This window comes from Pseudomonas fluorescens (genome assembly GCF_001307155.1).
GTDB classification, from domain to species: Bacteria; Pseudomonadota; Gammaproteobacteria; order Pseudomonadales; family Pseudomonadaceae; genus Aquipseudomonas; species Aquipseudomonas helvetica.
The window spans coordinates 5,626,955-5,683,047 of the sequence record NZ_CP012830.1 but is presented as its reverse complement, the minus strand read 5'-3'; the positions used below and the strand labels follow the sequence as shown (position 1 = coordinate 5,683,047).

Below are 56,093 nucleotides of genomic sequence, written 5' to 3'. Positions count from 1 at the left end.
ATTGTCTCCACGTCGGCACTCCCTCGTCTTTTGTGCGCTGGCCTTGGTCAGCGTTGTGAGGGAGAGAGCAGAAGCCGTGCCGCTTTTTTTTTGTTGATTTAATTCAATTGGTTACGTGGTATTTCGGGCGAGGAGATGTATGAGCTGTATCAACCGTGAGACGGTACCGGCCATCGCGAGCCGCTCCTATCTGGCGAAAAGCTCTAAATCAAGTGTTTGCGGGCGAGTGTACCAATGACTTAACAGTCAGCATGACAAGGGTATAAGGACCGTTAACAGGCCTGTTACACGGCACTGGAGTGTTTCAAGAACGGACATGTGCTCCCTCAAATGCAGGTGCTTTCACAGCGTGAGCAATTGCTCCACGGCAGCAAAGGCCTGACGACGGCGCTCGGCCCAATTGCCATTGATGACTTGTAGTCGTTGCTGGTGTTGTTCCAGCCAGGCTTTTGTTGCGTTGAAGAACGCCAGGCGCTGGTTCAGATCCGGTTGGCAGCGTTGGCCGTCATCCGTCCAGTCCACCACCTCAGGGGAAAGCAACAAGTGCAAGTCATAGTGCCTTGCCAGCAGCGCGTCTTCGATCCAGGCGGGGCATTCGCCAAACAGGGTTTGGCTCCACAACACATTGCTTAACAGGTGCGTGTCGAGAATCAGCAGTGCAGGGCGTTGGGCTCGGACGCTGTCTTCCCAGGCCATTTGACCACGGGCAATCTGCGGGATATCGGCAAGGCAGGTATCACGTGGGTTCTGCTCAATGAAGTAACGTACGTATTCGCCCACCAGCAACCCACCAAAGTGGCGTTGAAGTTCTGCCGATAACCAGCTTTTGCCACTGGACTCCGGGCCGGTGAGTACCAGGACCTTCATGCGCGCAACGCCGGATCGGCCTGCCATTCGCGCCAGCCTTGCACGGCGATCAGCGTAAACAGGCCATAGAGCGCAGCTGTCAGGTACAAGCCCTTGTAGATAAACAGCCCGACGAAAATCACATCGACGGCAATCCACAGCGGCCAGCATTGCAGACGTTTTTGCGCCATCCACAGTTGCGCCACCAGACTGAAACTGGTCAATGCTGCGTCCAGCCAGGGCTGCGCGGCGTCGGTCCAATGAGCCATGGCCGCGCCCAGCAGCAAGCTGCCGACGGCACCGACGGCCAACCCTGCCCACATCGAGCGGCCATCCAGCTGCGTGACTTGCCGGCCATGTTGCGCTTCGCCGGCACGGGTCCACTGCCACCAGCCGTAGAGCTGCAAGCCGGCGTAAATCACTTGCAGCAGCATGTCCGAATACAGCTTCACTTCGAAAAAGAACCAACTGTAGAGCAGCACCATGACCAGTCCGATCGGCCAGCACCAAGGGTTCTGTTTGACCGTCAACCAGACGGCAATCACGCCGAGTGCGGCGGCAAACAGTTCAAGCCCGGACATGAAGGATCCTTGGTGAAGATGAAAAGGGCGCCGATTGTAACGCAGGTGGGGATTGTGGCGAGGGGGGCTTGCCCGAAGCCGGTCAGTTAAGACGCTCCCACATGGGCAGTGTTTCAGCGCAAGGTTCGTCTACACCCGAAACTGCTTGAGCAGGCCATTCAACTGCTCACTGAGTTCTTTCAAATGCACGCTTGCGACGCTCGACTGCTCAGCAGCCAAGGCGGTGCTGTGGGACAACCCCGCGGCCTGGGTGACGTTTTGGTTGATGTCCTCGACCACATGCGCCTGTTGCAGGGTTGCGCTGGCAATCGAGGCGTTCAGGCCGTTGAGATTATTCAGGGCCTGGCCGATCGCGTTCAGGCTGGCACCCGCCAATCCGGCCTGTTCAATGGTCAGTTGCGAGGCGCGGCTGCTGTCGCCGATCACTTTGACTGCCGCCTCGGAATGGCTCTGCAAGCGCTCGATCATCGACTGGATTTCAGCCGTGGACTTTTGCGTGCGCTGTGCCAGCAGCCGGACTTCATCGGCCACCACGGCGAAGCCCCGTCCTTGCTCACCGGCACGGGCCGCTTCAATGGCCGCATTGAGCGCCAGCAGATTGGTCTGTTCGGCGATCGAACGGATCACTTCGAGCACGCTGCCGATCTGTGTGCTTTCGGTGGCCAGGGTGCGGATCACCTCAACGGCTTGATCGATGGTGCTCGACAGTTGATCGATCTGCTGCAAGCTCCCATCGATGTTTACTTGCCCCTGTTGTGCCTGCGCTTGCGCATCGCGCATTTCGCTGGCGGCGTGCTCGGCGTTCCTGGCCACGTCCTGCACGCCATAGGTCACTTCATTGATCGCGGTCGCCACCAGCTCCATTTGTTGGGACTGTTGCTGGCTGCGCACTTGGGCTTGGGCCGCATCGTTGCCCAGGTCGCTGGATGACTGCCCCAGGGCACTGGCGGACAGCTGCAATTGAGTGATGACCCGGCGCAATTTTTCCGTGAAGGCGTTGAAATGCTGCGCCAATTCGGTCACTTCGTCCTGACCATGGGTATCAAGGCTACGGGTCAGATCGCTTTCACCGCTGGCGATATTGGCCATGGCGTTCACGGTTTCCTGGAGTGGGCGCACGATACTGCGCGCAATCAGGATCACCAGCAGTGCCATAAGGACAGCAATGGCAAGCCCGACAAGCGATGTCTGCCACATTTGTGCGTAAAACTCGGCCTGCATGTCATCGATGTACACACCCGAACCAATGACCCAGCCCCAGGGTTCGAAGAGTTTCACGTAGGAGGTTTTCTGGACCGGTGTACTGGCACCCGGCTTTGGCCAGCGATAGTCAACCATACCGGCGCCCTTGGCCTTGGCGATGACCACCATCTCGTTGAACAGCGCGAAGCCGTCCGGATCCTTGATCGTGGAAAGGTTCTGGCCTTCGAGTTTCGGATTGGTCGGGTGCATGACCATCACGGGTGTCAGGTCGTTGATCCAGAAGTAGTCGTTCTGGTCGTAGCGCAATCCGCGCACCACGCTCAATGCCTGTTTCTGCGCCGCTTCGCGGGTCAGGGTGCCGGTGGTTTCCAGGTCGTGGTAGTAGGCCAGAATGCCGCTGGCCGTCTGCACCACATGCTGGGTTTTCTGGGCCTTGGCCTGATAAAGGTCATCGTGGATCTGCTTGAGCATCAGCACACCCAACGTCAACAGCATCAGCACAGCCACAATCAGGATGAGCCACAGACGGCGGCTGATCGACACACTGCGCAAGCTATTCATAACCGTATTACTCCTGGTTTTTTCTTGTTCTTGTCATAAACGACCGCCAGCATTCAGGCACGCTTTTGCTGTTGAGCCAACCCTACTCAAGTCCAATTACGGCGCAGCGTAATTCAGGCATGTCTGATAGGATTTCGGCCGCGTCAGCAAAAACCTGAAGTTGCGCTGATTTTTTACGGGGTTTTACGGCTTCGCGTGGGGATCGTGCGAATTGTCATTCGGTGACGCTGATCGCAGTGGACGCTTGAATTTGATTAACGAGGCATGCCTTGGAGGCATGATTTCATTGGGGGATTGATGGATTTTTGGACCGCCGTTCAGGCTTTGATTCTTGGCGTTGTAGAGGGACTGACAGAGTTTTTGCCCATTTCCAGTACCGGGCACCAGATTATCGTCGCGGATTTGCTTAACTTCGGTGGCGAGCGCGAGAAGGCATTCAACATCATCATCCAGCTCGGCGCGATCCTGGCCGTGGTCTGGGAGTTTCGCCGCAAGATCCTCGACGTGGTAACCGGGTTGCCAACGCAGCGCAATGCTCAACGGTTTACCGTTAACCTGTTGATCGCTTTCATGCCGGCCGTGGTGCTGGGGGTGATCTTTGCCAATATGATCCACAAATACCTGTTCAACCCGATCACCGTGGCGACGGCGCTGGTGGTGGGCGGGGTCATCATGTTGTGGGCTGAGCGTCGCGAGCACAGCGTGCACGCCGAAACCGTCGACGAGATCACCTGGAAAGACGCCCTGAAGGTCGGTTTTGCCCAGTGCCTGGCAATGATTCCCGGCACTTCGCGCTCCGGTTCGACGATCATCGGCGGCTTGTTGTTTGGCCTGTCGCGTAAAACCGCCACCGAGTTTTCGTTCTTCCAGGCCATGCCGACCATGGTCGGCGCCGCGGTGTACTCCGGCTACAAGTATCGCGACCTGTTTCAGGCGGCTGACCTCCCGGTGTTCGCCATCGGCTTCGTCACTGCGTTTATATTCGCGATGATCGCGGTCAAGGGCTTGCTCAAGTTCATCGCCAGCCACAGCTATGCTGCGTTTGCCTGGTACCGGATCGTGTTCGGCTTGTTGATCCTGGCGACCTGGCAGTTCGGTTGGGTTGACTGGGCGGCGGCTACATCATGATTGAGCCACGCAATGGGCGCGGGATTCAAAACCCGCGCCTCAAAGGCCTGGTGTTCCTGGCGCTGTGCGCTTTGCCGGCATTTGGCTCGATGCTTCTCTGGTGGCGCGGGATTTCGCTGATTCCGCTCGCGGCCTATGTGATTGTCAGCCTGCTGGCGTTCTGTTTGTACTGGAGCGACAAGCGCAAGGCCCGGGCCGACAACTGGCGTACACCGGAAAACGTGCTGCATGCAATCGAACTGGCCGGTGGCTGGCTGGGCGCTTTGCTCGCCCAGCAGGTGTTTCGGCACAAGACCCGCAAAGTGTCTTATCAACTGGTGTTCTGGATCATCGTGCTGTTGCATGAGGTGTTCTGGATCGATCAGTTGTTCCTCGGTGCCGGCCTGTTCAGGCTGTTCTAAAGCAATAAACCGACCTGCACACGCTTGGGCAACTTGCTCACCACCAGTTGGTGAGAACGTTGCAGCAAGCCTTGTAGCTCATCGGTGCCAAGCGGGTAGGGCGTTTGCATGATGATCCACTGCGCCCTTGCCAGATAGGGCGCAGGCCCGATACCCGGGCGATCGACGTGCCCCAGAAACAGCTCTTTGTCGACCTTGAACGCCAATGATTCACCCCGCAGATTTATCAGGGCGAACATCTTGGTTCCAGCCACTGAAAACACCCGTACACCGCCCCATTTGTAATCTTCTTGCGCGCCGGGCAATGCCAGGCAGAAACGTGCCACGTCTTCTTCAGTCATCGGCTTGGCCTTCATAACAGTCGATCCCCGCAGGCTTTGAATGATTCGGTCAAATGGTCAATCCAGGCGCGCACCGCCGGCAGCAAACCGCGCCGATGAGGGTAGACTGCCAGCAGCCAACCGCCAGGCAGCGACCACTCGGGCAGCAGTTGCACCAGCGAGCCGTTTTCCAGTTCTTCTTCGCAGTACATCATCGGCAGCAGGGTGAAGCCAAGTCCCGCCAGCGTGCAGGCTTTGCGCACGATGAAATCATCGATCCCCAGTCGTGCTTCCAGCGTCAGGTCGCACGTTGTGCCCTGAGCGTCGAGCATGCGCACATGCACCATGCGATCAGCTTCCAGGGCGCCGAGCACCGGAACCTGCTTCAGATCTTCCGGGCTGTTGATGGGATGCTCGCGTATAAAGGCCGGGCTGGCGATCATCACCATTTGCGCCTGGCGCAAACGTCGGGTGACCAGCAGCGGGTCTTCATCACCCAGATCGCGCACTCTCAAGGCGACATCGATGCCTTCGGTCACCAGGTCGACCCGGCGATTGAGCAACTGCATCTCCAATTGCACTTGGGGGAAGCGTTCCAGAAACGTGCTGATGACCGATGGCAAAAACTCATGAGCCAGCCCAACGGGGCAGGAAACCCGCAAGCGCCCTCGGGGCTCGCTGGACATGCTGGCGACGGCCTCGTCAGCCATTTCGGCCTCCAGCAGCATTGCCTGGCAATGGCGCAAATAGCGCTCGCCGACAGCGGTCAGCTTGAGCTGGCGGGTGGTGCGCTGGAGGAGGCGGGCACCCAGACGCTCTTCGAGTTCGGCGATACGCCGCGACAGCCGCGACTTGGGAATGCCCAACACGCGCCCGGCGGCGGCGAAACCGCCGGCTTCGACGACTTTGGCGAAGTAGTAAAGGTCATTGAGGTCTTGCATGGTGTCACTCGACTGTCCTATCAGTGGGACAAACTATCGCATTGTTGCTGACTAATCAGCTATTGGTTTCATCTGTAGGATTGTCTCCATCAGATCGCCCGGTGGCGATCCTCACTTGGAGATCCCACATGAAACTCTTGCACATCGATTCGAGCATCCTTGGTGACAACTCTGCTTCCCGTCAGCTGAGCCACAGTGTCGTCCAGGCCTGGAAAACCGCCGAGCCTGCTGCCGTGGTGACTTACCGCGACCTGGCCAGCGATGCCATCAGCCATTTCTCCGCCGCGACGCTGGTCGCTGCCGGTACCACCGCCGAGCTGCGCAACGCCGCACAACAGCACGAAGCTGAACTGAGCGCTTCGACCCTGGCCGAATTCCTCGCTGCCGATGCCGTCGTGATCGCCGCACCGATGTACAACTTCACCATCCCGACCCAGCTCAAGGCCTGGATCGACCGCATTGCCGTTGCCGGCCAGACTTTCCGCTACACCGAAGCCGGCCCTGAAGGCCTGTGCGGCAACAAGAAAGTCGTGGTGGTGTCGACTTCTGGCGGTATGCACCTGGGTCAGGCGACTGGCGTAGGTCACGAAGAGTATTTGAAAGTCATGCTAGGCTTCATGGGTATCACCGACATCGAGTTCGTCCGCGCCCATGGCCTGGCTTACGGTGACGACGTTCGCAACAAAGCCATGAGCGATGCTCAGGCGCACATCAGCGAGCAATTGTTCGCTGCCGCGTAAGGCTTGCGTAAAGAGTTAAAAAGCTCAGGCAATACCCACTAGACTCTGTATTCTGATCGTCGTAAAACGATCGGGGTACGGAGTCTTTCTGTATCTGTATCAAAAGCGCTGTCGTTTTAGTTGTTGGCCCAGGTTATGCAGTCTCGGGTTATCGGCCCCGTTCTGCATAGACCTTGAAAGCCGCAATCGTCGGCGCAAGGCTTTAATCCAAGGGATTGGCGGAAAACGGGTATTCCAATCGGGTAACAAGGTGGGGCATCCCATGATGCGTCTTTGTGCAATGTTACTGATTTGCCTGCTCAGCAGCCTGAATTCAGTGCAAGCCGCGCCTGCGCCGCACCCTCATTGGAGCGTTGGCTACCATGAGCTGACGTTTCTCGATCCGCTGGATTTACAACCCATGCGGGCCATCGCCTTTTACCCGTCGACCGGCATCGAGCATTCAAGAAAGCTCGAGGGTTATCAAATCCAGGCGACCGAAGACGCAAGGGTCGCAATTGGCCGCTTTCCGATGTTGATGCTCTCCCACGGCAACATCGGCACCCCACTGGCGTTGCATGACCTTGCCACATCGCTGGCACGCAAAGGCTTTGTGGTGGTGGCGGTGATTCATCCCGGTGACAACTCCAAGGACCACAGCCGCCTCGGTACGTTAAGCAACCTTTATGGCCGGCCGATCCAGATTTCCGAAGCCATCACCGCAACCCTGGCCGATCCCATGCTGTCGCCGTTCGTCAATCCCGACGAGGTCGGAGTGATCGGTTATTCGGCCGGTGGCGAAACGGCGTTGATTCTTTCGGGCGCCACGCCGGACCTGAATCGTTTACGCCTGTACTGTAAAGAACGCCCCGACGACGGAGACGCCTGCAGCACCAACGGTGAACTGATTGTCGACCGCGATGACTTGCAACCAGTCGCTGACCCACGGGTTCACGCGCTGTTACTGATGGCGCCATTGAGCCTGAAGTTCGGCCGTCATACCTTGGCCGGTGTGCATGTGCCGGTGCTGCTCTATAGCGGCGATGGCGACAAACTGGTCGCCCTCGATAAAAACGCTGCTGCGCTCGCTCGTAAGCTACCCGTTGCTCCGGATTTCAAACTGCTGGCGGGGGCCGGGCATTTCGTGTTCATGGCACCGTGTACCCAGGAGCAACTCGCGGCGATGCCGGCCTTGTGCACCGATGCTGAGGGCGTTGACCGCGAGGGCATTCACCGTAACCTGATCTCCGAAGCCGGGCGATTCTTTGCTCAAACCCTGAGCAAGCCAAGCGGGGCGGGAATGCAGACGGCTGACCAGACGTTGCCGTAGACGCCAGGGTCTTACGACGGGCTGAGTGCTGAGCGACGTTTCAGCAGCAGGGTCAGCCCCAGTCCGGTGGTCGACAACAGCGCCGCGCAGAAGAAAATCCACGAGTACCCCAGATTCAGCGCCACCGCGCCCATCAACGGTCCGGCGATCGCCAGCGCCAGATCGAAAAACACCGCATAGGCACTCAAGCCGGCGCCACGGCTGCTGCTTGGCACTTGCTTGATGGCCTCGACACCCAATGCCGGATAAACCAGCGACAGACCGAACCCGGTCAGCCCCGCCCCCATCAACGCCACGGCCGTCGACGGGGCCAACCAGAGCAGGCCCAGCCCCAGGGTTTCGATGCTCATGCAGGCGATGGCCGAGTTGAATCCGCCAAAGCGGTTGATGCTGGAGATAAACAGCAGGCGCGAGAGGATGAAACAGATGCCAAAGACCGTCAGGCACCAGGCTGCACCGGTCCAGCCGCGACTGATATAGAACAGGGTAATAAAGGTGGTGAGCGTGCCGTAGCCGATCGAGGCCAGGCTCAAGCTCGCGCCAAACGGCGCAATACGCCCGAACACCGCCCAAAACGGTAAGCGCTCACCGCGAATGACCGGCACCGAGGGCTTGTTGCGAATCAGCAGCAATGCTGCCAGCGCCAGCGCCGAGAGCGCAATCCCAAGACTGGCGAACCCCCACTCGCCGACCATCACCACACCCAGTGGCGCACCAACGGCAATCGCGGCATATGAAGCAATCCCGTTCCAGGAAATCGAGCGGGAAGTGTGTTCGGTTCCCACCTGGCCCATGCACCAACTGACGGTGCCTACAGCGATCAGGCCTTGGGCGATCCCCAACAACAATCGACCGCCGATCAGAATCATCAGGCTCAGCAACGGCAGATTCTGCAACAAGGTCGACAGCAGCGTCAGCACGCCACTGAGCATGATCCCCAGTAACCCGTACATAATCGCCTGCTTGCTGCCGATACTGTCCGACATACGCCCGGCCATCGGCCGGCTGAACAAGGTAGCGAGGTACTGCGAGCCGATGGTCAGCCCGGCGACGACGGCGCTGAAACCCAGTTGCTCATGGACATACCCCGGCAACACTGCAATCGGCAGACCGATGCAGAGGAACGCAACAAAGGCATAAAAAACGATGGAGACGATCTGCAGGGTGATCGCCGTGGAGCTGACGGGAGGCGTTTGTTGCACAGACATGAGCGCTCGTTCGCGGGCGGGCGGTTAGAGAGCTGCATCATGGCGTGGGCCTGAAATAAAAGGAAGCAGGCTAACGGTTTCTTTCGACGACAATCGCTATCGCGGGCAAGCCTTGCCCGCGATGATCATAGGTATCTACACAATGTTGAAGTGTGGTGCAGGACAGATCCCGTAGCAGCTGCCGAGCCTGCGAGGCTGCGTTCGAGGACGAAGTCCTCGCAAATCCTGCATACGCGGTTTGCCTGGAGAAACGCGTTGCTTGATTTGACGACCGCTGCGTCCGGATGCGGCCCAGACCTAACGCAGCCTCGCGGGCTCGGCAGCTGCTACGAGAGTTGGAACAGAAAGATGTGTGGATACCTATGCCGCGTTGACGTTAGTTCAGGCCCAGTTTTCCACGCAGGGTCGACAAGTCTTCCGCCAGGGTGTTGACCGGGCCGACCAGCGCCTTGCGGTCGTTTTCCTTGACCTTGTCGTAGGTCTCGAAACCGCCGCCAGCGGTTTTGTACTTGGCCAGAATCGTGTTCACGCTGGCGAAGTTCTTGTCGACTTTGGCGACGAAGGCCTTGTCCTGTTTCTCGAGTTGCGGACGGAACAGGTCGACGATTTTCTTCGCGCCGTCGATGTTGCCCTGGAAGTCATACAGGTCGGTATGGCTGTAGCGATCCTCTTCGCCGGAGATCTTGGTCGCTGCGACTTCTTCAAGCAATGTAGCGGCGCCGCCCACGACTTTTTCCGGCGGGAAGGTCAGGCCGGCAACGCGGGTTTGCAGGTCCTTGACGTCTTTGTTCAAACCGTCGGCCAGATCACCAAGGCCCTCGGTGCTTTTCTCGGAGAACAGGCTGTATTCGATGCGGTGGAAACCGGTGAAGTCTTCAGCCTTGACACCTTTTTCGTGGTCGTTGACGCGCGAGTCGATGGACGCATCGAGGTCACTGAACAGCTCGGCAATCGGCTCGATCGACTCGTAGTAAACACGGGTGGGCGCATAGAGTTTTTGAGCGGTGGCCAGGTCACCTTTCTTCACCGCGTCGGTGAATTGCTGGGTGTGGCTGGCAAACCCGTCGAGCTGCTCGGTGACGTAGATTTTATAATCCGAGATCGGCCCCACCAGATCCAGCGGCGCTGTGGTGGCGAAAGCCGACAGTGGAGCGTGGAGCAAGCCAAGGGCGATCAGCAAAGCGAGAGGCGACTTCTTCATGGGACTTTTCCGTGGGTTTGTTGTGTTCAGGGGGTTAAGCCGTGGTTTTCGGTTGAGTGGCATCGAGCAGTGAACGACCGAAGAAATCCTTGTCGCCGGTTACGCCCGGCAAGGTGAAGAAGTAGCCGCCGCCGATGGGCTTGAGGTATTCCTCCAGCGGCTCGCCGTTGAGTCGGGTTTGCACAGTGATGAAACCGTTGTGCAGGTCGGCCTGGTAGCAGATGAACAGCAAGCCCATTTCCAGCTGACCGTTTTTGCTCACGCCGTTGGAATAATTGAACGGCCGACGCAGGATCAGATTGGCTTGGGTCGCGGCAGTGCGCGGGTTGGCCAGGCGGATGTGCGCGTCCATTTTGGTCAGTTTGCCGTGAGGGTCTTTGGCATAGTCGGGCACCTGGCTTTCATGGCTACCGCCGATGGGCGCGCCGGTACTTTTGACCCGACCGAGAATGCTTTCCTGTTCTTGCAGCGGCGTGCGGTCCCAACGCTCGACGAGGTTGCGGATAATCCGCACCGCCTGATAGCTGCCATTGGCCGCCCAGGCCGGCTCATCGCTGCCTGGTTGCACCCAGACAATCTGCTCCATGGTTTTCTTGTCGTTGGAATCGGGGTTGGCCGAGCCGTCACGAAAACCGAGGAAGTTGCGCGCACTTTGCGCAGGTGTTCCAGGCTTTGCCGGTGCTTGCGGCGGTACGCTGCCTTCCTGTTTCCAGCGCACCAACAGCAGGTCCGGCAGGTTTTTCACGATGTCGCGCAAGGCGTGAATATTGGTGTCAGCGGTGTTGGCGCAGAACTGCAGGCTCAGGTCGCCGTGGCAGAGCTCGGGTTGCAGTGCATCGTTGGGGAATCCGACCATGCGGATCAATCGCTTGGGCTTGGCGCTGGCCAGGCCGAAACGCTCGTCGAACAGCGATTCACCCACCGAGACAGTGACGGTCAGGTTGTCGGGTGTCACCACCGGGCCAAGAATTCCCGAGTCCACGGGTGGGAACTTCGGGTCGACCTGAGCCACTGGGCCGCCGGTCATCAGGAACGCAATGCGCTGGTTCAACGTGCGAAACAACCGCTCAAGGTCTTCGCGGTCGGTGGCCAATACGTCGAACGACACCAGCATGCCGCACGCCGGGCGTGGGGTGACGATGCCGGTCTGGTGCTGACCGTGGAAGTCATGGCGATCCTGGGTTTTGGCGCTGTTCGGTGCTTCAGTGACTTGCGCCGGGCTGGCGGCCATGGCCGGACAGCTCAACGTGCTGCCCGCCAACGCGACACCGGCGGCGCCCATGCCCAACAGTACGCGGCGACGCTGGGCATTGATCTGATCTAAATCGTTCATCTGAATAGGGTCTTCTGCTTATAGGCCGGAGAGGCCAAGGGCGGGATCGATTCCATCGAGTGCATCGGCCAGAGCCTTGGCCTTGTCGGCGAGTCTTGCGCGTTGAGCGGCGCCGACGCCGTCGTAACTGCTGTAGCCGCCTTTGACTCGCAAGCCATTGAGCTCGGCATCGAGAGCGTGAGTCGCCGTGTCCAATCGAGTCAGTAACGCGGCGGCAGGTTTGGTCAGTAACGGACGCAGCAGATCGACCACTTTGCGGGTGACGTCCAGGTTGGCGGCGAATCCGTTGAGGTCGATGTGGCTGTAACGTTCTTCTTCACCGCTGCTGGCGCGTATATCGGCCATGTTGCGGAGATTGCGGGCGACGATGCTCACCAGTTGTTCTGGTGGCAGCGATTGGGCCAGCAGTTGCTGTTTGAGCTGTGTGACGTCGGCGACCAGACGCTGGGCGACCGGCGCCAGACCGTCGATGTTTCGTTGCTGAAACAGCGCGTACTCGAGGCGGTGAAAGCCGACAAACTGCGGATCCTGCTCGCGCTTTTCAAAGTAATCGGCTCGAGCGTTGATAACCTTGTCCAGCTCCGCCAGGCGTTGAGCCGCCGGGGCGAGGCGTTGATAGGCCACGCGGGCCGGCACGTAGAGTGCCTGGGCCTGACTCAGGTCACCGGCGTCGATTGCCTTTTGCAACGCGCTGACAGCGTTGATCAGTGCGGTGCCCTGACTGCTCAGGTAAACCCGAAACTCCGACAACGGACCGATAAATGCCACTATCGACGGCCGTGCCTGCGCCGCTGCATCGGATGCGGCGGTGGGCGTGACGTGCAACGTGCCGCGCGGATTACTGAGCAAGCCGCAGGTAATCGCATAATCACCCGGCAGCAGATTGGCGGTGATCACCTGGCTCAGGCCGGGGGCGATGTTTTCGCGTTCCTCAAGCACCAGCACACCGTCGAGAATCTCCCATTCAACGGCGCGATCCGAGTGGTTGACGATGCGAAAACTGCTGCGGCCCGCTGGAACGGTCAGCGCATTCGGCTCGCAGCTGTGCGGATTAATCGTGACGGTGATCTCGTCATGATTTGTCTGACGCTTGGCCGCGGCCATTTGCGAGGCGTAGTAGAACAACCCGCCGGCGGCGATCATCACGATCACCGAACCGGCCACCGCCCGGCGCAGGGCGCGGGGAGGCGAGGTCTGAAGAGGGGCCTGGTTTGACATGAATGCCCTTAATGGCTGGAGACGGAAGAGGGTGGCGTGGCGGCTGGTTTAGCCGGCGCGCCAGTCGGGAGGAAGAACATCACCAGCGCGACCAGCAGATAAATCAGGTAGGCACCCAGGGTGCTGACAGTCGGGGCATCCTGATAACCGAACATGCCGGCCAGCACTGAACCCAACGGGCCATCCATCGGCAGGGTTGCGCTGAAATCGAAGAGCACGGTTTGCAGGTGATTCCACAGCCCGGCTTCATGCAGTGCGCGCACCGAACTTGCGAGAATGCCGGCCGCCACCACCAGAATGAACAGCCCGGTCCAGCGGAAGAACGCCGACAGGTTCAGGCGCATGCTGCCGCTGTAGATAAGGAAACCGATGACCATCGACAGCAGCAGGCCGAGCAGGGCACCAATCGGCGCCCCGGGGCCTTCGCTTTGCTGGAATACCGCGAGCAGGAAGAACACGGTTTCCAGGCCTTCACGGGCAACCGCGAAAAACACCATGGCGATCAGCGCGGTGACCTGGTGCCTGGAGCCGGCCAGCGCATGGTCGAGGGAAACGTGCAGCGAATGCTTGATCGAGCGCGCGACCTTGCGCATCCAGAACACCATCGAGCTCAAAACCGCGACGGCGATCAGGCCGATGACGCCCTCGAAGAGTTCCTGTTGTTTTTGCGGGAATTCAGCGCTGACCAGTTCCAGGCCACCGCCCACCAGCAGGGCCAGCGCGACGGCGAGGAAGACCCCGACCCACATCGCGGGCATCCATTGGCCGCGTCCGGTTTGTTTGAGATAACTGGCAATGATGCCGACGATTAACGCCGCTTCAACGCCTTCGCGCAGCATGATCAGAAAGGGAACCAGCATTCAGCACCGCGTCAGCTATGGAGTGGATGCTAATTTGTAACATAATGATACTCATTTCTAAATAGAGGTGATTGTCATTTGCCTGAACGGCAGCTGAACAAGAGTAGGAGCAAGGCTTGCCCGCGAAAAACGATAACGTGCTGTACCTGATGAACCTCATAGCCAATTTCGCGGGCAAGCCTTGCTCCTACGGATCCTGTGCCTGCGCTAAGATGGCCGACAAACAAAAAACAGGGTTCACCACGTTCAATGTCGGAAAAAGACACCATCTCCATTCATTTGGTGCGCGAAGCATTGCTGCAAAGCTGCGAGTTGAGTGCTGTCAGCACTGAAGTCTTGCTCAAGGTCGGGATTGAACCGCGCTCGCTCAGCGTGGCGGGTGCGCGTGTTCCGGCCACGGCCTACGCACGGTTGTGGCGACTGTTGGCGCGGCGCATGGACGACGAATTCTTTGGCATGGACCCGCGTCGGTTGAAATCCGGCAGCCTGGAATTTCTCTGTCGTTGCGCCATGGCCCAGCCGACGTTGGCCGCGGGATTGACCGCCGGGCTGGGGTTTCTGTCGTTGATGCTGGAGCGCATGCCGGCGCAGCTGGTTCATCAGCAAAGCCTGGCGGAAATCGTCCTGCTCGAAGACGACCAGGAACCTCGTCGCGCCTTCACTTATTTCACCTACTGGATGATCGTCCATGGTGTTGCCTGCTGGCTGGCGGGGCGGCGGATACCGATTCTGGCCATCGAACTGCGCTGCGCGGAACCGGACTTCTGCGATGACTATAAGGTGATGTTCTCCGAGAACCTGCGCTTCGACCGACCGCGTACACGGATGATTTTCTCGGCGGATTGCCTGGATCTGCCAATCAAGCGCAGCAGCGACGAGCTCAAGCGCTTTTTGGCCCATGCGCCGGCCAATATCCTGGTCAAGTATCGCGATCCGCAAAGCCTCGCCAGCCGGATCAAACACGATTTGCGGCATCTGCCTGCCGAACAGTGGCCGGAAACCGACAGCCTGGCGCAGCGCCTGTGCATGTCCGCTTCGACACTGCGTCGCCGCTTGGCGGAAGAAGGGCAAACCTATCAAGGCTTGAAGGACAGCGTGCGCAAGGAGCTGGCGATTGTCTGGCTGGCAGAACCTTCGATCAGCTTCGCCGAAATCGCCACGCGGCTCGGGTTTGCCGATGCCAGTTCGTTCTACAAGGCGTTTCGCAAATGGTCGGGGTCCAATCCGGGGCATTACCGCAGTTTGATTCTCAACGAAGCAGGACAGTAATTGACTCCTGTGGCGAGGGAGCTTGCTCCCGTTCGATCGCGAAGCGGTCGCAAAGCCCGTTGATAGTGACCTTCTGATAGAACGCGATTGCAGATTTTGGGGCTGCTACGCACCCCAGCGGGAGCAAGCTCCCTCGCCACGTGGATTTTGCATCCTTGTCTTGGCCAAACCAGTCACGCAACTTGAAAGCTTTGACCATTGTCCCGCGCCGCCCGCGGAGCGAGTATTTCCTGGATTTTTACGGTTCCCCCAACCTAATAAAAATACAGAGGGATTCTGGCAATGCGCGATTACCTGTCTGCGACTTCACAGTTCAACTATCAGCACACCGTCGATGCTGCGCTCAGCGGCTCGTTGACCGCACTCAACGCCTGCGTTGAATGCTGCGACCGCCATGCGATACCCGGGCGCATTGCCTTGTTCTGGGAGGGCCGCGACGGTGCCAGCGCCACGTACACCTTCAGCGATCTGCAGGACAAAGCCGCGCGCTTTGCCAATTTCTTGCTGGCTCAGGGCGTGAAGAAGGGCGACAAGGTCGCCGGCCTGTTGCCACGCAATGTCGAATTGCTGATTGTGGTGTTCGCCACCTGGCGCATCGGCGCGGTCTACCAGCCGTTGTTTACCGCCTTCGGCCCGAAAGCCATCGAGCACCGCCTCAACAGTTCCGGCGCCGCCGTGGTGGTGACCGACGCGGTCAATCGTCCAAAACTCAATGACGTTGCCGACTGCCCGACCATCGTCACCGTCGGCGGCCCGAAAGGTCAGGGCATCGTCCGCGGTGATTTCAGTTTCTGGGCCGAACTGCCCAATTATTCCGCTCAATGTGAACCCGTGCTGCTGGACGGCGAAGACCCGTTCCTGCTGATGTTCACCTCAGGCACCACCGGCCCGTCGAAAGCCTTGTCGGTGCCGCTCAAGGCGATCGTTGCGTTCCAGAGCTACACCCGCGACGCAGTGGACCTGCGCCCTGAAGATGCGTTCTGGAACGTCGCCGATCCGGGCTGGGCGTATGGCATCTACTTTGGTGTGACCGGACCGCTGTCCATGGGCCATCCGATCACCTTTTACGATGGCCCGTTCACCCTTGAAAGCACCTGCCGGGTGATCAACAAATACGGCATCACCAACCTCACCGGTTCACCCACCGCGTACCGCTTGCTGATCGCCGGCGGCGACGAGTTCGCCCGTTCGATCAAAGGCAAACTGCGGATTGTCAGCAGCGCCGGCGAACCGTTGAACCCGGAAGTGATCCGCTGGTTCGCCGACAATCTCGGCGTGGTGATCCACGACCATTATGGCCAGACCGAACTCGGTATGGTGCTGTGCAACCACCATGGCCTTGAACATTCGGTGCATGTCGGTGCGGCAGGGTTTGCCTCGCCCGGTCACAGGATCGTGGTGCTGGATGAGGCCTATAACGAACTGTCGGTCGGTCAGCCGGGGATTCTTGCCATCGATCGCACGCAATCGCCGATGTGCTGGTTTGCCGGTTACGAAGGTGCGCCGACCAAGGCTTTCGTCGGCAACTATTACTTGAGTGGCGATACCGTCGAACTGAACCCGGATGGCAGCATCAGCTTCGTCGGCCGCAGCGACGACGTGATCACCACCTCCGGCTACCGGGTCGGTCCGTTCGACGTGGAGAGTGCGTTGATCGAACACCCCGCCGTGGTTGAAGCAGCGGTGATCGGCAAACCGGATCCGGAACGCACCGAACTGGTGAAAGCCTTCGTCGTGCTCAGCGCGCAATACCGTGCTTCACCTGAACTGGCCGAAGAACTGCGCCAGCATGTGCGCAAGCGATTGGCGGCGCACTCATACCCGCGTGAAATCGAATTTGTCAGCGAATTGCCGAAAACCCCAAGCGGCAAATTGCAGCGCTTTATCTTGCGCAACCAGGAAATCGCCAAGGCTCAAGAGGCCACGGCGAAGAACGTTTCAGCTTGAATCCAAGGAAACAATGATGCAGATCGAAAACAAGGTTTTTCTCGTCACCGGCGGTGCGTCGGGCCTGGGCGCGGCCACGGCTGAAATGCTGGTGGGTGCCGGTGCCAAAGTCATGCTGGTGGACCTGAATGCCGAAGCCGTCGCGGCTCAGGCAAAACGGCTCGGCGCGCATTGCGTCGTCGCGGACATCAGTCAGGAAGCGGCGGCAGAAGCAGCGGTGCAGGCAGCGGTCGCAGCGTTTGGTGGCCTGCACGGGCTGGTCAACTGTGCCGGTGTGGTCCGTGGTGAGAAAATCCTCGGCAAGAACGGCCCGCACGCACTGGCCAGTTTCAGCCAGGTGATCAACGTCAACCTGATCGGTAGCTTCAACATGCTGCGCCTGGCGGCTGCGGCGATTGCCGAAACAGAAGCCAATGAAGACGGCGAGCGCGGGGTGATCATCAACACCGCTTCGGTGGCGGCCTTCGACGGCCAGATCGGCCAGGCCGCCTACGCTGCCTCCAAAGGCGCGATTGCCAGCCTGACCTTGCCTGCCGCCCGTGAACTGGCGCGCTACGGCATCCGGGTGATGACCATCGCCCCAGGCATCTTCGAAACGCCGATGATGGCCGGCATGACCCAGGAAGTGCGCGACTCGCTGGCCGCTGGCGTGCCGTTCCCGCCACGCCTTGGCAAACCGGTTGAGTACGCCGCGCTGGTCAGGCATATCATAGAAAACAGCATGCTCAACGGCGAGGTGATCCGTCTCGACGGTGCCTTGCGTATGGCCGCCAAATAAGGAGTATTTGTCATGACAATGTCCCACGATCCAATCGTTATCGTCAGCGCCGTCCGCACCCCGATGGGTGGTTTTCAAGGTGAACTGAAAAGCCTCAGCGCGCCACAACTGGGCGCTGCTGCGATCCGCGCCGCCGTCGAGCGTGCCGGTGTGGCCGCCGACGCGGTAGAAGAAGTGCTGTTTGGTTGCGTGCTGTCCGCCGGCCTCGGTCAGGCTCCTGCTCGTCAAGCAGCGCTGGGTGCAGGGTTGGACAAGTCCACCCGTTGCACCACCCTGAACAAAATGTGCGGTTCGGGCATGGAAGCGGCCATCCTCGCGCACGACATGCTGCTGGCCGGCAGTGCCGATGTGGTGGTTGCTGGCGGGATGGAAAGCATGTCCAACGCACCTTACTTGTTGGATCGTGCGCGCAGCGGCTACCGCATGGGCCACGGCAAAGTGCTTGACCACATGTTCCTCGACGGCCTGGAAGATGCCTACGACAAGGGCCGCCTGATGGGCACCTTCGCCGAGGACTGCGCCGAGGCCAACGGCTTCACGCGTGAAGCGCAAGATGAGTTCGCAATCGCTTCGACCACGCGCGCGCAACAGGCGATCAAGGACGGCAGCTTCAACGCTGAAATCGTTCCGCTGCAGGTCATAGTCGGCAAAGAGCAGAAACTCATCACCGATGACGAACAACCACCGAAAGCCAAACTGGACAAGATCGCCAGCCTGAAACCGGCGTTCCGTGACGGCGGCACTGTGACGGCGGCCAACTCCAGTTCAATTTCCGACGGCGCAGCGGCGTTGCTGCTGATGCGTCGTTCAGAAGCTGAAAAACGTGGCCTGAAACCGCTGGCAGTGATCCATGGTCACGCAGCTTTCGCTGATACGCCGGGGCTGTTCCCGGTGGCACCGGTGGGCGCGATCAAGAAACTGCTGAAGAAAACCGGCTGGTCGCTGGATGAGGTCGAGCTGTTCGAAGTCAACGAAGCCTTCGCGGTGGTCAGCCTGGTGACGATGACCAAGCTGGAAATCCCCCACAGCAAGGTCAACGTCCACGGTGGCGCCTGTGCGCTGGGTCACCCGATCGGCGCTTCGGGTGCGCGGATACTTGTGACCTTGCTCTCGGCCTTGCGCCAGAAAGGCCTGAAACGCGGCGTCGCAGCGATCTGCATCGGCGGCGGTGAAGCCACGGCCATGGCCGTTGAATGCCTGTACTAAGGAATCAACATGCTACCAACTGACGAACAACTACAAATCAGCGACGCGGCCCGGCAATTTGCTCAGGAACGGCTCAAGCCGTTCGCCGCCGAGTGGGATCGCGAGCACCGCTTTCCCAAGGAAGCCATCGGCGAAATGGCCGAGCTGGGCTTCTTCGGCATGTTGGTACCGGAGCAGTGGGGCGGTTGCGACACCGGTTACCTGGCGTACGCCATGGCCCTGGAAGAAATCGCCGCTGGCGATGGCGCCTGCTCGACCATCATGAGCGTGCACAACTCGGTGGGTTGCGTGCCGATCCTCAAGTTCGGCAACGACGATCAGAAAGAGCGCTTCCTCAAGCCGTTGGCCAGCGGCGCCATGCTCGGGGCGTTCGCGCTGACCGAGCCGCAGGCCGGTTCCGACGCCAGCAGCCTGAAAACCCGTGCCCGCCTGAACGGCGATCACTACGTGCTCAACGGCTGCAAGCAGTTCATTACCTCGGGGCAAAATGCCGGGGTGGTGATTGTCTTCGCGGTCACCGACCCGAGCGCCGGCAAACGCGGGATCAGTGCCTTTATCGTGCCGACCGATTCACCGGGCTACAAGGTTGCGCGGGTTGAAGACAAGCTCGGCCAGCACGCCTCGGACACCTGCCAAATCCTCTTTGAGGACGTGCAGGTGCCGGTGGCCAATCGTCTGGGCGAGGAGGGCGAAGGCTACAAAATCGCCCTGGCCAACCTTGAAGGCGGACGTGTCGGGATTGCTTCGCAGTCGGTCGGCATGGCCCGCGCCGCGTTCGAAGCCGCCCGCGATTACGCCCGCGAGCGCGAGAGTTTCGGCAAGCCGATCATCGAGCATCAGGCGGTAGCCTTCCGTTTGGCTGACATGGCCACGCAAATCGCTGTCGCCCGGCAAATGGTGCATTACGCCGCCGCCCTGCGTGACAGCGGCAAACCGGCGCTGGTGGAAGCCTCGATGGCCAAGCTGTTCGCCTCGGAAATGGCCGAAAAGGTCTGCTCGACGGCCTTGCAAACCCTCGGTGGTTACGGTTACCTGAGCGACTTCCCGCTGGAGCGGATCTACCGCGACGTGCGGGTTTGTCAGATCTATGAAGGCACCAGCGATATTCAGCGCATGGTCATTTCGCGCAATCTTTGAGAAGGAACGTTGCATGAGCTACGAAACGATTTTGTTGGAAGTCCAGGGTCGCGTGGGTCTGATCACCCTCAACCGCCCGCAAGCCCTGAATGCCTTGAATGCGCAGATCGTCAGCGAGCTGAACCACGCGCTGGATGGTCTGGAAGCCAATCCGGAAATCGGCTGCATCGTGCTGACCGGCTCGAAGAAAGCCTTTGTTGCCGGTGCCGACATCAAGGAAATGGCCGAGCTGACCTATCCGCAGATCTACCTTGACGACCTGTTCAGCGACAGTGACCGGGTGGCCAACCGACGCAAACCGGTCATTGCCGCGGTCGCCGGTTTTGCGTTGGGTGGTGGCTGTGAGCTGGCGCTGATGTGCGACTTCATTCTGGCCGGCGACAACGCCAAATTCGGCCAGCCGGAAATCAACCTCGGCGTGTTGCCGGGCATGGGCGGCACCCAGCGCCTGACTCGCGCCGTGGGCAAGGCCAAAGCCATGGAAATGTGCCTCAGCGGCCGCCTGATCGATGCGGTGGAAGCGGAACGCTGCGGCATCGTTGCGCGCATCGTGCCGGTGGATGAGTTGCTGGATGAAGCGCTGAAGGTTGCCGCGTTGATTGCCAAGAAGTCCTTGCCGATTGCAATGATGGTCAAGGAAAGCGTCAACCGCGCTTTTGAAGTCAGCCTGTCCGAAGGCGTGCGTTTCGAACGTCGGGTGTTCCATGCGGCGTTTGCCACACAGGACCAGAAAGAAGGCATGGCGGCGTTTATTGCCAAGCGTGAGGCGCAGTTCGTCGGTAAGTAATGCAGCGTCCTCACTGACGTCATCGCGGGCAAGCCTTGCTCCTACAGATCACCTGAATCCGTAGGAGCAAGGCTTGCCCGCGATGCTTTTGGGGGCTCACACCAGGTAGTTCTTGAGCTCCCGCGCAATCACCATCCGCTGAATCTCGCTCGACCCTTCATAAATCTGCGTGATCCGCGCATCGCGGTAGTAGCGTTCCACCGGATAATCTTCCAGATAGCCGTAGCCGCCGTGAATCTGTATCGCGGACGAACAGACTTTCTCAGCCATCTCCGAGGCAAACAGCTTGGCCTGCGAGGCTTCCGACAGGCATGGCTTGCCGGCGCTGCGCAACCGGGCGGCGTGGAGGATCAGCAGGCGTGCGGCGTTCAGCCGGGTGTGCATGTCGGCGAGCATGTTGGCGACGCTTTGGTGCTCGATGATCGGTTTGTCGAACTGCACCCGGTCACGGGCGTAGGCCAGCGCTGCTTCGAACGCTGCACGGGCGATGCCCAGTGCCTGCGCGGCGATGCCAATGCGACCGCCTTCAAGGTTGGACAAGGCAATCGCCAAACCCTTGCCGCGCTCACCGAGCAGATTGGCTTCGGGGATCGTGCAGTTGTTCAGCGTCACCGCGCAGGTGTCGGAAGCGCGGATACCCATCTTGTGTTCGCTGCGGTCGACGATAAAACCCGGTGTGTCGGTTGGCACCAGGAACGCCGACAAACCTTTCTTGCCCAGATCCGGATCGGTCACGGCAAACACAATCGCCAGTTTTGCCCGTCGACCGTTGCTGACGAACTGCTTGGCGCCATTGATCACCCACTGGCCGTCGCGCAGTTCGGCGCGGGTGCGCAGGTTATGCGCCTCGGAACCGGCCTGCGGCTCGGTCAGGCAGAAGCAGCCGATGGCCTGACCGCTGGCCAGATCCGCCAGCCAGGTCTGTTTCTGTTCTTCAGTGCCATAGTTGAGAACCGGCCCGCAGCCCACCGAATTGTGGATGCTCATCAGGGCGCCGGTGGCGCCGTCGCCGGCAGAAATCTCTTCCACCGCCAGCGCGTAGGCCACGTAGTCGACGTAAGTGCCGCCCCATTCCTCGGGAACCACCATGCCGAGCAAACCCAGCTCGCCCATCTTGGCCACGAGCGCATCATCGATCCAGCCGGCTTTTTCCCAGGCCTGGGCGTGAGGGGCGATTTCGCCGCGGGCAAAGTCCCGGGCCATGTCGCGGATCATCACTTGTTCTTCGGTCAATTCGATATCGTGCATGGCTCAGCTCCCGCTCTGGTCAAAACCGCTGAAGAAGCTCGCAACGTGTTTGGCGTCCAGCGCCTGCACGGTCGGAGGGTTCCAGCGTGGGCTCTTGTCTTTGTCGATCAGCAAGGCGCGGACGCCTTCGATCAGGTCACCGCGTTCGAACCACTGACGATCGAGGTGCAGTTCGAGGGCGAAGCAGTTTTCCAGGCTCAGCTGACGGCCGCGACGCAGCATCTCTAACGTTACACCCATGGCCAGCGGTGAACGACTGTCGAGTAAATCGGCAGTGGTCATTGCCCAATCGTGACTGTCGGCAACCGTAACGGTGCGCAGTTGCTCGACAATGCTTGGCACATCCGGCAGCGCGAAGAAGTGGTCGATCGTTGGCCGCAGTGCCTGCAATGGTGCATCGGGCAGTTGCTGTAGCGCGAGTTTCGCCAGTAGGCCTTGCAGGTCCTTGAGCGGGGTGTCGTGCCACTCGAGGCTGTCGAGGTGTTGATCCAGTTCGGCGAGTTTCTGGCTTTCCAGGTACCAATCGGCCAACCCGCAATACAGCGCATCGGCGGCGCGGATCTGCACGCCGCTGACGCCGAGGTAGATGCCCAGTTCGCCGGGAATCCGTGGCAGGAAGTAGCTGCCGCCAACGTCAGGGAAGTAACCGATGGCCACTTCCGGCATTGCCAGGCGACTGCGTTCGGTGACTACCCGCAGGTCTGCGCCTTGCACCAGGCCCATGCCGCCGCCGAGGACGAAACCGTCCATCAACGCCAGTACCGGTTTGCGGTAATGGTGGATCGCCAGGTCGAGGGCGTATTCCTCGACGAAAAAGTCTTCATGCAGGGTGCCGCCGCTTTTGAAACTGTCGTACAGCGAACGGATATCGCCACCGGCGCAGAAGGCCTTTTCGCCAGCCCCGCGCAACACCACGGCGTGGATATGCGGGTCTTTCGACCAGGCATCGAGTTGTCGGTGCAGGCTACGGACCATGTCCAGGGTAATGGCGTTGAGGCCGGCAGGGCGATTGAGGGTCAGGTGGCCAATGTGGTTGCGGACCTCGGCCAGCACGTCGTTGGCGCTGGCATCAATGCCGTGGGTCGCCTGGGATGAAACCTGAGCAGTCATCACTAACTCCCTGCTTTTATTGTTCTTTATAGAAGTGTTCGCGCGCGAACGATGCCGGATCGTAACAGTGCAAATTTGCGATGTACAACCGTGATAGATGCAGGTCCGGTCTGCATTTTTGTAATACCTGCAAACGCCTTCATCGCAAAAATCCCCTAATAGGGCATTCACGACAGGATCGGCTGTGAAAATGCTGACATCAGCACAAGCGAGCTGTCTGCGACGGTCCTTTCGACACCTCGGCACAATCGACTGTTGGCATTCTGGCGTTCCATTCGAAGCCGTCTGCGCCAAGGGTTTCAGGGTGGGGTGTGGCCGGCCTTTGGCGGTGCACCGAACACAAACAATAAGAACGCTGCTGCGGCAGACGCCGCATCGACTCTCTGTTCCTGCCCATAAAGGCGCCCAGGCATTCGTGCCCGGTCGCGATAATTCCAATCAAATCGGGACTTATGAAGATGAAAACCCAATGGCTGACGTTGCCTGTACTCGCGATGCTGTTCTGCTCGGCCGGCGCTAGCGCCAAAGAGTGGACTGAACTGCGCTTTGGCACCAACCCAAGCTACCCGCCGTTTGAGTCGACCACCGCCGACGGTGGCGTGCAAGGCTTTGGCGTGGACCTGGGCAACGCGATCTGCGCCGAACTGAAGCTCAAGTGTGTGTGGGTCAGCAATGACTTCGACGGGCTGATTCCTGCGCTCAAGGCCGGCAAGTTCGATGCCATCGAGTCGTCGATGACCGTCACCGACGCCCGCAAGAAGCAGATCGATTTTACCGACCGTCTGTATGCCGGCCCGACCGCCATCGTCACCCGCAAGGATTCGGGGCTTGAGCCCACCGCCGAGTCGCTCAAGGGCAAGACCATTGGTTTCATGCAAGGCACCATTCAGGAAACCTACGCCAGGGCCAAACTGGCGCCGGGCGGGGTGAAGCTGCGCGCCTATCAGAACCAGGATCAGGTCTACGCCGATCTGGTTTACGGCCGCCTCGACGCCTCGATTCAGGACAAGCTGCAAGCGCAGATGAGCTTCCTTGAGTCGCCACAAGGCGCCCCCTTCAAGAACAGCCAAGGCATCAGTGATCCGCTGGTGCCGGCGGATATCGCCATCGGTGTACGCAAGGACAACGACGAGCTCAAAGGCATGCTCAATACCGCCATCAAGGCCCTGCACGAGAAGGGCATCTACGCGCAGATCCAGAAGAAATACTTCGGCGATCTGGACCTCTACAACAACTGATCAGCGCACCTGAAGCATTGGGCCGTGGTTCACGACCCAATGCCTCGCTGTGGTGCTTCAAGACAGGTGACTTGCGTGAATACCTTCCTCAATGCTCTGGGCCTGGATCTCTCGGCCCTGCAAGGCTATGGCCCACTGCTGCTGCACGGCACCTGGGTGACCCTGAAACTCTCGGCGCTGTCGCTGCTGGTCAGCATGCTGCTGGGTTTGCTCGGTGCGGCGGCCAAGCTTTCGCCGCTGCGGCTGCTGAACCTGCCGGCAACCTTTTACACCACGCTGATTCGCGGTGTACCGGACCTGGTGTTGATGTTGCTGATCTTCTACAGCCTGCAAGGCTGGTTGAGCAGCCTGACCGAGTTCATGCAATGGCCGTACATGGAAATCGACCCGTTCGTGGCCGGTATCGTGACCCTGGGCTTTATCTATGGTGCGTATTTTACCGAGACCTTTCGTGGCGCGATCCTCAGTGTTCCTCGGGGGCAACAGGAGGCCGGCGCGTCGTTTGGCCTGAGCCGTTGGCAGCGGTTTTACTGCGTGGTGTTCCCGCAGATGATGCGCTTTGCCTTGCCGAGTCTGGGCAACAACTGGCTGGTGCTGCTCAAGGCTACGGCGCTGGTGTCGATCATCGGCTTGTCGGACCTGGTCAAGGTCGCGCAGGAGGCCGGCAAAAGCACCTTCAACATGCTGGATTTTCTGTTGCTGGCGGCAGCGCTGTACCTGCTGATCACCAGCGCTTCGAACTATGTCTTGCGCGTGCTTGAACGGCGCTACAACCAGGGCGTGCGAGGGATGACGCGATGATCGAATTGATCTCCGAATACTGGAAACCTTTCCTGTTCAGTGACGGCTACAACTTCACCGGTTTGGCCATGACCTTATGGCTGCTGGTGGTGAGCATCGTGCTCGGATTCTGCCTGTCACTGCCGCTGGCGATCATGCGCACTTCGCGCTGGGGCCTGCTGCGCTGGCCGGTGCAGCTGTTCACTTACGTGTTTCGCGGCACGCCGCTGTATATCCAGTTGCTGATTTGCTACAGCGGAATCTACGGCATCGCGGTGGTCCGCTCGCAGCCGCTGCTGGAAGCGTTCTTTCGCGATGCGATGAACTGCACCTTGCTGGCGTTCACCCTCAACACTTGCGCCTACACCGTCGAGATCTTCGCCGGGGCGATCCGCAGCATTCCCTACGGTGAAATCGAGGCGGCCCATGCCTATGGCCTGAGTGGCTGGCGTTTGTATGTGAAGTTGATTCTGCCTTCGGCGTTGCGTCGGGCGCTGCCTTACTACAGCAACGAAGTGATCCTGATGCTGCACGCCACGTCGGTGGCGTTCACCGCGACCATTCCGGACATCCTCAAGGTTGCCCGGGACGCGAATGCCGCGACCTTCATGACCTTCCAGGCCTTCGGTATCGCCGGGCTGCTGTACCTCGCGCTGTCATTTGGCCTGGTCGGCGCGTTTCGTCTCGCAGAGAAGCGCTGGCTGAATTTCCTCGGGCCGGCTCACTGAGATCCGGAACCGGCTTTTTTCCTCCCTCTTTCTGTCCAGAACGCTGTCGCCAACGGCAGCGCTCCAGGAGTGTTGCATGTACAAACTGACCGTTGAAAATCTGTATAAACGCTTCGGTGACAACGAAGTACTCAAGGGCGTCTCGTTGAATGCCCGCGCCGGTGATGTGGTGAGCATGATTGGCGCCAGTGGCTCCGGCAAAAGCACTATGCTGCGGTGTATCAACTTCCTTGAACGGGCGGATGAAGGTGCCATCGAGCTGGACGGCGAGCGGATTGTCACCCGCCAGGCGCCCGGTGGCATGCGGGTTGCCAACCCGGCACAGTTGCAGCGCTTGCGCACGCGGCTGGCGATGGTGTTTCAGCACTTCAACCTGTGGAGTCATCTGACGGTTTTGGAGAACATCATGCTGGCGCCGTGCAAAGTCCTGGGCGTCAGTCGCAAGGACGCTGAAGTCAGCGCTCGGGCGTATCTGGACAAGGTTGGTCTGCCGCAACGCGTGGCCGAGCAGTACCCGGCCTTCCTGTCCGGCGGCCAACAACAACGGGTAGCGATTGCCCGGGCATTGGCGGTGGAACCACAGATTCTGTTGTTCGATGAGCCGACTTCGGCCCTCGACCCGGAACTGGTGGGTGAAGTATTGAAGGTGATTCAGGCGTTGGCTGAAGAAGGCCGGACCATGTTGATGGTGACCCACGAAATGGGCTTTGCCCGGCAGGTGTCCAGCCAGGTGCTGTTCCTGCATCAAGGCCGGGTCGAGGAGCAGGGCGATGCAACGATTCTCGACCAGCCGAAAAGCGAGCGTTTACAGCAATTTTTATCGGGCCGTTTGAAGTGAGGCAAGGCGTACATGGCGGACATCCGCGATATGTCGATCGTGCTTGATCGTATCGATCAGGCAATCATTGAGGTGCTGCGCCACGAAGGGCGCATCACCTATCAGAAGCTTTCCGAGCGCGTGCACCTGACGCCAAGGCCATGCCTTGAGCGGGTGCGCAAGCTCGAACAGCTCGGCGTCATTCGTGGCTACGGGGCGATTCTCGACGAGAAAAAACTGACCCCCGGTCTGTCGTTACTGGTGCTGGTGGCACTCTCGAACCAGAGCGGGCGCGCCGCGCAGAAAGCCTTCGAAGCCAAAGTCCGCGCCTGTCCGCAAGTGCTGGAGTGCCAATTGATCAGCGGCGCCTTCGACTACAGCCTGCGGATGCGCTGTCGCGACATGGAACACTACCGGGTATTGACCGAAGTCTGGTTCGACGACCCGGACCTGCACATCGACAAACTGGTCAGCCACCCCGAGCTGGCAATGGTCAAAACCTCCACCTAGAACGGGCCCAGCGCCGCAGTTCCGTAGCAGCTGGCGCAGCCTGCGTTCGGCTCGGTCCGCGCTCGGGCGCAGCAGTCGTAAATGCTGACGACTCGGTGAGTCTGAAGCACCGCAGAGCATGGTTTTACGACCGCTACGCAGCCGAACGCAGGCTGCGCCAGCTGCTACGGTAATCAGCGATTTCAGACGATTTATCACGCCCGCCAAATCGGCTGCAAGCCACCGCGTTTTCAGCCATTTCCAGCACCAACTCCCTCCTTATCAGCCGGGTTTTTCCGGCGCCGAATCAGACAATGAGCACCTCTCAACCCTCATTGATTCTGTGCCCATGCAAACCACCAATACCGTTTTGATGATTCGCCCGACACGTTTCTCCTTCAACCAGGACACGGCCGCCAACAACCGTTTCCAGCGTCCGGCGGCTGCAGCCGAAGACGTACAACTCAAGGCCCTGCAAGAGTTCGACGGCTATGTCGCCGCCCTGCGCGAGCACGGCGTTGAAGTCATGGTGCACAACGACAGCGAAGCCCCGCACACCCCGGACTCGATCTTTCCGAACAATTGGTGGAGCAGCCATCCCGACGGCACGCTCGTGCTGTACCCGATGCAGGGCCACAACCGGCGCCTGGAGCGCGACAAAGGCGTACTCGACTGGCTGCGCGATGCCTACCGCATCGAGCAATTGCTCGACCTCTCCGACCTTGAGCAGCAGGAAGTATTCCTCGAGGGCACCGGCAGCATGGTCCTCGATCGCGAACAGCGGATTTGCTACGCCGGCTACTCGACCCGCACCCACGCGAAGGCGTTGGATCAGGTGGTTGAACACCTCGGCTATGAACTCTGCGCGTTCAACGCGGTGGACCGTCACGGCGTGCCGATCTATCACACCAACGTGATGATGAGCGTCGGCAGGCAACTGGCGGTGGTCTGTCTGGAGTCGGTCAGCGACCTGGACGAACGCAATGCACTGCGCTCACGCCTGGAATGCAGCGGCAAGCAAGTCTTGACCCTGAGCTTCGATCAACTGGAGTCGTTCGCCGGCAACATGCTTGAAGTGCACAACGCCGCTGGCGAGCCGTTGCTGGTGATGTCGCGCACGGCCTGGCGGTCGCTGCATGCCGACCAGCGCCGGATGGTCGAAGCGTACGCCAAACCTCTACCGGTAAACATCGACACCATCGAGCGGATTGGCGGCGGCAGCGCGCGCTGCATGCTCGCGGAAGTCTATCTGCCTAAACGCGTGAGCCCACAGGAGCAGCATTGATGATCGTCCGTCCTGCAACAATGAATGACCTGCCGGCGTTGCTGGCACTGGCCCACAGCGCCGGCGCCGGTTTGACCACCTTGCCCGCCGATGCCGGGCGTTTGCGTCAGCGCCTGGAATGGGCTGAAAAAACCTTCGCCGGAGAAGCCGAACGGGCTGATGCCGATTACCTGTTTGTGCTGGAGGCCGACAACGGCGAAGCTGTCGGTATCTGCGCCCTGGCTGGCGCGGTCGGGCTGCGCGAGCCTTGGTACAACTACCGGATGGGGTTGTTTGTCGCCGCGTCGAAAAACCTCGGGATCAACCAGCAATTGCTGACGCTGTTTCTCGGCAATGACATGACCGGGCAATCGGAGTTGTGTTCGTTGTTCCTGCACGCCGGTCATCGCAGCGGTCTGAATGGTCGTTTGCTGTCCAAGGCGCGGTTCCTGTTTCTCGCCGAATTTCGCCAGTACTTTGGCGACAAGGTGATCGCTGAAATGCGCGGTTACTCGGACGAAGACGGCGTCTCGCCGTTCTGGGAAGGGCTGGGCCGGCACTTCTTCAAGATGGATTTTGCCGACGCCGACTACCTCACCGGGCTGGGCAACAAGACCTTCATTGCCGAACTGATGCCGAAGTTCCCGCTGCCGACCTGCCTGCTGCCCGAGGCTGCGCGGGCAACGATCGGCCGGGTTCATCCCAACACCGAACCGGCGCTGGGGATGCTCAAGGCTGAAGGGTTCGAGCACAAGGATTACATCGACATCTTCGACGGCGGCCCGTTGATCGAGTGCGCCACCGGCGACATTCGCGCGGTGCGTGACAGCCAGGTATTGCAACTGAGCATCGGCACGCCGGGAGAGCAGGCGGCGGTGTATCTGATTCACAACCGCCAGTTCGCCGATTGCCGGATCACCGCCGCGCCAGCGCGGGTCGCCGCCGGGACCTTGATTGTCGATGCCCACACCGCCAAGGCACTGGGCTTGACGGCCGGTGCTTCGGTGCGCGCCGTCAGCCTGGCCGTGCCGGCGCGACAGCAGTCGGCGGCCTAATGGTTTAGTGGCTAAGGCCGAGTGCCAAACACTTCACTGATGCTGCGGCGTTTGGCATGCAGCTCGCTGGCGTGGATCAACTGCTCAAGGTCCTCGGGCGTGACGTCGAAGAACTCCTGCATGTCGGCCAGGGCCAGCTTGAGGTCTTCGGCGGTAATCGCCAGCGCGTCTGCGGGCGGATGATCTGCGGGCACCGTGGCGACCGGTTCACTGTGGCCCTTGGGGTAACGGATCCGCGTCAGGTTGTTATAGGCCAGGGCGCTGAGCAGCATGCACGTCGCGGCGAGCATCACCGGCCCGAGTTCGCGCCATTCCATCGCGATGGTCGCCGGGTCCGCCACCACCAGCAGCAACGCCAACGCACCCGCCGGCGGGTGCAGGCAACGCAGCCAGCACATCAGAATCAACGCCATGCCAGCCGCCAGGCAGGCACTGCCCAGCGTGCGCCCAAGCACATGGGCCACCAGCAGCGACACCACCGCTGCACACAAATAGCCGCCGAGAATTGACCATGGCTGCGCCAGTGCGCCGGAAGACACGGCGAACAGCAACACCGCCGAAGCGCCCAACGGCCCGATCAAGTGCAAGGCCACATCCATGCCGAACACCTGGCCACAGAGCCAGACGCTCAGCAGCGTGCCCAGCGACATGCCGATGGCGGCACGGCTCCATTCAGAGGGGCGGGTGTTGACGGCAGCGGGTATCCAGCGAGCGAGCATAACGAAAACGATCCAGTGGCAAAGAACGGGCAAAAAGAAGGGCTTGTCTGGATCACCAGAAAGCCCTTTAAACGTTCCAACATTTGGGGGAGGAACCGGCACAGTGTGCCGATCTATCTCACCCCTGACAAATTCATATTAATGATCTTTCAGTGCATTTATTTTGAAGTGTGGCGACGCGCCGACCACTCAGGAAACACAGCAATCCGCCCATGGCGGTCAGTGCGCTGAGGGCATAAAACATCGTCGCCGGTGCCGTGTGGGTCAGCAAAAAGCCGCAAATCACCGGGCTCGCCGCACCGCCCAATGCCGCCAGGTTCTGCGCGCCGTAGTAGCTGCCGCGCAGTTCTTCCGGTGCCAGGGTATCGACGAACAGGAACTCTGCCGGGTAGATGATCATTTCGCCAAGGGTGAAGACAAACATCGCCAGGCACCACTGCACCAGGTTCTGCGCAAAGCTGAAGCCGATCAATCCGAAGATGAACAGGCTGCTGCCGATAACAATCCAGTAACGCAGCTGTTCGCGTTTAAGGAATCGGCCGATCTGGTACTGCAAGAGAATCACGCTGATCGCGTTGCAGGCGAGGATCGCGGCCATGGTTTTCAGCGCAATGTGCTCGTTTTGCGTCACCAGCAGGTATTGCGACAGGTACAGGGTGAAACGTCCGTGCACCACGGTGCTGAGCAGGCAGCCGCAGGTGAACATGATCAGTGTGCGGTCGTTCTTCAGGGTCACCAGGGTTTTCAGAAAGCTCTGTGGCTGGCCAACAGCCGCTTCCTTGGCCGATCCGGGAATCCCTCTCATCAGGAAGGTGCTGAAAAAAGCGATGCCACCGGCAATCAGGAACGGTGCCAATGGCTGCACCCCGGCAATCACCACCCCCAGCATCGGGCCGGTGGCGTAGCCAATGTTGGTCAGGGTATAGCGCAATGAAAAGGCCTTGGCCCGCTGGCCCATCGGCAGATTTTCACTGAGGATCGCTTTCGAGCCGATCAGAAACAGCGCCGAAGCGGTTTCGGTAATCACCAGCGTCAGCGTGGTCAGGTAAAGGTTGTGGGCGAAGGTCAGCAGGACAAAACCAACGGCGCTGGAAAGCATCGCCAGAATCAGCAACCGGCGTTTCTCCAGGCGGTCGATGATGTAACCGCCATACAGCGCGAGCAGGGTGGCGATGAACACCGCGATGCCCAACAGCAGGCCAACGTCCTGCTGATTCAGGCCCAGCTTGTTGCTGAGGAACAGCGTCAGCAACGGGCTGGTGATGGCGCGGCTGACGACGATGGTCAGCGAACAGATCATCAGGCGGCGAATAACGAGCGAGTAAGTAGCCACGGTGGTACGAATGTCCTTATTCAATGATCTCGATCAACGTACCGACCGATTGCAGTTTTTCCAGTTGCCACAACCGCTCCAGCAACCCGGTCGCCTGTTCCACCGGCAGCACCCGCGTCGCCAGGCTGAGGAATTTCTCCTCCAGCGCTGCATCACTCAACGGATTTCCCGGCGCGCCCAATGGCACCTCGACACACAGGCTTGCCGTGCGACCATCGCGGCTGCGAATGCTCACGATCGGCTCGCCATCCTCTGACAGTTGTGGATCCACTTCAAGGTGAATGCGCGACATCCAATGCGCGATTTCTGAGGTACTGCGTTGTTCGTCGTCATAGGCCTCAAGCCGGCAATGACCATGGACCAATCGAGCAGCGAGGGCATATGGCAGGCTCATTTGCGCGGCGGCCAAACTGCCGATATCGCGCCCGCCGCACATCTCGTTGAGAAAACCACACAGTGACACCTGAACGTCTTCCAATTGATCGGCGTCGATCTGCAATTGCTCCAACAACAAACCCAAGGCATCGATGGCCGAATGCGTGCCACGGCAAGAGGCATAAGGCTTGATCGAGCAGCGGGCGAGTTTCCACACCACGCCAAGGTCTGCGTCCAGCGCCTCGGGCTGCGCGTGTTCAGTCGCTAGGGTCTTGAGGAAGCCGCCCCAGACGTCGTCGAACAACTTGGTTGGCCCGCTGATCCCTTGCTCGGCAAACCGCGCCGCCAGCAGACCACCTTCGGCGGCGCGGCCGCTGTGAAGCTTTTTGCTGTGCGAGCCATCATGGATAAACGCCCAGAGGCCGCCGCTGAAACTGCCGGCAATGCCTAGTGCAGCGAGGGTTTGGGCCGGATCAAGACCGAGTATTCGCGCACTGGCCGCTGCCGCGCCGAACACCCCGCAGGTGGCGGTCGAATGCCAACCGGCGCCGTTGTGCGCCGAGTAACCGCCGCAAGCCTCAAGCACCCGCCGACCGATCTCGTAGCCAATCACCACCGCAGTAATCAGCTCACGACCGTTTACCGGCGTAGGACTCAGGCTGACGGCTGCCATCACTGCGGGCAGCACCACTGCGCCGGAGTGATCGCAGCCACCGGTATCGTCCAGTTCCAGCGCATGGGCGGCGATGCCATTGAGCATCGCTGCCTGCGCGGCGCCCACCTGTTGCGCGGTGCCCCAGACCAGCGTTTTGCCGTTTTCATTGGCAAAGGTGTGCCGAACAGCGACGGCAATTTCACTGGCGGCCCCGGCCAGGGTCGCGCCGACCGTATCGAGAATATGCCGCTTGGCTTGTGCCACCAGTGCCGGCGGCAAGTCGTCGAAACGGGTCTCGACGCAAAATTGCGCCAGACGCTGCAATCGTTCACTCATGGCAAGTACGCTCGATAATGCCGCTCATACACGGCGGCTGGATGCTCCTCGTCCATCGGCACAGCGCGCTCGGCCCACCACTGGGCGACGTCGCCAGCCGTGGCGATCCACACGTCGTCGTGTTGCTGGATACCCAGCAGCAACTCGCGCAGGACGCCGATGCGTCCCGGGGTTGCGATGATCTCCGGGTGCAGGCGCAACACGTAGCACAGGCCAAAGCGATGAAACCCGGCAAAGTCCATTTGCAGGTTGCCCAAGGTATGGCTGTAAGAAGCAATCCGCGATTGCGCGGGCGGGACTGCCGGGCTCAGGTTGAACGCGAAGTACGGTTCGTCCTCCAGTTCATAGTGCATTGGCAGTTCGATCACCTCGGGCGCCGTTGGATGGGCGAACGGCAGATCATCGCCGCGCCAACAGGATGACCAGCGAATGCCTTGCTCGCGCAACGCTTCGGTAAACCCCGGTGCCCAGTTGCCGGCGGGAATCCGGAAGCCCGTTGGCCGCTGGCCGGTAATGTTGGCCAGTGCCCGGCAGCCGTGCTCAAGGGCAACCGTCTGCTCTGCGAGGCTCAGGGTGTCGTAGTTCTGATGACGATAACTGGCGCAGGCAATTTCATGACCGGCGGTCTGGATCGAACGGACATGGTCCGGGTTTTCTTCGGCAACGATGCCCGGTATGCACCAACTGCTGGCAACCCCCAACTCCTTGAACAGTGCGAGCAAGCGTTCGACCCCGCGCTGGGTACCGTAGCGCCACACCGACAGGGTCTTGTCGCGGCCGGCGACTTCCGGGGCCTGGGTCAGGATGCCGTGTACGTCGTTGTAGTCGACGGTCAACACTACGGCGCACCGGTAGCCTTTGGGCCAGGTCGTCGAATCAGCCATGTTGATTCTCCTTGAGCCACAAGTGGGCGACATCGCGGCAGGTGGCGAACCACACGTCATCACGCTGGCGCATGTGTTCGAAAAGTTTCTCCAGCAGCAGAATGCGCCCCGGTTTACCGGTGATCTTCGGGTGGAAGAGGGTGGTCAGGCACAGTCCTTCATTCATCGCACCGTCGAATTCGCGGCACCAATTGTCGAGGGTCAGCTCATAGCTGGCGGTACGGTCCAGCCCCGAGGGAAAGTCCGGCGCGCGGGTGTAGGCGATGGAGGCGTAATCGTCCATTTCCCAGCGGCCGGGGATTTCCACCAACGGGGTATCAAAGCCCGGCACGTTCACCAGGTACGGCCGGTCATCGCCGCGCATGCTGCTGGAATAAGTGACGCCGGCTTCCACCAGCATGGCCGGCGTCTCGGCCCGCCAGTCGCCGGACGGGGTGCGAAAGCCTTCTGCGCGGATGTTCAAATGCTGCCAGAACACCTCGCTGCATTTATTCATGACGTCCTTTTGCTGCTCCAGCGTCAGCGCGTAAAAGGACTCGTGTTTGTAGCCGTGGTAAGCCACTTCATGCCCGCGCTCGATGATCGACTGGCACTGTTTCGGCCAGTTCTCCACGACCCAGGCCGGGACGAAGAAGGTGGTCGGGATGCGGAACTCATCAAGCAGGTCGAGTATCCGTGGCAAGGCCCGATACGGCCCGTAACCGCCAAAACCGAAATACTCGGGCTTGTGCCAGATCGAACCATTGAGCATCGCATCGCCGGTCGGGCCGTCGAGATCGAAGGCCAGGGCCAGGCAAGCGTTGTGGCCATCGGGCCAAGTCGGTTGAGGCGAGGAGGACATCGTGGCGCTCCAGTAATTTATGGGTGTAACACCCGTTGCATCCGTAACCCGCGTAACACTCGTAACCCCCGTAGCAGCTGCCGAGCCTGCGAGGCTGCGTTCGGTGGCGTAGCCGCCGCGAAATCAGATGACGCATTCTTTCAGGTAAACCGCGTACACAGACTTGCGAGGACTGCGTTCTCGAACGCAGCCTCGCAGGCTTGGCAGCTGCTACGAGGCAACGTATTTCAGCGTTACTTCCCGGCGTTGATGGTCACCGTCTTGATGGCACCCAACTCCAGATCCCACTTCTTCAAGATCGCCTGATAGCTGCCGTCATCAATCATGCTTTGCAGCGCGACTTTCACTGCCTCGCTCAACTCAGGTTTTTTCTTGCTGACGCCCAAACCGCTGAACTGCACCGAGATCGGCGCCCCCACGGTCTTGTAGGTGTCTTTTTCCTGGGTCTTCAGATACGACAGGGTTTCGCTGCCCTGCATGGCCGCATCGATGCGGCTCTGGCGCAGCTGCGCACGGGCGTCGGCGGAGCCTTCGGTGCCGATCACGTTGATCGCCGGTTTACCCTTCGCTTCGCAGTTGGCCTTGCTCCACTCAGCGATTTCTGCCGGGAAAGTGGTACGTCGGCTGGTCCCGACTTTCTTGCCGCACAGGTCGGCAATTTCGTTGGTGTCCTTGTTCTTTTGCAGGGTGTAGAACTGCGGCCCGCTGGTGAAGTAGTCAACGAAGGTCACGCTCTGCTGACGCTCGGCGGTGTCGGTCATGCCCGACAGCACCACGTCCACACGGTCGGTGGTCAGGGCGTTGATCATTTGCTCGAAGCCGGTTTCCTGCCATTTGATTTTCACGCCCAGACGCTCGGCTAAGGCGTTGCCCAGGTCGTAGTCCAGACCGGTGAGGGTGTTGGTGGCCGGGTCCTTGAAATCCATCGGCGGATAGTTGGGCATGATCGCCACGACGATTTCGCCCTTGGCCTTGATGCTCGCGGGCAAATCAGCTGCCCAGGTCATCGAAGAGGCCATCAGGCCAGCCACTACTGCAGGGATAAGGAGGTTTTTCATGGTCGTTCTCTTTTTGAGTTGTCGTTAGGTGCGAACGGCAGAAATGAAGCTTTGGGTGCGCGGGTTTTGTGGACTTATTAGTATTTCTTCGGGGCTTCCTGCCTCCACGATCTGTCCGCCATCCATGAACACCATGCGATTGGAAACCTCGCGGGCGAAGCCCAGTTCATGGGTGACGACGATCATGGTCATGCCGGTCTGCGCCAGATCGCGCATCACCGACAGCACCTCACCGACCAGTTCCGGGTCGAGTGCCGAAGTGGGTTCATCGAACAGCATCAGCTTGGGCCGCATGGCCAGCGCCCGGGCAATGGCTACCCGTTGTTGCTGGCCACCGGAGAGTTCGATCGGGTAGCTGTTGCGCTTGTCGGCCAGGCCGACGCGGGCCAGCAGTTCCAGGGCTTCTTCGTGCGCTTCCTTGGGCGAGCGCTTGAGCACCTGACATGGGCCTTCGACGATGTTTTGCAGCACAGTCATGTGCGGAAACAGGTTGAAACGCTGGAACACCATGCCGGTGGCCAGCCGCTGCCGGGCGATCTGCGACTCGTTGAGTTCATGCAGTTTGTTGCCGACGACGCGGTAGCCCACCAGTTCGCCGTCGACCCAGAGGCCGCCCTTGTCGATTTTTTCCAGCTGATTGACGCAGCGCAGCAGGGTGCTTTTGCCGGAACCGGACGGTCCGATGATGCACAGCACTTCGCCTTGCTCGACTTCGATGTTGATGTCCTTGAGCGCGTGGTACTGGTCGTAATATTTGTTCAGGCTCACGGCCTTGACGATGCTTCTCATGTCGGACTCCTCAAGAACGCTTGCCGGCGCCGCGAGCGAAACGACGCTCCAGACGGCTTTGACCAAAGGACAGAACGGTGACGGCGGCCAGATACCAGATACCCGCGACGATCAGTAATTCCATGACCCGGGCGTTGGCGTAGTAGATGTTCTGGGCGTTGTAGAGCAGTTCCGAGTACTGGATCACGCTGGCGAGCGAGGTCATCTTGACCATGCCGATGAACTCGTTGCCGACCGGAGGAATGATGATGCGCATGGCCTGCGGCAGGATGATCCGGCGCAGCGCTTGCAGGCGCGGCATGCCGATCGACTTGGCCGCCTCGTACTGGCCGGTGTCCACCGAGAGCAGACCGGCACGCACCACTTCAGCGGTGTAGGCGCCCTGGTTGATGCTCAGGCCCAACAGCGCGGCGACGAAGGGCGTCATCAGGCTGACGGTATCGAGTTCGAACAGCCCGGGAATGCCGATGGTGGGAAATATCAACGCCAGGTTGAACCACAACAGCAGTTGCAGAATCAGCGGCGTACCGCGAAACAGCCAGGTGTACGTCACCGCGACGTAGCGCAGGATCGGGTTCGCCGACATGCGCATCACGGCGGTGATCACCCCGAAGACGATCCCCAGCGCCATCGCCAGCACGGCCATGACGATGGTGTTGAGCAAGCCGAACAGAATCGCCTGGGAGGTCAGGAACTGGCCGATGTACGACCACTCGATCTTGCCCTCGGCGAAGGCCCTGACCAGGCCGACGATGGCGACGACGATCAGCGTGGCGAAGAAGATCCGCCCGTAGTAGCGCCGAGGTACATGCTCGTACTGAGTGATGTCGAACTGGTTTTCGGCTTTTTTGCGCTCCGCGAGGAGCTCTGCCTGAGTCTGGTTCATTTCGGTTCTCCGAACACGGGTGTTTCAGATCAACACAATCCCTGTAGGAGCAAGCTTTGCTCCTACAGGGGGTTGTGCTTTATTCAGAGGCGGAAGCCTTGATAGTTTTCGGCCCATCGCTGCTGTGCGGCGAGGGCGGTTTTCAAGCGGCCGATCTGTTCACGGACCTGCTGCGGCGCGGTTCCGCCCCAGCCACTGCGGGCAGCGATGGCGGCTTCCAGGGTCAGGCTGTCGCGAACTTCGGGGGTCAGGCGCATATCGATCTCGGCCAGCAGCGCCGGTGAGGCTTCCCACAGTTCGATATCGTGTTTCTCACAGGCCTGAACCAGCGCTCCGGTGATTTCGTGGGCCTCCTTGAACGGCACACCGCGCACCGCCAGCCAGTCGGCGACCTCGGTGGCGAGAGTGAAGCCCAGCGGTGCCTGGCGACGCAGCTCTTCGACATTGACCTTCATGGTCGCAACCATCCCGGCCATGGCTGGCAGCACCAGCAGCAGGGTGTCGACGCTGTCGAGCACACCGTTCTTGTCTTCGCTCAAATCGCGGTTGTAAGACAGCGGCAGGGATTTGAGGGTCGACAGCAGACCGGTCAGGTTGCCGATCAAACGGCCGGCCTTGCCCCGCGCCAGTTCAGCGATGTCCGGGTTTTTCTTCTGCGGCATGATCGAACTGCCGGTGGCGTAGGCATCGTCCAGCGCAACCCAGCGAAATTGCCGCGAAGACCACAGGCAAAACTCTTCGGCCAGACGCGAGATGTTGACGCCGAGCATGCTCGCAACGAACAGGAACTCGGCAACGTGGTCTCGGCTGGCCACGGCGTCGATGGAGTTTTCGCAGACACCGCTGTAGCCCATTTCCTTCGCCGATTGCTGCGGCTGACGGGCGATAGCCGAACCGGCCATGGCCGCTGCGCCCAATGGCGACAGGGAAGTGCGCACGTCCCAATCCACCAGACGTTGCACATCGCGCAGCATCGACTGGGCGTGGGCCAGCAAGTGATGGGCAAACACGATCGGTTGCGCCTGTTGCAGGTGAGTGAAACCCGGGCAAATGCTGTCGATGTGCAGCTCGGCCTGCTCGACCAGCGCCTGTTGCAGGGCCAGCACTTCGGTGGTCAGGGTGCGAGCGTGATCACGCAGAAACAGCCGCAGATCGTTGGCAGTCTGGTCGTTGCGCGAGCGTCCGGCGCGCAGCTTGCCACCCAGCGCCCCAAGGCGTTCAGTCAGCAGGCGCTCGATGAAGGTGTGGACGTCTTCGTCATCCAGCGTCGGGCTGACAAAGCCAGCACGGAAGTCTTCACCGATACGCTCCAGCGCATCGAGCATGGTTTGGGTTTCCAGCGCATCGAGCAAACCGGCGCGGTGCAGTTCCCCGGCATGGGCCTTGGAACCGGCCAGGTCGTAAGGGGTGAGGCGGAAGTACCGCTCAGGGCAGCGGGACAGGGCTGCCAGGGCTTCGGATGGACCGCTTTTGAAACGCGCCCCCCACAAACGATCGGTTGCTTGAGTCATTGTTGTTTTCCTCGTCGGTAACACGAACTGATGTCGTTACGCAGAGCCTTGAACACTCGCCGGGATCGTCCGGGCGTGGTTCGGCTCATGCAGTTTTCAAGAGGGCAGTTGCAAGTGGCGAGAGCTGATCGAAGTGTCAGCTTTTAATAGTTTCGAATCAGCGAGTTGGCGCTGATCGGGGGGAATTATTGGGAGTTGCCAAGCCTGGTTTTCTGTGTTCATTATTATTAGCCAGCGTTGTTTTTGTTGTTGGACACAGACTGTTGAATCGGGCGCCAGAGGTAAATAAGCATTATGGAAACCCCACTTTCCAATTCTGGAAACCCGCCGTTGAAAACGGCCCATCGAGCGCCTTTGGCCCTGAGCGGGCTGGACTTCAAACTGCTCAAAGTATTCAAGGCAGTGGTCGAGGCCGGAGGTTTCAGTGCAGCTCAAAACGAGTTGAATGTGGGGCTGGCAGCCATCAGCAAACAGATATCCGACCTTGAGATTCGCATTGGCATGCGCCTGTGTACTCGGGGTCGAGAGGGATTTAATCTGACCGAAGAAGGGCGCCTGGTCTATCAGGCGTCGATTGACTTATTTGCCTCGGTCGACAACTTTCGAGACAAGCTTAGTTGCGCTCAGAATGAATTGATTGGCGACTTGGGAGTAGGGGTGATCGACAATACGATTACCGATGAAAACTCTCCGTTAGTTGCTGCATTGAAACGAATAAATGAAGAGTCGCCGAAGGTGCGCTTTCAACTTCAGGCCTCGCAATTGGATGAAGTGGAAAGAGGCGTTGTAGAAGGGCGGTTGGTCGCCGGAATAGTGCCGGTTTATCAGAAAAGAGAAGAGTTCGATTACTTCACGTTGTATGAAGAAAGATCAGAGGCCTACTGCGCGGTGGGGCACCCGTTGTTCAGCGTTCCGAATGAGCAGATGGGCGAAGATGTGCTCAAGCAGCATGAGTTCATCAACCATCGCTACGCCATCCACCGAGACAAGCTGACGTTTGCCCGGTACGACAGTTTTTCCGCCTCGGCATCACAGGTCGAAGCGGTCGCCATGCTGATCAAAACCGGGCGCTTCCTGGGTTTTCTGCCACAGCACTATGCCGCGACTCTGGTTGCACAAGGCACGTTCAGAGCCCTGCGGCCGGACCTGATCAGTTTCAATACACCGTTCAATTTGATCCTGCGGCACAACACGGTGCGCAGTCCGTTGGTCAAGGCGTTTGCCCAGGCGTTGGGGGTGGATCTGAAGGCAGGTGTCTGAAATCAAGCGTGAATGCCAACTGGGTTGATAGCAGCTGATAACTCGGCGGAGTTGTCGCAGGCTTTGGCGTTTATAGCGCCTGCCAGGCAGTGTCGAACAGTTTTAAAAATGTTCGACGGACAAGTAAAACAGCGACTCTGTTTCACCTGAAGTATTGGCTGATATCGGTTCGAGACTGTTCGACGCAAGACCGGTTGATGACATGAAAGTGCTGGCCACAGGACAATGGTTCCTGCGGCTATTTCCCGCCGATACATACCCTTTACGGTTTGATGCAATAACGCATCGCACACCGTCGGGCGCCCGGCAATCCATGGGTAATTTCTGCTTCAAGCACTGCCTGCAAGCGGTGATCGAGATCGGAAAATGCCAGGGATTCAAAGCCGAACCGTTGATAAAACGGCTCGTTCCACGGCAGTGTGCGAAAGGTCGTCAGCGTCAGCGCGGTCAACCCGCTATGGCGTGCGTACTCAAGGGCGGTCTGCAACAACCTGCGCCCCAGGCCCTGGCCCTGAAACGCGCTGCTGACAGAAACCTCCTGGATATGCAGTTCGGTATCGACGGCATGGGCGCTGAGAAAACCCACGATTGATCCATTGGCCATCTCGGCAACCCAGACCTGCGCGGACTCTATGGCGCGCAGGTGCTGCTCGACGCTGGTCACGGGGGCGTCGGCAAGCCAGGCAAGTTCAGGGTCATTACGGAAGAGAATGGCAGCTGAGCGCTCTACGGCGGGCAGTGCGCTGGCATCGTCAAATTGGGCACGGCGGAGGGAGGGAGTCATGGGCGCAAGCTTAAGCAAGCGCCCAGACGATGTGCAACCCGTTCAGGGCTGCACGGGTACCAGATGCAGCAGGACGTAATCGTCCTTGTCGAAGTTCCCGTTCAGCACTGGTTGCAATGTTGCCAACCGAGAGCCTTTCAGGGCCTCGTAGTCACTTTTTTCCATCACCAGCCAGGCAGGGCCTTTCAGGTTTTCCAGTTCTTGCACTGAATGAGTGAAGACCGGGAACAGATCATGCTCGACGTTGACCATGAACTTGATCGCCTTGGCGTCTTTGCCCATGGCGTGCAAGACCACAGGCGCCGGGTCTTTCTGGATCAGCTCAAAGGCTGCACGACTAAACGTACGGGTGTCGAAGAGCCTGCGCTCTGCGGGCTCGAACACCAGAATGTAGGTCGACCACAACGCCAGCACTGCGGTGAACGCCAGGCCCACTGCACGCACGCGTGGCTTGAACAACAGCCCCAGTGCGATCACCTGCAACACACCGAGGATCGTCATCACCGCCGTCACCGAGGTGAGATGTTCCGGGAAGCGTCGCTTGGCGACCAGCAGCCCGACGATCAGCAGACCAGGAATCAGCAGCCACAGGCCCTGCATCAGGCCGCGCAACCACTGGAACACCCGGCCCTGCGCCTGGAACGGATACGCCGCAATGATCGCCGCCATCGGCAGCATCGGCAGCATGTAGCGGGCTTTTTTTGCCATCGGAATCGACAGGCCAATCATCACGACCAGCCCGGCAGCGGTGCACAAGGTCAGCAGGCGCAACGCCGGTCCGCGATCCTTGCGGCCGAACAGCAACACCGCGGCCAGCACCACTACCGCCAAGGGATACGCCAGCGCATAGTTGCCCAGCGAGCTGCTGAAGTAAAACAGCGGACCGCTCGCGCCTTCGCGGCCATCCATGCGCCCCATGAACTGCATGCGGATCACGTCTTGCACGAAGGTCGGACCGCCACTGGCGTTGGCCAGCCACAGCAACAAACCAATACCGGCTGCCAGCAGCAAAGCTGCCAGCAAGCCGATCGTGATCATCCGCCGCCACTGGCCATTGAGCAGGTAATAACTGCACAAGACGCCGGTAGGCACCACCAGGCCGATAGGCCCGCGAATGGCAAAACCGAGCACCAGCAACGCGAGTATCAGCGGCAGTCGTCGCGGTGCCTGAAAGTGGTCAGCGGCATAGCCCAGATAGAACACGGCGAAGGTCACGGCCGCGACCATCTGGTCGAGGGACACGGCGCGGGTTTCGGTGATGAAGGTATTGCTCAGCATCATCAAGGCAATGCTGATCAACGCCCAGGTTCTGGAGTAGGGCGCTACCAACCGGTACATCAGCGTGACAATCGTCGCTGAGGCAATGGCGCTGGGTAACCAGGCCGTCAACGCGTTTACCTGGCCAAAGGGCAGCGAAAGCAGCCAGGTAAAAAACGTCGAGGTGGCCCAGTAATCAGCGTAAGGCTGGCCATAGGTGGTCGGGAAGAATCCCGGCCCATGGCGCAGCATTTCCTGGGCAAACAGTACAAACCGCGTGTCGAACCCGATCGCCGATTGCTGGTAGACCCCGGCGCAGAACAGCAGCAGCGCCAGTAGCCCCAGACCTAACGATTGTTGACGGATCCCTGTCGATGGATATGCGTGCACGCGGCCTCCTGGGCTTAGACGGACGAAGCTGGCCACTGTTGCTGAGGGATTGGCAGGTTGCGCGACTCGCCACGACCCATCGGGAAGTACTTGAAGCCTTTACGTGCCAGGCGTTCGGCGTCGTACAGGTTGCGACCGTCGAAGATCACCGGAGCTTTGAGACGCTCTTCGATCAACTTGAAGTCCGGCGCCTTGAACTGTTGCCATTCGGTGCAAACGATCAACGCGTCTGCGCCAACCAGTGCGGACTCCGGAGTGCCCATCAGCGACAGGTTCGGTTGATCCGGGTACAGGCGTTGGGTTTCCTGCATGGCTTCAGGGTCGAATGCACGTACGTGTGCGCCGGCAGCCCACAACGATTCCATCAGCACCCGGCTTGGTGCATCGCGCATGTCGTCAGTGTTGGGTTTGAACGCCAGGCCCCAGAGCGCGAAGGTCTTGCCTTTCAGCTCGCCTTTGTAGAACGCGTTGATGCGTTCGAACAGCTTGTGTTTCTGCCGCTGGTTGATGGCCTCGACCGCTTCCAGCAGGTCGCTGGAGCAATTGGCTTCCTGGGCGCTGTGGATCAATGCGCGCATATCTTTCGGGAAACACGAACCGCCATAGCCGCAGCCAGGGTAGATGAAGTGGTAGCCGATGCGCTGGTCTGCACCGATGCCCATGCGTACGGCTTCGATATCCGCACCCAGGTGTTCGGCCAGTTCGGCGATCTGGTTGATAAAGCTGATTTTGGTCGCGAGCATGCAGTTGGCTGCGTACTTGGTCAGCTCGGCGCTGCGCAGGTCCATGAACATGATGCGGTCATGGTTGCGGTTGAAGGGGGCGTAGAGGTCGCGCATCACTTCACGGACTTCTTCACGTTCGCAACCGATGACGATGCGGTCAGGGCGGCGGCAGTCGCTGACGGCCGAGCCTTCCTTGAGGAATTCCGGGTTGGAGACGATATCGAATTCCAGGGTGCGCCCGGCTTTTTTCAGCACGCCTTCAATGTGTGCGCGCAGAGTGTCGCCGGTGCCGACTGGAACAGTGGACTTTTCCACGAGAATCAGCGGCTCGACGCGATGGCGTGCAACTGCATCACCCACGGACAAGACATATTTCAGGTCGGCCGAGCCGTCCTCGTCAGACGGTGTGCCGACAGCGATGAACAGGACCTGACCGTGCTCGATGGCCATTTTCTCGTCGCTGGTGAAGTGCAGGCGCCCGCTCTCCAGGTTCTCCTTGACCATGCTCTCCAGCCCTGGTTCAAAGATAGTGACGTGGCCTTTCTGCAGCATTTTGATCTTGTTCTGATCGACGTCCATGCAGACGACATCATGACCGACTTCAGCCAGGACAGTCGCCTGCACCAGACCGACATAACCGCTACCAATTACACTGATTTTCATGAGGCATTCCTGACTTCTGTGGCGCGAGCAGTTCGAGAGTTGATAGTGATGACACCGAGGATGACCAAGGCCACCCCGAGTGTTTTGGAAAGACTGAAGTTTTCGTTGAACAGCGGCAGGCTGGCGGCCAATAGATACACCAGTGCATAGCTGATACTCAACAGCGAGTAGGCCCGGCCCAGCGGCAGATCGCGCAGAGCGGCGAGCCAGCACAGCATGGACAGGGCGTAAGCGCAGATCGACGCAAGGACCACGCCGATCGCGAGCAAGTCGATGCTGCCGTTGCTCAGGGCCTGCAGCCACTGATCGGGCAGCGGCAAATGGCTCATGCTCCAGCGCATGCCCAACTGGGCGGCACTGACCAGCGCGACGCTGCCCATGGCAAAGCTGATTCCGCGACGAAGGCTCATGCGTGCCTCCCGAGCAGAACGACGCCGGCGATGATCAGCGCAACACCGATCCAGTGACGGCGATCAATGGTTTCGTGGAAGACGAAGTGGGCGGCCAGGGTGATCAGCACAAAGTTGAGGCTGAGCATCGGGTAGGCGATACCGACTTCCAGGCGCTGCAACACCAGCAGCCATACCAGCAGGCCAAAGCCCAGGCATGCCAGCGCCAGCCACAACCACGGCGAGAGCAGTTTTTCGCTCCATCCGGAGTCCTTGCCGCGCCAGCTTTCCACGGCGTATTTCTGGGCGATCTGGCCCATGCAGGTCAGCAGACAGGCGGACAACAGCAAAATCAGGGTCATGGCGCGCTCTGTGGAATGATCAGAATGACCATGTTGCCTTGCTCGTAACGCTTGCCATCCTTGGGTAGCAGGTCGAGTTCGTGGACTTCATCGTCACCCTTGACGCGCATGACGACACCCACCGGGCCGGTCTTGCGGGCTTCGCTCATCCACTGTTGCACGTGGTCGGTATCGACCCGACGTGCCGCGGCATCCGGGTAGTCGAGGCCATATTTCACTTCGCCGATGGTGTTGTACAACGCCACTTCAGGGCGTTGCAGACGCCAGGCCGCCGCGGAGGCAGCACCCAGGTCATTGCTCAGCAGGCTTTTGGTCTGGCTGAGTTCGTCAATGTGCTGGAGGACAAACTGGTCGGGCATCTTGTTGTAGACCACCGAGTGCGGCAATGCAGCCGGCAGGATGGCGATCAGCAGTCCGCTGCCGATTGCCGGCGCAGCCCATGCGCTCAACGGTCGAACCACCAGCAACAGGTTGGACAGGATCCAGCCCATGAGCACGATGAACACCAGCACCAGGCTGTGCATTTCATCGACATACACGGGTTTTTTCAGTTGCAGGTAAACCATCGCCAGCAAGGTGGTCAGGCCGATGACCAGGTTCAGCAGGCCGTTGACCTTGAACAGCCGGCTTTGCCCCAGGTTCAGTCGGTCAATCAATGCGTTCCCCATCAACAGCGCCAGGGGCAACAGGCACGGCAGGATGTAGGTTGGCAACTTGCCTTTGCTCAGGCTGAAAAACGCCAACGGCAGGACCAGCCACAGCAGCAGGAAGCCGGTGCTGGCCTGACGTCTGGTTTGCCACGCTTGCTTGAGCGCCGACGGCAGGAATGCCGCCCACGGCAGGCTGAACGCTACCAGCATCGGCAGGTAGAACCACCACGGCGCTGCGTGCTGCGCGTCGTCACCGGCAAAGCGGCGAATGTGCTCGTGCCAGAAGAAGAAACGCCAGTAATCAGGTTCCTGCGCATGCACGGCCAGGACCCACGGCAGGCTGACGACAATCGCGACCACGATAGCCATCGGGCCGTACGCCAACAGTTCACGCCAGCGTTTTTGCCAGATCATGTAGGGCAGGGCGATCAATACCGGCAGCAACCAGGCGAGGAAACCCTTGGTCAGGAAGCCCATGCCGCAGGCCAGTCCCAGGGTTGCCCAACTCATCAGCCGCGCATTGCGACTGCTGCTGTCCAGCGCAAACCACAAGGCCACCAGGCTCAGGTTGACCCAGAACGTGAATTGCGGGTCGAGGTTGGAATAGCCGCCTTGACCGGCGACCACGGCGAAACTCATGTAGAGCAATGCGCTGGCGATGCTTTTACGCGGATCGTTCCAGAGCCTGCGTGCGATCAGGTAGGTCAGCACGATGCTCAAACCGGTCGCGAGTGCCGATGCAACACGCACCCCGAACAGGTTCTCGCCGAACACGGCCTGGCCGATGGCGATCATCCAGTAACCGGCAATCGGTTTCTCGAAATAACGCAGGCCCATGAAATGCGGCGACACCCAGTTGCCACTCAGGAGCATTTCCTGACTGACCTGGGCGTAACGGGTTTCATCCGGAATCCACAGACCATGCGTGCCCAGCGGCAACAGATAGACCAGACCGAAAGCGATAAGCAGTAACGGCAAAGCCCAGCGTTTGCTCATGCGCCTTGCACTCCCAACCATCCTTCTCGGCCTTCAAGGGCGCCACGTATTACGCGCCCCTGAGGCAGGGTTGTCGGTTGGGCGGGCAAGAGGTTACCCAGCGGCTGGAACTGGATGTCACGCTGACGCGCATCAACCAGCAGTTGACGGAAATCGTTTGCCATCAGAATCCCTTCTACCTCCGCATGTATCGTATATACGTTCAGCTTCGAGGGGCTGAATCGGTCAAGAATGTATGAGTTGAACTCATTGGCTGCTACGACGGGACCCACCACTTCATCGAAGGTTGGCAAGTCGACCGGAATTTGTGGCGTGCCGAGGCTGCCGTCTGCCAGCCGAGGCTGGAACAGGCTTTGTCCGCGACAGTCGCTGTTGTAACGGAAGCCAAAATGCTGCTTGGCCTCGATGACCCGCTCATCGGCACGCCAACCGGCGGCCGCCGAACAGTCCACGCGCTGCCCGATAATATCGCTGAGGGTGTCGACGCCCCGGCGAATCTGTTCGATCAGCTCGGCGTCGCTCCAGCGCCCTGCGTTGGCTTGCCAGCCGTGGTGATCCCAGGCGTGCAAACCCACTTCATGGCCAGCCGCGAGGGTCTGGCGCATCAGGTGCCCCAGGTCACGGCCGATGGGCTTGCCTGGCCAGGCGGTGCCGGCCAGCAAGATGTCCCAGCCGTACAGACCTGCGGCATTGGAGCGGAGCATTTTCCAGAGAAACTGCGGACGGATGAGGCGCCATAAATGGCGCCCCATGTTGTCCGGACCAACGCTGAAAAAAAACGTCGCCTTGACTTGTGCTTCATCGAGCATCTCCAACAACCGGGGTACCCCCTCACGGGTACCTCGGTAGGTGTCGACATCGATCCGAAGACCTGCCTGCATCAGCGCTTGTCCGCGATTTCGAGCATGGCTTCGCGCAGGAAGAAGTCCAGCGTGTTACCGATGGTTTCGCTCATCTCAACGGTTGGCTCCCAGTTCAGCAGGCGCTTGGCGTTTTCGATGCTTGGCTTGCGGTGTTCCACGTCCTGGTAGCCAGCGCCGTAGAAGGCCTTGCTCTCTACGTCGCGGAAACCGGCGAACGGAGGGAAGTTGGCGCGCAGTGGGTGAGCTTCGAACTGACGCAGCAGCTCTTCGCCCAACTGACGGATGCTGGCTTCGTTGTCCGGGTTACCGATGTTGATGACCTGGCCGTTGCACGAATCGTTTTCGTTATCAACGATACGGGCCAGGGCTTCGATGCCGTCGGCGATGTCAGTGAAGCAGCGCTTCTGCTCGCCGCCGTCGAACAGACGGATCGGGGTGCCTTCCACCAGGTTCAGGATCAGCTGGGTGATGGCGCGGGAGCTACCGATACGTGCCGAGTCCAGACGGTCCAGACGTGGGCCCATCCAGTTGAACGGACGGAACAGGGTGAAGTTCAGGCCTTTGGCGCCGTAGGCCCAGATCACGCGGTCCAGCAGTTGCTTGGAGACCGAGTAGATCCAGCGTTGCTTGTTGATCGGACCAACGATCAGGTTCGAGGTGTCTTCGTCGAAGTTCTTGTCCTGGCACATGCCGTAGACTTCGGAAGTCGACGGGAAGATCACGCGCTTGTTGTACTTCACGCAGTAGCGAACCAGTTTCAGGTTCTCTTCGAAGTCCAGTTCGAATACGCGCAGTGGGTTGCGGGTGTATTCGATTGGAGTGGCGATGGCCACCAGCGGCAGAACCACGTCGCACTTCTTGATGTGATATTCGATCCACTCGGAGTGAATGCTGATATCGCCTTCGACGAAGTGGAAGTTCGGGTGGCTGCGCAGACGCTCGATAGCGTCGGAACCGATGTCCAGACCATAGACGTCGTACTTGTCGTCACGCAGCAGGCGCTCGGACAGGTGGTTACCGATGAAGCCGTTGACGCCGAGGATCAGTACGCGGGTACGACGCGGGGCACGGCCCGATTCAGCGCCACGCAGTACGGAACCGTCGACCAGACCCAGCTCATTGGCCAGTTGCGGGCCGCTCAGGTACAGACCGTTTTCGTTACGCTGGCCGGAAGTGACAACCAGCGAGTCTTCGCCGCAAGCGATACGCAGCGGATCAACGCTGATCACGCGGCCTGGAGCCAGACCTTCGTTGCCCTTGACGACTTCAGCGCTCCAGACAATCAGTTTGTGCTCGCCCACGGCGCAGAAAGCACCCGGGTAAGGTTGGGTCACGGCGCGAACCAGGTTGAACAGCTCTTCAGCCGGCTTCTTCCAGACCAGCTTGCCGTCTGCCGCGGTACGACGACCGTAAACAGAGGCCTTGGATTCGTCCTGGGCGGTTTCGGTGATTTTGCCCTGGGCCAGCAATGGCAGGGTGTCACGCAGCAGGTTGGAAGCGGCTTCACGCAGCTTGCCGTGCAGGGTCAGTGCGGTGTCGGCACGCTCGATCGCGACGCGTTGCTGGGCAATGATTGCGCCAGCGTCGGCACGCTTGACCATGCGGTGCAGGGTCACGCCGGTTTCGGTTTCACCGTTGACCAGTACCCAGTTTGCTGGAGCGCGGCCGCGGTAGGTTGGCAGCAACGAACCGTGCAGGTTGAACGCGCCTTTGCGGGCGGTAGCCAGCAGTTGCTCACCCAACAGGTTGCGGTAGTAGAACGAGAACAGGTAGTCCGGGTTCAGCTTGGCAATGCGCTCGATCCACAGTGGGTGGTTGACGTCTTCCGGTGCGTGCACAGGAATGCCTTTGCGGGCGCACAGTTGAGCGACCGAGCCGTAGAAGGTGTTTTCCTTCGGATCGTCGGCGTGGGTGAACACGGCAGCAATCTCGAAACCTGCGTTGAGCAGTGCTTCGATACCTGCACAGCCAATGTCGTGATAGGCGAAAACAACAGCTTTTGAACTCATGGCGAAACCTGATCAGTAGTGGTGGAAGGCAGACCGTCGACAGTGGCAACGGGAGCAGGACTAGCGGGTTTGTTACGTAGGATTTTTTCGATAAAGAACCGCGGACGGGCGCGGACATCGCTGTACATGCGGCCCAGGTATTCACCCAGAAGGCCCATGCCGATGAATTGGCCGCCAGTGAACACAAAGAGCACGGCGAACAGTACGAAGGTGCCACCTCCTGCCCAGCTGGCGCCGAAGATCAGGCGCAGGAAGATCAGCAGGAAGGCAAACAACATGCCCAGCGCCGCCAGACTGAAACCGATAATGCTCAGCAGTCGCAGCGGGGTAGTGGTCATGCAGGTCAGCAGATCGAACATCAGGCTGATCAGGCGCATCGGGCTGTACTTCGACTCGCCATGCTCGCGCTCGGCGTGCTGCACCAGAATCTCGGTGGTGTGGCGGGCGAAGCTGTTGGCCAGGATCGGGATGAAGGTGCTGCGTTCACGGCAGGCCAGCATGGCGTCGACGATGGTGCGGCGGTAGGCGCGCAGCATGCAGCCGTAATCGCTCATGGCGACACCGGTGGAGCGTTGCACGGCCAGGTTGATCAGTTTCGACGGCCAGCGGCGCAGGGCCGAGTCCTGGCGATTGTTGCGCACGGTGGCAACCACGTCGTAGCCCAGCTCGGCCTGTTCCACCAGACGGGGGATTTCTTCCGGCGGGTTCTGCAGGTCGGCGTCGAGGGTAATGACCACATCGCCTTTGCAATGCTCGAAACCGGCCATGATTGCCGCGTGCTGGCCGTAGTTGCGATTGAGAATGACCGCAACGACCTGGCTGCCTTCGCGCTCGGCGGCTTCTTCGAGAATTTGCGCCGAATTGTCACGGCTGCCGTCATCGACCAGGACGATTTCGTACTCGTGTTTGAGTAGCTGACAGGCCGCTTCGGTCCGGCGCAGCAATTCAGGCAAGCTTTCTTCTTCGTTGTAGACCGGGATAACGATCGACACGCAGTTAATTGGATATGGCTTCAAAGGCTTCAGTCCAGAATGTTTTCAATGGCGCCAACGACGCGTTCGACATCGTCGGTAGTCATGTCGGGGAACAGCGGGATCGAGCACAGTCGTGCCGAGTTCCATTCGGTATTGGGCAGATGAATGCCCGGGAATCGCTGACGGTAGTAAGTGTGCAGGTGGGTGGCCACAAAGTGAATACCCGTACCGATATTCTGTTCTTGCAGGGCCTTCATGAACGCCTCGCGATCCATCCCGCAACGCTCGGCGTCGATGCGCAGTATAAACAGGTGCCAGGCGTGTTGTTGCGGGTAGGTCGGCACACTCAGCGGTTGTACCGGCAGGCCTTCGAGGCGTTGCAGGTAGGTCTGCGCCAATGCGGTGCGTTTGGCATTGATCTCGTCGAGGCGCTGTAGCTGCACCAGTGCAATGGCTGCGTTGATGTCGGCCAGGTTGTACTTGAAGCCAGGCTCGATGACCATGGCCTGAGGTTTACGGCCGTGGGTCAGGCGATCGTAGGCGTCTACGCCGAGGCCATGGAACTTGAGCATGCGCACTCGATCGGCCAGCGCTTGATTGTCGCTGACGAACATTGCGCCTTCGGCGCAGGTCATGTTCTTGATCGCGTGGAACGAGAAGATCGCGGTGCCCTGAGCGCCAATGGCGCGGCCACGGTAACGGGTACCGGCGGCATGGGCGGCGTCTTCGATGACGGCGATGCCATGTTTGTCTGCCAGCGCATAGAGCGGGTCGAGATCAAACGCAGCACCGGCGTAGTGCACCGGGATGATGGCTTTGGTGCGCGGGGTAATGGCGGCTTCGATGGCCTGGACATCGGTCATCAGGGTGTCACGGTCGACGTCGACAAATACCGGGGTAGCGCCCAACAGGCAGATCATGTTGGCGGTCGAGACCCAGGTCTGCGAAGGCGTGATCACTTCATCGCCAGGGCCGATACCCAGCGCCAGTAGCGTGATGTGCATGCCACCGGTTGCAGAAGACAGTGCGACGGCGTGCTGGCAGCCTGTGTACTGTGCGAATTGCTCCTCCAGCTCCTGGTTCTTCGGCCCGGTGGTGATCCAGCCAGAGCGCAACACCTGCTCAACAGCGGCAATTTCTTCATCACCGATGCTTGGGCGAGAGAAGGGGAGAAAAGCCTGATTCATGTGGACCTCGGGTTTGGATATGTCAACAGCCCTTGAAGGCGGCAAGTCGGAGCACAACTTGCGAATCAGCTCGAAGCGGTGCCTCGAGGCGAAGTCGGTGACAGCGTAGACGAAAAAACAAAAAGTATATCAATCAGTTAACCAATCTTCTGGAAAAAGTGCACTAATTGACTTTTATTTTGTCGCCCGGCAGTTTGAGTGGCCCAAAGGCATCGCTCCGGATGCGCAGAGGGTAATCTCGAAAATGTGAAAGGGACATGAAAAACCGGTGTCGAGAATGTTTAACTGTAACCTTTACAGCAAATGTTCAGGATTTTTCAACACTTACAGTCCTTCTGAGTTCGCGTCAAGCTGCAAGCTATGGCGTCGCAACCGCCTGGCGGCGAGCAGGCTCAGTCAACACGTGCGCGCTGCCGAGCGTTGAAATGTGTACCAGGCTGCCAGCGGCCGGTGCGTGTACCCCGGAACTGCGAACCAGTAACGAGCGGCTTGCTGACTGTCCATCCGTAGCAGGTGAGGGTTGCTTCAGTTCCACCGTCAAGGTGCAGGTATTGCCGCCAAAGTCGCGATCGGTCACCACCCCGATGCAGCCATCCACCTGTTCCAGATCGGCGGGCTGACTGGAAATCTGCAACTGCTCGGGCCGCAACATGATCTGCGCTGCACCGTTTGGCGAGGTACTGCTGACATGAACCCGTCCCAGGTCGCAGATCGCGTAGCCATTTTCGATCTGCGCCGGCATGACCACGGCATCCCCGAGGAACAGCGCCGTTTCTTCATCGCGAGGATGCAGGTACAGGTCCATCGGTTGCCCGGTCTGCACCAACCGACCCTGGCGCATCACGGCCAATTGATCGGCAAATGACAACGCTTCGGACTGATCGTGAGTCACCAGGATGGTGGTCACGCCGGTGTCTGACAGAAGTTTGGCAACCATCTTGCGCATGGACGCCCGCAGGCCGGTGTCCAGCGCCGAGAAGGGTTCGTCCAGCAGCATCAGCCGAGGTCGTTGCGCCAAGGCGCGGGCCAGGGCTACCCGTTGTTGCTGACCACCGGAAAGCTCGTGCGGCCAGCGCTGGCTCATGCGTGCATCCAGCGACACCATGTCCATCAGCTCGGCGACGCGTGCTTGCTTCAAGGCGGCATCACCCGACAGTCCAAAGGCAATGTTGCCGGCAACCGTCATGTGTGGAAACAGCGCACCGTCCTGTGGCACATAACCAATCATGCGCTGATGCGCGGGGACTTCGGTCGAACCATCGACCAGTGTCTGGCCGTTGAGCGTGATGCTGCCGGAATCGGGAAACTCGAACCCGGCAATCATCCGCAGCAGGGTGGTCTTGCCCGAGCCGGAAGGGCCGACGATGGCCGTGCGACTGCCCGCTGGCACCGACAGGCTGACGTTGTCCAAGGCAGGCAGGGCGCCGAAGGTTTTATAGATGGAGTTCAGTTCGAGAGCGTTCATCGGCCTGCCGTGCGTTTGGATTGATGATAGAGAAGCGCGGTCAACGGAAGCGACAGCAAAATCATGATCAGCGCATAAGGGGCCGCTGCGGCGTAGTCAATTTCGCTGGTCATGGCCCAAAAACCGGTGGCCAGGGTGCGGGTGCCACTTGGCGAGAGCAGCAGGGTTGCGGTCAGTTCATTGGTGATCGCCAGAAACACCAGCGCTGCGCCGGCGGCGGCCCCTGGTGCGGCCAGGCGCATGGTAATCAGCCAGAGCGCCTGGCTCGGCGAGCGGCCCAGGCTGCGGGCGATATTTTCCAGTTCTACCGGTGCCTGGGCAATACCGGCGCGCAAACTGACCAGCGCGCGTGGCAAGAACATCAGCAGGTACGCCAGCAGTACCGTGATGGTGGTCTGGTAAATCGGCCGGGCAAAGCTGATGGTGACGGTCACCAGGGCCAGCGCCACGACGATTCCCGGCAATGAACTGGTGATGTAATTGCAGCTTTCCAGGATGCGATGCAGGCGCCCCGGCGAGCGTATCGACAACCAGGCCACCGGAACGGCTGCGCAGGTGGTGATGAGCGCGCCGACACTGGCCAGAACGAGGGTCTGCTTCAATGCCGGAAGTATTTCCGCCATGCGCCAGACGTCCGCGCCACCGGCAATCAACCATTGGGCCAGGGTAATCAGCGGCACACCGAGGGCCAGCACGCTGGTGATGATGGGCAGCAACAATGCTGCGGCTTTGGTGTTGCGTGTCAGCCGCTGAGTGCGTTGCAGGCGCGCACTGCCGGAACCGACGCGTGCGTAACGGGCGTGGCCACGTGATGCGGATTCAGCGGTCAACATCAGCAGGCAGCACAGCGCCAGCACCCCGGCCAGCATATTCGCCGCCGGGCCGTTGAAGCTCGACTGGAACTGGTCGAAGATCGCCGTGGTGAAGGTGTCGAAGCGAATCATCGCGTACAGGCCGTATTCGGCCAGCAAGTGCAGGCCGACCAGCAAGGCGCCGCCACAGATGGCCAGGCGCAGTTGCGGCAGCACGACCCGGAAAAACACCGCCCAGGGCTTCAGGCCCAGCGATTCGGAGACATCCTCGATGGCCGGATCAAGGCGCCGCAAGGTGGCGGCGACTGGCAGATAGAGGAACGGGAAGTAGGCGATAACCGAAACCAGCACCCCGGCAAACAACCCGTGAATCGGTGGCACCAGGCTGACCCAGGCATAACTGTGGACAAAGGCCGGCACCGCAATCGGTGCCGTTGCCAGCACCGACCAGAGGCGGCGGCCCGGCAAATCGGTGCGTTCGGTCAACCAGGCGAGTGCCACGCCGAGCGCGATACACAGGGGAATCGTGATCACCACCAGCAACACGGTGTTGATCAAAAGTTCGGCCACTCGGGGCCTGAAGACCAGCTCGGCAATTGTCGCCCAGCCGGTCTTGATGGAAATGCCGATGACAAACGCCAACGGCAGCAGGGCCAGCAACGACACCAGAATGGATATGGCCACCACCCACGAACCGCTACGCCTTCCGGAGGCGCGGCGAGGGTGTTGACGAGGGTTGGCCAGAGTCGTCAGATCGACGACTTTACTAGCTTCTGGCAGCGCGACTGGCTTGGACATCGGATTACAACAACCCCGCCTGAGTCATCAGCTCGACAACTTTTTTGCTGTTGAGTCTGGAGGCATCGACCACAGGCGCGTCAAGTTGCGCCAGCGGCACCAGTTTCGGGTTCGACTCGGCTTTCTGGCCTACGGCGTATTCAAACGAGTTACCGTTTTTCAGAATAGCCTGGCCTTCTTTGCCGGTGATCCACTTCAGGAACGCCTGAGCTTCTTCCTGGTGTTTACTGGACGCCAGGACAGCGCCACCGGAGAGGCTGACAAACGCGCCCGGATCTTTGTGCTTGAAGTAGTGCAGCGAGGTGTTCTTGCTGTTTTCGCCGGTTTTGCTCTGATCGACGAAGCTGTAGTAGTGGTAGATCACGCCGCCTTCAATCTGACCGGCGTTCACTGCCTTGAGCACAGCGCTGTTGCCACGGTAGGCGGTGGCGTTGGCTTTCATGCCTTTCAACCATTCCAGGGTGGCGGCTTCGCCCTTGAGTTCCAGTACGGCGGCGACGATGGCCTGGAAATCGGCGCCGGCAGGCGAACCGGCCCAACGACCTTTCCAGCTTGGGGAAGCCAGGTCCATCAGAGACTTTGGCAGATCGGCTTCGGCCAGCTTGGCTTTGTTGTAGACAAACACGGTCGAGCGAGCGGCGATGCCCACCCATTTGCCATGGGCCGGGCGATAGGCCGAACCGATTTGCTCCAGGGTCGACGGCGCAACAGGGGTAAACAGCCCGGCGTTATCCACCAGCACCATGGCCGGGGAGTTCTCGGTCAGGAATACGTCTGCCGGGGAGGCCGCGCCTTCTTGCACCAGCTGATTGCCCATCTCGCTGTCATCGCCGTTGCGCAGCGTGACCTTGATCCCTGTTTCATGGGTAAAACCTTCGACCCAGGCCTTGGTCAGGGTCTCATGCTGCGCGTTATAGACCACGATGCCGTCGCTGCTTGGCGCAGCAAAAACATGGCCAGCACCCATAAGGGCGGTGGCGAGCAGCGCGATTTTCAGAAACGAAGGGCGACGATGATTCATTTTGTTAGCAGCTCCTGCAGTTTTATAAAGAATCAGATGGGCAAGCCTGTTGTTCGATTCCCGCAATCCCTGCAGCTCGCCCAGAACAATGCGAATCATTCGCATGGATTTTGGTGGCGGCAATGTAGTGCGGGATATGTGAAAAAAGCGTCAAACAAGTCGTTAATCAATGTCGTTTGTATTTAGATTGAGGCGCTAAGGAGGGAGTTTGAAGGACAGAGTGGTTTGAATTCAAACACTATCGTCGACTGGCTCACTGATTTCACGTGAGCCGTGCCGGGAAGGATCGAGAGGCCCGATGGGCCTCTCGATCATTTTTCATTGGGCGGGGGCGTTGGGGATGAAGGCGACGCTGGCATCCGAGCGCGGATGCAGCAGCCGTTCACCGTTGTCTGGCT

54 protein-coding genes (2 of these 54 running past the window's edge) are annotated in these 56,093 nt (G+C 59.8%); 18 read left to right on the top strand and 36 right to left on the bottom strand.

Translation table 11 applies throughout. The features are described from left to right. The 4 genes from AO353_RS25780 to AO353_RS25765 all read right to left on the bottom strand — a co-directional run. On the bottom strand, positions 1 to 11 hold the 5' portion of the coding sequence (locus AO353_RS25780) for a hypothetical protein (protein WP_054597509.1). 427 nt of this gene lie to the left of the window's left edge; only the first 11 of its 438 coding nucleotides appear in the window; its start codon is at positions 9 to 11; its stop codon lies beyond the left edge, outside the window. 331 nt (positions 12 to 342) lie between these two features. Further along, positions 343 to 867 carry an AAA family ATPase gene (locus tag AO353_RS25775; RefSeq protein WP_054597508.1) on the bottom strand — a complete coding sequence of 175 codons (525 nt, stop codon included), beginning with the start codon at positions 865 to 867 and terminating at the stop codon, positions 343 to 345. Next, a complete protein-coding gene (pnuC, locus tag AO353_RS25770; protein ID WP_054597507.1) occupies positions 864 to 1,427 on the bottom strand; it encodes a nicotinamide riboside transporter PnuC in 564 nt (187 codons plus the stop codon). The genes AO353_RS25775 and pnuC overlap by 4 nt, the downstream gene beginning before the upstream one ends. 129 nt (positions 1,428 to 1,556) lie before the next feature. Beyond that, on the bottom strand, positions 1,557 to 3,191 hold the full coding sequence (locus AO353_RS25765; RefSeq protein ID WP_054597506.1) for a methyl-accepting chemotaxis protein: 1,635 nt from the start codon (positions 3,189 to 3,191) through the stop codon (positions 1,557 to 1,559). Positions 3,192 to 3,488: 297 nt separating this feature from the next. On the opposite strand from AO353_RS25765, the gene AO353_RS25760 reads away from it, so the two are divergent. Then, entirely contained in the window at positions 3,489 to 4,319 is an 831-nt protein-coding gene (locus AO353_RS25760; protein ID WP_054597505.1) for an undecaprenyl-diphosphate phosphatase, read from the top strand. Further along, positions 4,316 to 4,720, top strand: coding sequence for a DUF1294 domain-containing protein (locus AO353_RS25755; protein ID WP_054597504.1), 405 nt, complete (start codon positions 4,316 to 4,318; stop codon positions 4,718 to 4,720). Before AO353_RS25760 ends, AO353_RS25755 begins: the two co-directional genes overlap by 4 nt. Here the strand turns inward: AO353_RS25755 and AO353_RS25750 are convergent. Then, positions 4,717 to 5,076, bottom strand: a complete 360-nt coding sequence (locus AO353_RS25750; RefSeq protein WP_173859980.1) for an MmcQ/YjbR family DNA-binding protein — start codon at positions 5,074 to 5,076, stop codon at positions 4,717 to 4,719. The genes AO353_RS25755 and AO353_RS25750 overlap by 4 nt on opposite strands. Continuing rightward, the gene (locus AO353_RS25745) at positions 5,073 to 5,981 is read right to left on the bottom strand and encodes a LysR substrate-binding domain-containing protein (RefSeq protein WP_054597503.1); all 909 of its coding nucleotides are present in this window, start codon (positions 5,979 to 5,981) and stop codon (positions 5,073 to 5,075) included. The genes AO353_RS25750 and AO353_RS25745 overlap by 4 nt, the downstream gene beginning before the upstream one ends. A gap of 128 nt (positions 5,982 to 6,109) precedes the next feature. On the opposite strand from AO353_RS25745, the gene AO353_RS25740 reads away from it, so the two are divergent. Together AO353_RS25740 and AO353_RS25735 are read left to right on the top strand one after the other, a co-directional pair. Further along, a complete protein-coding gene (locus AO353_RS25740; protein ID WP_054597502.1) occupies positions 6,110 to 6,721 on the top strand; it encodes an FMN-dependent NADH-azoreductase in 612 nt (203 codons plus the stop codon). A gap of 262 nt (positions 6,722 to 6,983) precedes the next feature. Next, positions 6,984 to 8,030, top strand: a complete 1,047-nt coding sequence (locus AO353_RS25735; protein ID WP_054597501.1) for an alpha/beta hydrolase family protein — start codon at positions 6,984 to 6,986, stop codon at positions 8,028 to 8,030. Between the two features lie 11 nt (positions 8,031 to 8,041). Here AO353_RS25735 and AO353_RS25730 read toward each other — a convergent pair whose 3' ends face one another. From AO353_RS25730 to efeU, 5 genes are all read right to left on the bottom strand, one after another. After that, on the bottom strand, positions 8,042 to 9,238 hold the full coding sequence (locus tag AO353_RS25730) for an MFS transporter (RefSeq protein ID WP_054597500.1): 1,197 nt from the start codon (positions 9,236 to 9,238) through the stop codon (positions 8,042 to 8,044). Between the two features lie 376 nt (positions 9,239 to 9,614). Then, positions 9,615 to 10,439 carry an iron uptake system protein EfeO gene (efeO, locus tag AO353_RS25725; protein WP_054597499.1) on the bottom strand — a complete coding sequence of 275 codons (825 nt, stop codon included), beginning with the start codon at positions 10,437 to 10,439 and terminating at the stop codon, positions 9,615 to 9,617. A 34-nt stretch (positions 10,440 to 10,473) separates the two neighbouring features. After that, on the bottom strand, positions 10,474 to 11,772 hold the full coding sequence (gene efeB / locus AO353_RS25720) for an iron uptake transporter deferrochelatase/peroxidase subunit (protein WP_054597498.1): 1,299 nt from the start codon (positions 11,770 to 11,772) through the stop codon (positions 10,474 to 10,476). An 18-nt stretch (positions 11,773 to 11,790) separates the two neighbouring features. Further along, positions 11,791 to 12,990, bottom strand: a complete 1,200-nt coding sequence (gene efeO / locus AO353_RS25715) for an iron uptake system protein EfeO (protein ID WP_054597497.1) — start codon at positions 12,988 to 12,990, stop codon at positions 11,791 to 11,793. Positions 12,991 to 12,998: 8 nt separating this feature from the next. Then, complete coding sequence (efeU, locus tag AO353_RS25710; protein WP_054597496.1) at positions 12,999 to 13,850, bottom strand: iron uptake transporter permease EfeU; 852 nt, start codon at positions 13,848 to 13,850, stop codon at positions 12,999 to 13,001. A gap of 249 nt (positions 13,851 to 14,099) precedes the next feature. Here efeU and AO353_RS25705 point away from each other — a divergent pair, with 249 nt between their 5' ends. The 6 genes from AO353_RS25705 (at position 14,100) to AO353_RS25675 (ending at position 20,974) form a co-directional block, all read left to right on the top strand. After that, complete coding sequence (locus tag AO353_RS25705) at positions 14,100 to 15,119, top strand: AraC family transcriptional regulator (RefSeq protein WP_054597495.1); 1,020 nt, start codon at positions 14,100 to 14,102, stop codon at positions 15,117 to 15,119. 282 nt (positions 15,120 to 15,401) lie between these two features. Beyond that, positions 15,402 to 17,066: an AMP-binding protein gene (locus AO353_RS25695; protein ID WP_054597493.1), complete on the top strand. Its 1,665-nt coding sequence runs from the start codon at positions 15,402 to 15,404 to the stop codon at positions 17,064 to 17,066. 16 nt (positions 17,067 to 17,082) lie between these two features. Beyond that, positions 17,083 to 17,844: an SDR family NAD(P)-dependent oxidoreductase gene (locus AO353_RS25690; protein ID WP_054597492.1), complete on the top strand. Its 762-nt coding sequence runs from the start codon at positions 17,083 to 17,085 to the stop codon at positions 17,842 to 17,844. Positions 17,845 to 17,856: 12 nt separating this feature from the next. Further along, positions 17,857 to 19,050 carry an acetyl-CoA C-acyltransferase gene (locus AO353_RS25685; RefSeq protein ID WP_054597491.1) on the top strand — a complete coding sequence of 398 codons (1,194 nt, stop codon included), beginning with the start codon at positions 17,857 to 17,859 and terminating at the stop codon, positions 19,048 to 19,050. Between the two features lie 9 nt (positions 19,051 to 19,059). Next, a complete protein-coding gene (locus AO353_RS25680; protein WP_054597490.1) occupies positions 19,060 to 20,187 on the top strand; it encodes an acyl-CoA dehydrogenase in 1,128 nt (375 codons plus the stop codon). Between the two features lie 13 nt (positions 20,188 to 20,200). Continuing rightward, positions 20,201 to 20,974 carry an enoyl-CoA hydratase gene (locus tag AO353_RS25675; protein ID WP_054597489.1) on the top strand — a complete coding sequence of 258 codons (774 nt, stop codon included), beginning with the start codon at positions 20,201 to 20,203 and terminating at the stop codon, positions 20,972 to 20,974. Positions 20,975 to 21,070: 96 nt separating this feature from the next. On the opposite strand, the gene AO353_RS25670 is transcribed toward AO353_RS25675, so the two are convergent. Further along, positions 21,071 to 22,222: an acyl-CoA dehydrogenase family protein gene (locus tag AO353_RS25670; protein WP_054597488.1), complete on the bottom strand. Its 1,152-nt coding sequence runs from the start codon at positions 22,220 to 22,222 to the stop codon at positions 21,071 to 21,073. Positions 22,223 to 22,225: 3 nt separating this feature from the next. Further along, the gene (locus AO353_RS25665; RefSeq protein WP_054597487.1) at positions 22,226 to 23,332 is read right to left on the bottom strand and encodes an enoyl-CoA hydratase/isomerase family protein; all 1,107 of its coding nucleotides are present in this window, start codon (positions 23,330 to 23,332) and stop codon (positions 22,226 to 22,228) included. 458 nt (positions 23,333 to 23,790) lie between these two features. Here AO353_RS25665 and AO353_RS25660 point away from each other — a divergent pair, with 458 nt between their 5' ends. The 7 genes from AO353_RS25660 to astA all read left to right on the top strand — a co-directional run bounded on the left by AO353_RS25660 (position 23,791) and on the right by astA (position 29,703). Continuing rightward, on the top strand, positions 23,791 to 24,570 hold the full coding sequence (locus AO353_RS25660; protein WP_054597486.1) for a transporter substrate-binding domain-containing protein: 780 nt from the start codon (positions 23,791 to 23,793) through the stop codon (positions 24,568 to 24,570). A 39-nt stretch (positions 24,571 to 24,609) separates the two neighbouring features. Beyond that, entirely contained in the window at positions 24,610 to 25,371 is a 762-nt protein-coding gene (locus tag AO353_RS25655; protein ID WP_054597485.1) for an ABC transporter permease, read from the top strand. Further along, the gene (locus AO353_RS25650; RefSeq protein WP_054597484.1) at positions 25,368 to 26,078 is read left to right on the top strand and encodes an ABC transporter permease; all 711 of its coding nucleotides are present in this window, start codon (positions 25,368 to 25,370) and stop codon (positions 26,076 to 26,078) included. Before AO353_RS25655 ends, AO353_RS25650 begins: the two co-directional genes overlap by 4 nt. A 76-nt stretch (positions 26,079 to 26,154) precedes the next feature. Next, on the top strand, positions 26,155 to 26,916 hold the full coding sequence (locus tag AO353_RS25645; RefSeq protein ID WP_054597483.1) for an ABC transporter ATP-binding protein: 762 nt from the start codon (positions 26,155 to 26,157) through the stop codon (positions 26,914 to 26,916). A gap of 12 nt (positions 26,917 to 26,928) precedes the next feature. After that, positions 26,929 to 27,405 carry an Lrp/AsnC family transcriptional regulator gene (locus tag AO353_RS25640; RefSeq protein ID WP_054597482.1) on the top strand — a complete coding sequence of 159 codons (477 nt, stop codon included), beginning with the start codon at positions 26,929 to 26,931 and terminating at the stop codon, positions 27,403 to 27,405. 328 nt (positions 27,406 to 27,733) lie between these two features. Next, positions 27,734 to 28,669 (top strand): citrulline utilization hydrolase CtlX, encoded by a 936-nt coding sequence (gene ctlX / locus AO353_RS25635; RefSeq protein WP_054597481.1) that lies wholly within the window; start codon positions 27,734 to 27,736, stop codon positions 28,667 to 28,669. After that, entirely contained in the window at positions 28,669 to 29,703 is a 1,035-nt protein-coding gene (gene astA, locus AO353_RS25630) for an arginine N-succinyltransferase (protein ID WP_054597480.1), read from the top strand. The genes ctlX and astA overlap by 1 nt, the downstream gene beginning before the upstream one ends. Before the next feature lie 11 nt (positions 29,704 to 29,714). On the opposite strand, the gene AO353_RS25625 is transcribed toward astA, so the two are convergent. From AO353_RS25625 to argH, 9 genes are all read right to left on the bottom strand, one after another. Next, a complete protein-coding gene (locus AO353_RS25625) occupies positions 29,715 to 30,422 on the bottom strand; it encodes an HPP family protein (RefSeq protein WP_054597479.1) in 708 nt (235 codons plus the stop codon). A gap of 133 nt (positions 30,423 to 30,555) precedes the next feature. Then, positions 30,556 to 31,755, bottom strand: coding sequence for an MFS transporter (locus tag AO353_RS25620; RefSeq protein WP_054598337.1), 1,200 nt, complete (start codon positions 31,753 to 31,755; stop codon positions 30,556 to 30,558). Positions 31,756 to 31,771: 16 nt separating this feature from the next. Beyond that, a complete protein-coding gene (locus AO353_RS25615; protein WP_054597478.1) occupies positions 31,772 to 33,121 on the bottom strand; it encodes an MmgE/PrpD family protein in 1,350 nt (449 codons plus the stop codon). Beyond that, positions 33,118 to 34,005: a polysaccharide deacetylase family protein gene (locus AO353_RS25610; protein WP_054597477.1), complete on the bottom strand. Its 888-nt coding sequence runs from the start codon at positions 34,003 to 34,005 to the stop codon at positions 33,118 to 33,120. Before AO353_RS25610 ends, AO353_RS25615 begins: the two co-directional genes overlap by 4 nt. Further along, on the bottom strand, positions 33,998 to 34,846 hold the full coding sequence (locus tag AO353_RS25605) for a polysaccharide deacetylase family protein (protein ID WP_054597476.1): 849 nt from the start codon (positions 34,844 to 34,846) through the stop codon (positions 33,998 to 34,000). Before AO353_RS25605 ends, AO353_RS25610 begins: the two co-directional genes overlap by 8 nt. A gap of 233 nt (positions 34,847 to 35,079) precedes the next feature. Then, complete coding sequence (locus AO353_RS25600) at positions 35,080 to 35,904, bottom strand: ABC transporter substrate-binding protein (protein WP_054597475.1); 825 nt, start codon at positions 35,902 to 35,904, stop codon at positions 35,080 to 35,082. A gap of 24 nt (positions 35,905 to 35,928) precedes the next feature. After that, positions 35,929 to 36,693: an amino acid ABC transporter ATP-binding protein gene (locus tag AO353_RS25595; RefSeq protein ID WP_054597474.1), complete on the bottom strand. Its 765-nt coding sequence runs from the start codon at positions 36,691 to 36,693 to the stop codon at positions 35,929 to 35,931. A 10-nt stretch (positions 36,694 to 36,703) separates the two neighbouring features. Next, complete coding sequence (locus AO353_RS25590) at positions 36,704 to 37,579, bottom strand: amino acid ABC transporter permease (protein WP_054597473.1); 876 nt, start codon at positions 37,577 to 37,579, stop codon at positions 36,704 to 36,706. A gap of 83 nt (positions 37,580 to 37,662) precedes the next feature. Continuing rightward, positions 37,663 to 39,090, bottom strand: coding sequence for an argininosuccinate lyase (argH, locus tag AO353_RS25585; RefSeq protein ID WP_054597472.1), 1,428 nt, complete (start codon positions 39,088 to 39,090; stop codon positions 37,663 to 37,665). A gap of 294 nt (positions 39,091 to 39,384) precedes the next feature. On the opposite strand from argH, the gene AO353_RS25580 reads away from it, so the two are divergent. Further along, positions 39,385 to 40,350: a LysR family transcriptional regulator gene (locus AO353_RS25580; protein WP_054597471.1), complete on the top strand. Its 966-nt coding sequence runs from the start codon at positions 39,385 to 39,387 to the stop codon at positions 40,348 to 40,350. Between the two features lie 262 nt (positions 40,351 to 40,612). On the opposite strand, the gene AO353_RS25575 is transcribed toward AO353_RS25580, so the two are convergent. The 14 genes from AO353_RS25575 to AO353_RS25510 all read right to left on the bottom strand — a co-directional run. Next, entirely contained in the window at positions 40,613 to 41,134 is a 522-nt protein-coding gene (locus tag AO353_RS25575) for a GNAT family N-acetyltransferase (RefSeq protein WP_054597470.1), read from the bottom strand. Between the two features lie 42 nt (positions 41,135 to 41,176). Next, complete coding sequence (locus tag AO353_RS25570; RefSeq protein ID WP_054597469.1) at positions 41,177 to 42,781, bottom strand: ArnT family glycosyltransferase; 1,605 nt, start codon at positions 42,779 to 42,781, stop codon at positions 41,177 to 41,179. Positions 42,782 to 42,795: 14 nt separating this feature from the next. After that, a complete protein-coding gene (locus AO353_RS25565; protein WP_054597468.1) occupies positions 42,796 to 44,169 on the bottom strand; it encodes a UDP-glucose dehydrogenase family protein in 1,374 nt (457 codons plus the stop codon). Further along, positions 44,166 to 44,579, bottom strand: coding sequence for a 4-amino-4-deoxy-L-arabinose-phosphoundecaprenol flippase subunit ArnF (gene arnF, locus AO353_RS25560; RefSeq protein WP_019690506.1), 414 nt, complete (start codon positions 44,577 to 44,579; stop codon positions 44,166 to 44,168). Before arnF ends, AO353_RS25565 begins: the two co-directional genes overlap by 4 nt. Continuing rightward, entirely contained in the window at positions 44,576 to 44,920 is a 345-nt protein-coding gene (gene arnE / locus AO353_RS25555; RefSeq protein ID WP_019690505.1) for a 4-amino-4-deoxy-L-arabinose-phosphoundecaprenol flippase subunit ArnE, read from the bottom strand. Before arnE ends, arnF begins: the two co-directional genes overlap by 4 nt. Beyond that, positions 44,917 to 46,566 carry a lipid IV(A) 4-amino-4-deoxy-L-arabinosyltransferase gene (arnT, locus tag AO353_RS25550; protein WP_054597467.1) on the bottom strand — a complete coding sequence of 550 codons (1,650 nt, stop codon included), beginning with the start codon at positions 46,564 to 46,566 and terminating at the stop codon, positions 44,917 to 44,919. Before arnT ends, arnE begins: the two co-directional genes overlap by 4 nt. Beyond that, entirely contained in the window at positions 46,563 to 47,447 is an 885-nt protein-coding gene (gene arnD / locus AO353_RS25545; protein WP_054597466.1) for a 4-deoxy-4-formamido-L-arabinose-phosphoundecaprenol deformylase, read from the bottom strand. Before arnD ends, arnT begins: the two co-directional genes overlap by 4 nt. Then, entirely contained in the window at positions 47,447 to 49,438 is a 1,992-nt protein-coding gene (gene arnA, locus AO353_RS25540) for a bifunctional UDP-4-amino-4-deoxy-L-arabinose formyltransferase/UDP-glucuronic acid oxidase ArnA (protein ID WP_054597465.1), read from the bottom strand. Before arnA ends, arnD begins: the two co-directional genes overlap by 1 nt. After that, complete coding sequence (gene arnC / locus AO353_RS25535; protein WP_054597464.1) at positions 49,435 to 50,454, bottom strand: undecaprenyl-phosphate 4-deoxy-4-formamido-L-arabinose transferase; 1,020 nt, start codon at positions 50,452 to 50,454, stop codon at positions 49,435 to 49,437. The genes arnA and arnC overlap by 4 nt, the downstream gene beginning before the upstream one ends. A 5-nt stretch (positions 50,455 to 50,459) precedes the next feature. After that, complete coding sequence (gene arnB, locus AO353_RS25530; RefSeq protein WP_019690500.1) at positions 50,460 to 51,599, bottom strand: UDP-4-amino-4-deoxy-L-arabinose aminotransferase; 1,140 nt, start codon at positions 51,597 to 51,599, stop codon at positions 50,460 to 50,462. Positions 51,600 to 51,957: 358 nt separating this feature from the next. Beyond that, complete coding sequence (locus AO353_RS25525; protein WP_054597463.1) at positions 51,958 to 53,064, bottom strand: ABC transporter ATP-binding protein; 1,107 nt, start codon at positions 53,062 to 53,064, stop codon at positions 51,958 to 51,960. Next, positions 53,061 to 54,674, bottom strand: coding sequence for an ABC transporter permease (locus tag AO353_RS25520; protein ID WP_054597462.1), 1,614 nt, complete (start codon positions 54,672 to 54,674; stop codon positions 53,061 to 53,063). Before AO353_RS25520 ends, AO353_RS25525 begins: the two co-directional genes overlap by 4 nt. Before the next feature lie 4 nt (positions 54,675 to 54,678). Continuing rightward, entirely contained in the window at positions 54,679 to 55,695 is a 1,017-nt protein-coding gene (locus AO353_RS25515) for an iron ABC transporter substrate-binding protein (RefSeq protein ID WP_054597461.1), read from the bottom strand. A 318-nt stretch (positions 55,696 to 56,013) separates the two neighbouring features. Continuing rightward, positions 56,014 to 56,093, bottom strand: partial view of an ArnT family glycosyltransferase gene (locus AO353_RS25510; RefSeq protein ID WP_054597460.1) — the 3' end only. It continues 1,456 nt past the right edge of the window; only the last 80 of its 1,536 coding nucleotides appear in the window; its start codon lies off the right edge, out of view; it ends in the stop codon at positions 56,014 to 56,016.

Excerpts from the sequence above, each read along its gene's own strand:
- AO353_RS25775 (WP_054597508.1), bottom strand. The coding sequence starts at position 867 with ATGAAGGTCCTGGTACTCACCGGCCCGGAGTCCAGTGGCAAAAGCTGG.
- pnuC (WP_054597507.1), bottom strand. The coding sequence starts at position 1,427 with ATGTCCGGGCTTGAACTGTTTGCCGCCGCACTCGGCGTGATTGCCGTC.
- AO353_RS25765 (WP_054597506.1), bottom strand. The coding sequence starts at position 3,191 with ATGAATAGCTTGCGCAGTGTGTCGATCAGCCGCCGTCTGTGGCTCATC.
- AO353_RS25760 (WP_054597505.1), top strand. The coding sequence starts at position 3,489 with ATGGATTTTTGGACCGCCGTTCAGGCTTTGATTCTTGGCGTTGTAGAG.
- AO353_RS25755 (WP_054597504.1), top strand. The coding sequence starts at position 4,316 with ATGATTGAGCCACGCAATGGGCGCGGGATTCAAAACCCGCGCCTCAAA.
- AO353_RS25750 (WP_173859980.1), bottom strand. The coding sequence starts at position 5,076 with ATGAAGGCCAAGCCGATGACTGAAGAAGACGTGGCACGTTTCTGCCTG.
- AO353_RS25745 (WP_054597503.1), bottom strand. The coding sequence starts at position 5,981 with ATGCAAGACCTCAATGACCTTTACTACTTCGCCAAAGTCGTCGAAGCC.
- AO353_RS25740 (WP_054597502.1), top strand. The coding sequence starts at position 6,110 with ATGAAACTCTTGCACATCGATTCGAGCATCCTTGGTGACAACTCTGCT.
- AO353_RS25735 (WP_054597501.1), top strand. The coding sequence starts at position 6,984 with ATGATGCGTCTTTGTGCAATGTTACTGATTTGCCTGCTCAGCAGCCTG.
- AO353_RS25730 (WP_054597500.1), bottom strand. The coding sequence starts at position 9,238 with ATGTCTGTGCAACAAACGCCTCCCGTCAGCTCCACGGCGATCACCCTG.
- efeO (WP_054597499.1), bottom strand. The coding sequence starts at position 10,439 with ATGAAGAAGTCGCCTCTCGCTTTGCTGATCGCCCTTGGCTTGCTCCAC.
- efeB (WP_054597498.1), bottom strand. The coding sequence starts at position 11,772 with ATGAACGATTTAGATCAGATCAATGCCCAGCGTCGCCGCGTACTGTTG.
- efeO (WP_054597497.1), bottom strand. The coding sequence starts at position 12,990 with ATGTCAAACCAGGCCCCTCTTCAGACCTCGCCTCCCCGCGCCCTGCGC.
- efeU (WP_054597496.1), bottom strand. The coding sequence starts at position 13,850 with ATGCTGGTTCCCTTTCTGATCATGCTGCGCGAAGGCGTTGAAGCGGCG.
- AO353_RS25705 (WP_054597495.1), top strand. The coding sequence starts at position 14,100 with ATGTCGGAAAAAGACACCATCTCCATTCATTTGGTGCGCGAAGCATTG.
- AO353_RS25695 (WP_054597493.1), top strand. The coding sequence starts at position 15,402 with ATGCGCGATTACCTGTCTGCGACTTCACAGTTCAACTATCAGCACACC.
- AO353_RS25690 (WP_054597492.1), top strand. The coding sequence starts at position 17,083 with ATGCAGATCGAAAACAAGGTTTTTCTCGTCACCGGCGGTGCGTCGGGC.
- AO353_RS25685 (WP_054597491.1), top strand. The coding sequence starts at position 17,857 with ATGACAATGTCCCACGATCCAATCGTTATCGTCAGCGCCGTCCGCACC.
- AO353_RS25680 (WP_054597490.1), top strand. The coding sequence starts at position 19,060 with ATGCTACCAACTGACGAACAACTACAAATCAGCGACGCGGCCCGGCAA.
- AO353_RS25675 (WP_054597489.1), top strand. The coding sequence starts at position 20,201 with ATGAGCTACGAAACGATTTTGTTGGAAGTCCAGGGTCGCGTGGGTCTG.
- AO353_RS25670 (WP_054597488.1), bottom strand. The coding sequence starts at position 22,222 with ATGCACGATATCGAATTGACCGAAGAACAAGTGATGATCCGCGACATG.
- AO353_RS25665 (WP_054597487.1), bottom strand. The coding sequence starts at position 23,332 with ATGACTGCTCAGGTTTCATCCCAGGCGACCCACGGCATTGATGCCAGC.
- AO353_RS25660 (WP_054597486.1), top strand. The coding sequence starts at position 23,791 with ATGAAAACCCAATGGCTGACGTTGCCTGTACTCGCGATGCTGTTCTGC.
- AO353_RS25655 (WP_054597485.1), top strand. The coding sequence starts at position 24,610 with ATGCCTCGCTGTGGTGCTTCAAGACAGGTGACTTGCGTGAATACCTTC.
- AO353_RS25650 (WP_054597484.1), top strand. The coding sequence starts at position 25,368 with ATGATCGAATTGATCTCCGAATACTGGAAACCTTTCCTGTTCAGTGAC.
- AO353_RS25645 (WP_054597483.1), top strand. The coding sequence starts at position 26,155 with ATGTACAAACTGACCGTTGAAAATCTGTATAAACGCTTCGGTGACAAC.
- AO353_RS25640 (WP_054597482.1), top strand. The coding sequence starts at position 26,929 with ATGGCGGACATCCGCGATATGTCGATCGTGCTTGATCGTATCGATCAG.
- ctlX (WP_054597481.1), top strand. The coding sequence starts at position 27,734 with ATGCAAACCACCAATACCGTTTTGATGATTCGCCCGACACGTTTCTCC.
- astA (WP_054597480.1), top strand. The coding sequence starts at position 28,669 with ATGATCGTCCGTCCTGCAACAATGAATGACCTGCCGGCGTTGCTGGCA.
- AO353_RS25625 (WP_054597479.1), bottom strand. The coding sequence starts at position 30,422 with ATGCTCGCTCGCTGGATACCCGCTGCCGTCAACACCCGCCCCTCTGAA.
- AO353_RS25615 (WP_054597478.1), bottom strand. The coding sequence starts at position 33,121 with ATGAGTGAACGATTGCAGCGTCTGGCGCAATTTTGCGTCGAGACCCGT.
- AO353_RS25610 (WP_054597477.1), bottom strand. The coding sequence starts at position 34,005 with ATGGCTGATTCGACGACCTGGCCCAAAGGCTACCGGTGCGCCGTAGTG.
- AO353_RS25605 (WP_054597476.1), bottom strand. The coding sequence starts at position 34,846 with ATGTCCTCCTCGCCTCAACCGACTTGGCCCGATGGCCACAACGCTTGC.
- AO353_RS25600 (WP_054597475.1), bottom strand. The coding sequence starts at position 35,904 with ATGAAAAACCTCCTTATCCCTGCAGTAGTGGCTGGCCTGATGGCCTCT.
- AO353_RS25595 (WP_054597474.1), bottom strand. The coding sequence starts at position 36,693 with ATGAGAAGCATCGTCAAGGCCGTGAGCCTGAACAAATATTACGACCAG.
- AO353_RS25590 (WP_054597473.1), bottom strand. The coding sequence starts at position 37,579 with ATGAACCAGACTCAGGCAGAGCTCCTCGCGGAGCGCAAAAAAGCCGAA.
- argH (WP_054597472.1), bottom strand. The coding sequence starts at position 39,090 with ATGACTCAAGCAACCGATCGTTTGTGGGGGGCGCGTTTCAAAAGCGGT.
- AO353_RS25580 (WP_054597471.1), top strand. The coding sequence starts at position 39,385 with ATGGAAACCCCACTTTCCAATTCTGGAAACCCGCCGTTGAAAACGGCC.
- AO353_RS25575 (WP_054597470.1), bottom strand. The coding sequence starts at position 41,134 with ATGACTCCCTCCCTCCGCCGTGCCCAATTTGACGATGCCAGCGCACTG.
- AO353_RS25565 (WP_054597468.1), bottom strand. The coding sequence starts at position 44,169 with ATGAAAATCAGTGTAATTGGTAGCGGTTATGTCGGTCTGGTGCAGGCG.
- arnF (WP_019690506.1), bottom strand. The coding sequence starts at position 44,579 with ATGAGCCTTCGTCGCGGAATCAGCTTTGCCATGGGCAGCGTCGCGCTG.
- arnE (WP_019690505.1), bottom strand. The coding sequence starts at position 44,920 with ATGACCCTGATTTTGCTGTTGTCCGCCTGTCTGCTGACCTGCATGGGC.
- arnT (WP_054597467.1), bottom strand. The coding sequence starts at position 46,566 with ATGAGCAAACGCTGGGCTTTGCCGTTACTGCTTATCGCTTTCGGTCTG.
- arnD (WP_054597466.1), bottom strand. The coding sequence starts at position 47,447 with ATGCAGGCAGGTCTTCGGATCGATGTCGACACCTACCGAGGTACCCGT.
- arnA (WP_054597465.1), bottom strand. The coding sequence starts at position 49,438 with ATGAGTTCAAAAGCTGTTGTTTTCGCCTATCACGACATTGGCTGTGCA.
- arnB (WP_019690500.1), bottom strand. The coding sequence starts at position 51,599 with ATGAATCAGGCTTTTCTCCCCTTCTCTCGCCCAAGCATCGGTGATGAA.
- AO353_RS25525 (WP_054597463.1), bottom strand. The coding sequence starts at position 53,064 with ATGAACGCTCTCGAACTGAACTCCATCTATAAAACCTTCGGCGCCCTG.
- AO353_RS25520 (WP_054597462.1), bottom strand. The coding sequence starts at position 54,674 with ATGTCCAAGCCAGTCGCGCTGCCAGAAGCTAGTAAAGTCGTCGATCTG.
- AO353_RS25515 (WP_054597461.1), bottom strand. The coding sequence starts at position 55,695 with ATGAATCATCGTCGCCCTTCGTTTCTGAAAATCGCGCTGCTCGCCACC.